General features: G+C 37.9%; 45 protein-coding genes. 15 read left to right on the top strand and 30 right to left on the bottom strand.

The genetic code is table 11. The features are described from left to right. Together H6G25_RS18030 and H6G25_RS18025 are read right to left on the bottom strand one after the other, a co-directional pair. Positions 1-356: recombinase family protein (locus tag H6G25_RS18030; protein WP_190393679.1), on the bottom strand; the 356-nt coding region annotated here is incomplete at its 3' end. A gap of 108 nt (positions 357-464) precedes the next feature. Then, entirely contained in the window at positions 465-923 is a 459-nt protein-coding gene (locus H6G25_RS18025; protein ID WP_347239217.1) for a DUF3172 domain-containing protein, read from the bottom strand. Between the two features lie 4 nt (positions 924-927). Between H6G25_RS18025 and H6G25_RS21655 the strand changes: the two genes are divergently transcribed. Then, positions 928-1,080 carry a hypothetical protein gene (locus H6G25_RS21655; RefSeq protein ID WP_347239218.1) on the top strand — a complete coding sequence of 51 codons (153 nt, stop codon included), beginning with the start codon at positions 928-930 and terminating at the stop codon, positions 1,078-1,080. On the opposite strand, the gene H6G25_RS18020 is transcribed toward H6G25_RS21655, so the two are convergent. Next, a complete protein-coding gene (locus H6G25_RS18020; protein WP_242035016.1) occupies positions 1,057-1,275 on the bottom strand; it encodes a transposase in 219 nt (72 codons plus the stop codon). The two genes, H6G25_RS21655 and H6G25_RS18020, sit on opposite strands and share 24 nt — an antisense overlap. Before the next feature lie 111 nt (positions 1,276-1,386). On the opposite strand from H6G25_RS18020, the gene H6G25_RS18015 reads away from it, so the two are divergent. Together H6G25_RS18015 and H6G25_RS18010 are read left to right on the top strand one after the other, a co-directional pair. Beyond that, entirely contained in the window at positions 1,387-2,313 is a 927-nt protein-coding gene (locus tag H6G25_RS18015; RefSeq protein WP_190393677.1) for an undecaprenyl-diphosphate phosphatase, read from the top strand. Positions 2,314-2,492: 179 nt separating this feature from the next. Further along, a complete protein-coding gene (locus tag H6G25_RS18010) occupies positions 2,493-3,821 on the top strand; it encodes a TIGR03279 family radical SAM protein (RefSeq protein ID WP_190393676.1) in 1,329 nt (442 codons plus the stop codon). 103 nt (positions 3,822-3,924) lie between these two features. On the opposite strand, the gene H6G25_RS18005 is transcribed toward H6G25_RS18010, so the two are convergent. Further along, positions 3,925-4,287 carry a hypothetical protein gene (locus tag H6G25_RS18005; RefSeq protein ID WP_190393675.1) on the bottom strand — a complete coding sequence of 121 codons (363 nt, stop codon included), beginning with the start codon at positions 4,285-4,287 and terminating at the stop codon, positions 3,925-3,927. Between the two features lie 335 nt (positions 4,288-4,622). On the opposite strand from H6G25_RS18005, the gene H6G25_RS18000 reads away from it, so the two are divergent. Continuing rightward, complete coding sequence (locus H6G25_RS18000) at positions 4,623-4,979, top strand: hypothetical protein (RefSeq protein WP_190393674.1); 357 nt, start codon at positions 4,623-4,625, stop codon at positions 4,977-4,979. A gap of 345 nt (positions 4,980-5,324) precedes the next feature. Next, positions 5,325-6,476, top strand: a complete 1,152-nt coding sequence (locus H6G25_RS17995; RefSeq protein ID WP_190393673.1) for an LptF/LptG family permease — start codon at positions 5,325-5,327, stop codon at positions 6,474-6,476. A gap of 223 nt (positions 6,477-6,699) precedes the next feature. On the opposite strand, the gene H6G25_RS17990 is transcribed toward H6G25_RS17995, so the two are convergent. From H6G25_RS17990 to dndC, 9 genes are all read right to left on the bottom strand, one after another. Continuing rightward, positions 6,700-7,533: a Uma2 family endonuclease gene (locus H6G25_RS17990; protein ID WP_190393672.1), complete on the bottom strand. Its 834-nt coding sequence runs from the start codon at positions 7,531-7,533 to the stop codon at positions 6,700-6,702. Positions 7,534-7,700: 167 nt separating this feature from the next. Next, positions 7,701-8,456, bottom strand: a complete 756-nt coding sequence (locus H6G25_RS17985) for a HEAT repeat domain-containing protein (protein ID WP_190393671.1) — start codon at positions 8,454-8,456, stop codon at positions 7,701-7,703. A 78-nt stretch (positions 8,457-8,534) separates the two neighbouring features. After that, entirely contained in the window at positions 8,535-9,020 is a 486-nt protein-coding gene (locus tag H6G25_RS17980; protein WP_242035015.1) for a GNAT family N-acetyltransferase, read from the bottom strand. A gap of 22 nt (positions 9,021-9,042) precedes the next feature. Further along, complete coding sequence (locus H6G25_RS20940; protein WP_206754782.1) at positions 9,043-9,180, bottom strand: hypothetical protein; 138 nt, start codon at positions 9,178-9,180, stop codon at positions 9,043-9,045. A 63-nt stretch (positions 9,181-9,243) separates the two neighbouring features. Beyond that, the gene (locus H6G25_RS17975) at positions 9,244-9,648 is read right to left on the bottom strand and encodes an ABC transporter permease (protein ID WP_190393670.1); all 405 of its coding nucleotides are present in this window, start codon (positions 9,646-9,648) and stop codon (positions 9,244-9,246) included. Then, complete coding sequence (locus H6G25_RS17970; RefSeq protein ID WP_190393669.1) at positions 9,633-11,141, bottom strand: AmpG family muropeptide MFS transporter; 1,509 nt, start codon at positions 11,139-11,141, stop codon at positions 9,633-9,635. Before H6G25_RS17970 ends, H6G25_RS17975 begins: the two co-directional genes overlap by 16 nt. Before the next feature lie 37 nt (positions 11,142-11,178). Then, positions 11,179-11,574, bottom strand: a complete 396-nt coding sequence (gene dndE, locus H6G25_RS17965) for a DNA sulfur modification protein DndE (protein ID WP_190393668.1) — start codon at positions 11,572-11,574, stop codon at positions 11,179-11,181. An 86-nt stretch (positions 11,575-11,660) separates the two neighbouring features. Then, positions 11,661-13,649 (bottom strand): DNA sulfur modification protein DndD, encoded by a 1,989-nt coding sequence (gene dndD / locus H6G25_RS17960; RefSeq protein ID WP_190393667.1) that lies wholly within the window; start codon positions 13,647-13,649, stop codon positions 11,661-11,663. A 228-nt stretch (positions 13,650-13,877) separates the two neighbouring features. Beyond that, positions 13,878-15,503, bottom strand: a complete 1,626-nt coding sequence (gene dndC, locus H6G25_RS17955; RefSeq protein ID WP_190393666.1) for a DNA phosphorothioation system sulfurtransferase DndC — start codon at positions 15,501-15,503, stop codon at positions 13,878-13,880. 185 nt (positions 15,504-15,688) lie between these two features. Here dndC and H6G25_RS17950 point away from each other — a divergent pair, with 185 nt between their 5' ends. Further along, positions 15,689-17,287 (top strand): DGQHR domain-containing protein, encoded by a 1,599-nt coding sequence (locus H6G25_RS17950; protein ID WP_190393665.1) that lies wholly within the window; start codon positions 15,689-15,691, stop codon positions 17,285-17,287. A gap of 10 nt (positions 17,288-17,297) precedes the next feature. On the opposite strand, the gene H6G25_RS17945 is transcribed toward H6G25_RS17950, so the two are convergent. The 6 genes from H6G25_RS17945 to H6G25_RS17920 all read right to left on the bottom strand — a co-directional run bounded on the left by H6G25_RS17945 (position 17,298) and on the right by H6G25_RS17920 (position 22,359). Continuing rightward, positions 17,298-18,236 (bottom strand): HNH endonuclease, encoded by a 939-nt coding sequence (locus tag H6G25_RS17945; RefSeq protein WP_190393664.1) that lies wholly within the window; start codon positions 18,234-18,236, stop codon positions 17,298-17,300. Positions 18,237-18,272: 36 nt separating this feature from the next. Next, complete coding sequence (locus tag H6G25_RS17940) at positions 18,273-18,746, bottom strand: DNA phosphorothioation-associated protein 4 (protein WP_190393663.1); 474 nt, start codon at positions 18,744-18,746, stop codon at positions 18,273-18,275. A 96-nt stretch (positions 18,747-18,842) separates the two neighbouring features. After that, positions 18,843-19,403 carry a Uma2 family endonuclease gene (locus tag H6G25_RS17935; RefSeq protein WP_190393662.1) on the bottom strand — a complete coding sequence of 187 codons (561 nt, stop codon included), beginning with the start codon at positions 19,401-19,403 and terminating at the stop codon, positions 18,843-18,845. Between the two features lie 32 nt (positions 19,404-19,435). Next, on the bottom strand, positions 19,436-20,074 hold the full coding sequence (locus tag H6G25_RS17930) for a Uma2 family endonuclease (protein WP_190393661.1): 639 nt from the start codon (positions 20,072-20,074) through the stop codon (positions 19,436-19,438). Positions 20,075-20,116: 42 nt separating this feature from the next. Further along, entirely contained in the window at positions 20,117-22,189 is a 2,073-nt protein-coding gene (locus H6G25_RS17925; RefSeq protein WP_190393660.1) for an AAA family ATPase, read from the bottom strand. Beyond that, positions 22,186-22,359: a hypothetical protein gene (locus H6G25_RS17920; protein ID WP_190393659.1), complete on the bottom strand. Its 174-nt coding sequence runs from the start codon at positions 22,357-22,359 to the stop codon at positions 22,186-22,188. Before H6G25_RS17920 ends, H6G25_RS17925 begins: the two co-directional genes overlap by 4 nt. A gap of 255 nt (positions 22,360-22,614) precedes the next feature. On the opposite strand from H6G25_RS17920, the gene H6G25_RS17915 reads away from it, so the two are divergent. Next, complete coding sequence (locus H6G25_RS17915; RefSeq protein ID WP_190393658.1) at positions 22,615-23,172, top strand: Uma2 family endonuclease; 558 nt, start codon at positions 22,615-22,617, stop codon at positions 23,170-23,172. Positions 23,173-23,426: 254 nt separating this feature from the next. Next, positions 23,427-25,424: an excinuclease ABC subunit UvrB gene (uvrB, locus tag H6G25_RS17910; protein ID WP_347239216.1), complete on the top strand. Its 1,998-nt coding sequence runs from the start codon at positions 23,427-23,429 to the stop codon at positions 25,422-25,424. 8 nt (positions 25,425-25,432) lie between these two features. Here uvrB and trpE read toward each other — a convergent pair whose 3' ends face one another. From trpE to metH, 4 genes are all read right to left on the bottom strand, one after another. Continuing rightward, positions 25,433-26,944, bottom strand: a complete 1,512-nt coding sequence (gene trpE, locus H6G25_RS17905) for an anthranilate synthase component I (protein ID WP_190393656.1) — start codon at positions 26,942-26,944, stop codon at positions 25,433-25,435. A 98-nt stretch (positions 26,945-27,042) separates the two neighbouring features. Further along, the gene (locus H6G25_RS17900) at positions 27,043-27,462 is read right to left on the bottom strand and encodes a photosystem I reaction center subunit II PsaD (RefSeq protein WP_137907939.1); all 420 of its coding nucleotides are present in this window, start codon (positions 27,460-27,462) and stop codon (positions 27,043-27,045) included. Between the two features lie 106 nt (positions 27,463-27,568). Further along, entirely contained in the window at positions 27,569-29,545 is a 1,977-nt protein-coding gene (locus H6G25_RS17895; protein ID WP_190393655.1) for a DICT sensory domain-containing protein, read from the bottom strand. Positions 29,546-29,763: 218 nt separating this feature from the next. Then, complete coding sequence (metH, locus tag H6G25_RS17890; RefSeq protein WP_190393654.1) at positions 29,764-33,309, bottom strand: methionine synthase; 3,546 nt, start codon at positions 33,307-33,309, stop codon at positions 29,764-29,766. A 154-nt stretch (positions 33,310-33,463) separates the two neighbouring features. Here metH and H6G25_RS17885 point away from each other — a divergent pair, with 154 nt between their 5' ends. Continuing rightward, positions 33,464-34,327: a peptidoglycan recognition family protein gene (locus H6G25_RS17885; protein WP_190393681.1), complete on the top strand. Its 864-nt coding sequence runs from the start codon at positions 33,464-33,466 to the stop codon at positions 34,325-34,327. A gap of 215 nt (positions 34,328-34,542) precedes the next feature. Here H6G25_RS17885 and H6G25_RS17880 read toward each other — a convergent pair whose 3' ends face one another. From H6G25_RS17880 to H6G25_RS17865, 4 genes are all read right to left on the bottom strand, one after another. After that, positions 34,543-34,830, bottom strand: coding sequence for a hypothetical protein (locus H6G25_RS17880; RefSeq protein WP_190393653.1), 288 nt, complete (start codon positions 34,828-34,830; stop codon positions 34,543-34,545). 37 nt (positions 34,831-34,867) lie between these two features. Next, positions 34,868-35,281, bottom strand: a complete 414-nt coding sequence (aroH, locus tag H6G25_RS17875; RefSeq protein ID WP_190393652.1) for a chorismate mutase — start codon at positions 35,279-35,281, stop codon at positions 34,868-34,870. A 62-nt stretch (positions 35,282-35,343) separates the two neighbouring features. Further along, positions 35,344-36,165, bottom strand: a complete 822-nt coding sequence (gene sppA, locus H6G25_RS17870) for a signal peptide peptidase SppA (RefSeq protein WP_190393651.1) — start codon at positions 36,163-36,165, stop codon at positions 35,344-35,346. Positions 36,166-36,596: 431 nt separating this feature from the next. Beyond that, positions 36,597-36,881: a hypothetical protein gene (locus H6G25_RS17865; RefSeq protein WP_190393650.1), complete on the bottom strand. Its 285-nt coding sequence runs from the start codon at positions 36,879-36,881 to the stop codon at positions 36,597-36,599. A gap of 554 nt (positions 36,882-37,435) precedes the next feature. On the opposite strand from H6G25_RS17865, the gene H6G25_RS17860 reads away from it, so the two are divergent. The 4 genes from H6G25_RS17860 to plsY all read left to right on the top strand — a co-directional run bounded on the left by H6G25_RS17860 (position 37,436) and on the right by plsY (position 40,743). After that, positions 37,436-38,215, top strand: coding sequence for an MlaE family lipid ABC transporter permease subunit (locus H6G25_RS17860; RefSeq protein WP_190393649.1), 780 nt, complete (start codon positions 37,436-37,438; stop codon positions 38,213-38,215). A 46-nt stretch (positions 38,216-38,261) separates the two neighbouring features. Further along, entirely contained in the window at positions 38,262-38,651 is a 390-nt protein-coding gene (locus H6G25_RS17855; protein ID WP_190393648.1) for a DUF3119 family protein, read from the top strand. A gap of 129 nt (positions 38,652-38,780) precedes the next feature. Then, entirely contained in the window at positions 38,781-39,968 is a 1,188-nt protein-coding gene (locus tag H6G25_RS17850) for a DUF3086 domain-containing protein (protein ID WP_190393647.1), read from the top strand. 94 nt (positions 39,969-40,062) lie between these two features. Further along, positions 40,063-40,743, top strand: coding sequence for a glycerol-3-phosphate 1-O-acyltransferase PlsY (plsY, locus tag H6G25_RS17845; RefSeq protein WP_190393680.1), 681 nt, complete (start codon positions 40,063-40,065; stop codon positions 40,741-40,743). Between the two features lie 143 nt (positions 40,744-40,886). Here plsY and H6G25_RS17840 read toward each other — a convergent pair whose 3' ends face one another. The 3 genes from H6G25_RS17840 to H6G25_RS17830 all read right to left on the bottom strand — a co-directional run bounded on the left by H6G25_RS17840 (position 40,887) and on the right by H6G25_RS17830 (position 46,043). After that, the gene (locus tag H6G25_RS17840) at positions 40,887-41,138 is read right to left on the bottom strand and encodes a hypothetical protein (protein WP_206754781.1); all 252 of its coding nucleotides are present in this window, start codon (positions 41,136-41,138) and stop codon (positions 40,887-40,889) included. A 1,015-nt stretch (positions 41,139-42,153) separates the two neighbouring features. Beyond that, positions 42,154-43,152, bottom strand: coding sequence for a formylglycine-generating enzyme family protein (locus H6G25_RS17835; protein ID WP_190393645.1), 999 nt, complete (start codon positions 43,150-43,152; stop codon positions 42,154-42,156). Between the two features lie 242 nt (positions 43,153-43,394). Next, complete coding sequence (locus H6G25_RS17830; RefSeq protein WP_190393644.1) at positions 43,395-46,043, bottom strand: arylsulfatase; 2,649 nt, start codon at positions 46,041-46,043, stop codon at positions 43,395-43,397. Between the two features lie 838 nt (positions 46,044-46,881). On the opposite strand from H6G25_RS17830, the gene H6G25_RS17825 reads away from it, so the two are divergent. Both H6G25_RS17825 and H6G25_RS17820 read left to right on the top strand, forming a co-directional pair. Continuing rightward, the gene (locus tag H6G25_RS17825; RefSeq protein WP_190393643.1) at positions 46,882-47,862 is read left to right on the top strand and encodes a helix-turn-helix domain-containing protein; all 981 of its coding nucleotides are present in this window, start codon (positions 46,882-46,884) and stop codon (positions 47,860-47,862) included. Positions 47,863-47,946: 84 nt separating this feature from the next. Beyond that, positions 47,947-48,303 (top strand): hypothetical protein, encoded by a 357-nt coding sequence (locus H6G25_RS17820; RefSeq protein WP_190393642.1) that lies wholly within the window; start codon positions 47,947-47,949, stop codon positions 48,301-48,303. Positions 48,304-48,387 lie beyond the last annotated feature (84 nt).

Below are 48,387 nucleotides of genomic sequence, written 5' to 3'. Positions count from 1 at the left end.
ACAACAAGGATGAATTTATTTCCTTGCAAAAGTCTGTCCAGTTTGGAGCGCAGACCTTTTCTTTTGAAGTTGAGTCCTGAGCCAATATCTTTGATGATTTCTGCGTCTGGGTACAGGGATTGCATATAGGCGATTTGTCTATCAAGGTCATCTCGCTGTTTTGAGGAACTAACCCGGCAGTAGCAAATAGTGGGAGTTCTAATTGAATCGCCCGTGATGTATGATTCGACATCGTATAATCTTTGTCCTGCCGGGTTTTTAATGCTTTTGATTTTCCCCTCATCTACATATCTCCTCAAGGTGTTTGGATGCAATCCCAGAAATTCGACCGCTTTTCTAAGTGGTATGTATGCCATAAGAAAAGCATAGCATTAGTTAGTATTAGTTGGCAAATATTTAACTAGCTAAACTCCTTTCAGAAAAGGGGAAAAGGGAAAGAAAAATCTTTCTCCTGACCCCTGTATTTAAAATCTTTCCGTATCTTGAGGAGTTCCCACAGCCCCAGGTTGAGATAAAAAGAAATTTTGAGCGGATTCATTTTGATATATACATCTAATATCAGGCTTTTCACTATTTAAGTCCCCTGTAAAGCCAAAGGTATTCAAACGGTTTTTACATTCCCTGACCTGATCTGAAGTCACAAGTTTTTTATTTTCCAAAATTGCCCAGTTATTTTGACGAATTACACATCCAGGGCGGATATTAGGCTGGGCAACATAGACATTAAAGGGATTAAGAGTGACAAATAATCTAGCATCCATCACCATTGCACTAGCTCCATATTGGACGCAGATCTCAGGATTGGGCGCTCTGGTGTCAATGAACTCACGGGAAGCCACATTTGACGAACTCAATGTAGTTGTAGAACTAAACGCAATCCCAATTCCAATTCCCAAAATCAGCACCCCTCCAAAAATAGCAATGCTGGTGAAGTTAAAGATCGGAGATTGGAAAATAGAGGCTTTAGGGGTATTATTTGGTCTATTATTAAAAGATTTACGTCTCATTTTCGCTACTTGTCAAAACATGGTGGCATGGCTGCGGGAGTTGTCTCTTTCACGGGCTGTCAATTTCAGATGAAAGGATGAAAGTTGGACTGTAAAAGTATTGTACCGTTCTGTCTTCTGTGTGTCCACAATCAGGACATAGATAAATGTGGTTTTTTAATGGCATTTTGTGACGATGACTACCACGATTATAACATATCTGTGAGCTAGGGAAAAATTTATTAACCAGGATTAATTTACTTGCGAACTTTTGACTTTTATATTCCAATTGTCTTTTTTTCTAAGTCCCATGATAAGATTTCCCATAAAAAGACTGACCACAACCAAGTAAAGTTGGATAATTTGCTAGAATTACGCATTGATTTTAGGAGTCTGGTTAATGACAACAATCTTAGAAATAAGTAGTATAAATATACTTTTGCTACAAATATCACAAATAACATCACCTAGTGAAGCAGTCAGTAGTCAAGTTGATTTAGTTCAAGGAATCATAGAGGCATTTATTTTAGGTATTGTCCAAGGAATTACAGAGTTTTTACCAATTAGTAGTACAGCACATTTAATAATTTTTACAAAAGTATTTGGTTGGAAAGAACTTGGTGATAAAGATTTTGTTGATGCTATTCAATTTGGTAGTGTAATTGCTATTTTATGGTATTTTTGGTCTGTGATTTCTAGTTTAGTTAAAGGTGCAATTAAAGCTTTTAAAAATAAAGACTGGGAAAGGGAAGATTGGAAAATTGTTGTGGGAATTGCTGCGGGGACAATTCCAGCTTTAACAATTGGTTTTGTTTTCAAAGATGTAATTCCAGAAAGTTCCTTAATTATTGCGATCATGTCAATTATTATGGCATTTTTACTGGGTTTAGCCGAAAAAATTGGCACTCGGAAACGGGGTTTTGATGCTTTAGAAATTCGAGATGGGATTTTGGTAGGGTTGGGACAAACTTTAGCTTTAGTTCCCGGAGTTTCTCGTTCTGGTTCAACCTTAACCACAAGCTTATTTTTAGGGTTAAAAAGGGAAGCAGCAGCGAAATTTTCATTTTTATTAGGATTTCCAACTTTGACAATTGCGACTTTGTACAAAAGTTTGAAAATATTGAAAATGTTTCAAGCTCATGAGTTACCAGATAATATTGTGATTTTGTTAATTATTGGTATCATTTCTACCTTTATTTTCTCTTATTTATCAATTGCCTTTTTAATCAAATACTTACAAACTAAAAATACCTTGGTTTTTGTTTGGTATAGATTGGCTTTTGGTATTTCCATCTTATTAGCCATTGCCGCAGGTTGGCCAGGATAACTCTGTTATAATATTGACGGTAGTTGGGAATTGGGTATTAAATTTTAGATTTTACTTGTCTTAAATTAATTTCTACTCCCTTACTATGAGAATAATATAGATTTAGTCAATAAAATATCGCTAAATCGGAAATCTAAGGGACAACAAACAACTGACCACTGACAACTGACCACTGACTCATGACTACTATTCAACCTGCTAAAATTACTAAGGTGCTTCCTGACTCAATTGCTGAAGAAATTGGCTTTGAGGTTGGTGATATGATTGTTAGTATTAATGGCACAAAACCCCGTGATTTAATTGATTATCAGTTTTTGTGCGCTGAGGAAATTCTTGAATTAGAAGTTTTAGATACGACAGGGAAAACCCATTATGTAGAAATTGAAAAAGATTATGATGATGATTTAGGTGTAGAATTTGCCACAGCTTTATTTGATAGTTTAATTCAGTGTAATAACCGTTGTCCTTTTTGCTTTATTGATCAACAACCACCGGGTAAACGCACCAGCTTATATTTAAAAGATGATGATTATAGATTAAGCTTTCTCTATGGTTCTTATCTGACTTTAACGAACTTAACCGCTAAAGAATGGCAAAGAATTGAACAAATGCGATTATCACCTCTATATGTTTCTGTACATTCCACAGAACCGGAGGTAAGAATTAGACTTTTAAAAAACCATCGCGCAGGTGAAATTTTATCACAAATTCGCTGGTTTCAAGAACGAAGATTACAAATTCATGCCCAAGTCGTTGTTTGTCCGGGTATAAATGACGGTGAACATCTCGAAAAGACCTTAAAAGACCTCACATCTTTTTATACTGGAGAATTACCAACGGTAGCATCAGTAGCAGTTGTTCCCGTGGGTTTAACGCGGTTTCGTCCCCAAGAAGATGAATTAATCCCTGTAACGCGGGAAAAAGCGCGGGAGGTAATTTGTCAAGTTAAATTACTAGCTGCGGAATTTCGCCAAAAATATGCCTCTAGTGTGGTATGGTTAGCTGATGAATGGTTTTTAATTGCGGGAGAAGAATTACCTACGGAAGCTGAATATGAAGAATACCCCCAAATTGATAATGGTGTGGGTTCAATTCGCTTATTTATTAAACAATTTACCGAAACTGCAAAAATACTATTACCACCGAAAATTACACACCGACGTAGATTAACTTGGGTCGTCGGTAATGCGGTGGAAACAGCATTTAAACCACTATTACAGCAATTAAACACTGTAGAAGGTTTAGAGGTAAATATGCAGCCTTTGTGTAGTGATTATTGGGGTCAAAGTATCAGTGTGACTGGTTTATTAACAGGACATGATTTACTGTTAAATCTCAAAGGACAAGATTTAGGAGAGGGAATTTTGTTACCTAGGGTTATGCTTAAACACGGGGAACTAGTATTTCTAGATGATATGACGGTTGAAGAAGTATCTCAACAATTAAATGTCAGCATTTTCCCTGTGTCAGGAGTGGAGGAATTAATTAAAACTTGTATTCGTCAGTAATAAATTTGGACTTTTCAATAAATTAGACATCTGGTGAAAATTAAAATTAAATGTGCTAAATATGGGGTTTCTACAATCTTTACTCTATCTCCAGATGTCTATTCTAGATCACCTTAAAAAAAATCACCCCTTTCACTATTTGAGTTTGACCGTCTGTTAAAGTTATTTGAAGATAAAGTGTTTCTCTTGTCACTTCCTCTTGGTCAGTAATAATTATTTCTTTTGTTTGTAAACAATCTTCCCAGTCCAATTCTAACCCTTTACATATTCTTTTAAAGGATTCAACTGAAATTGGTTTACCCTGAAAAAACTTGGTGACAGTAGTTCTAGATGAATGATATTTAGCAAAATTAGATTTTGATTCAAATCCTAGCCTAATTAAAGCCGTTTCGGCCTTCTTTAGTCCTTCATAAGAAGCTGTAACGACAATTCTTTTCTTTTTTTTATCATTGTCAGGGCTTCTCATCACCTAAAAAATATATACAGCACGTTCAGCTTGAGTGCGGTAGAGCATTGGTAGGTAAGATACGCGCACTACAAGAATTTTATCATTAATATCTGTATTTTGTGAATATCAGTAACTACTGTAGTTTGCAGGTCATTTTTGAATGAAACTATTGCAAAACGGGTATCTTATCTCTCCAAGTTGTCTAAAACGAATGCACAAATACTGGCAACGTTATTTATTTATTTTCCCATAAGTTAATCATAAAATAAGCAAAAGATAGTCATTACTTACACAGGAGTTGAAATTTCTAGATTTACAATGAAATAAGTAAATCTAGGTGTAATAACTACTTTATGTTAAGAATTTTTTCAACCCACAGGCTTTTCGGATTTCTACTCACTGGTTTAATGATTACCTCCTGTGGTGGAGGTACATCAAGTAATACCCCCACATCTAGTGGAGGGGGTAATACATCAGATAGAGGGGTAGTTACACCCCCTACTACCCCTCCATCTTTGACTGTTAGTGTTCCCTCACTGGGAACAAGTTATACAGTTACTAAAAGTACAACTTCTGCAGATATCAATAGAGCGGCTACGGAGGGAGCAGGGGAGTGTGTAAACAGATATGGTAACAGTCAAAGAAATACTACCTGTCAAGCTGAAGTACGAGCAGCAGCTAGTCAAGCACGTGCTTTTATCAGAAGTTAAAGTGAAACATAAATAGGACTTACGTAAAAACAAAAGTAGGGGTAATTTATGAATTACTCTTATGCAATATTTAGAGTAGTAGGTTGGGTAGAGCGACAGCGAAACCCAACATTTCCAAAAATAACTTCAACCAAGTTTGCGAAAAACAAAAATAAGATTAATAAGCGCACCACAAAATTTTTATCACTAATCTCTGTATATCAATAGGACTTACGCACAAGTCACGGAATAATGAACCACGAAGGAACGAAGAGAACGAAGAAAAGAGGGTTTGAGAGATATTTTGCGTAAGTCCTGATCAAAATATCGTTAACCGCTGTAACTACATAACCTGCAAAATGATAAATGAAAAAAATAAATATTTTTCCTCACATATCATTACTAGAGCGCTATTTAATCTCAGAAATCATCCCGATTTTACTATTTACCATCGTTATTGTTACTGTTGTTGCGGAATCAATCGGTATATCATTCGAGCAATTTAGTTTTCTCCTGACGGAACAAATATCTTTGGGTACTTTAATATATTTACACATTCTTAAACTACCTGAATTTATTGTTTTTGCTGTACCAATTGCTATTTTAATGACCACAATATTCGTTTATGATAAATTATCAAGTACCAGGGAAATTATTGCTTTACAAAGTTGTGGAATAAGTTTATATAAGTTAATATATCCAGCTATTAATCTCAGTCTTATTCTCTCATTAATCCTATTTATTGTTAATGAATTTATTGTTCCTGTCTCTAACTATCAAGCTGCTATTACTTTAGAAAAAGCGATGAATATAAATAGATGGGATATTAAAAATAATGACATTGTTTATAAGGAATTAGCTAACAGGAATCATGAACAAATATCAGATGAAAATAATTATCTTAAATACTTCTTTTACGCGGAAAGATTTAGCAATGGAAAAATGAAAGAAGTTACCTTATTAATTAGAGATACCCAAGGATTAAAGGTAATTATAAAATCTAAATTTGCTGAATGGAATCAAAGAGAAAAATATTGGTATTTCTATGACGGTATCAAGAGTATAATTAATCCAGATGGTTCTTATGGTCAGGGAATTAAATTTGATAAAATTCCTCTTGATCTTTCTCATATATCTTCACAATTTCAACTCGATAGGGAAAAATTAGATGACAGAGAAATGAATATATTACAAATTTATCAACGATTGTTAGTTGCGAAAAAAGCCGGGAATATTCCGAATATAATCAAATTACAAGTTAATTTTCAAAAAAGATTTACCCTACCATCTTCCTGTGCTGTATTGGCTTTCTTGGGTGCAGCTATAGGAATTAATTTACAACCAAGAATTAAATATAATAGTTTGACAATTACTTTAGTAATTCTCTGGTTAATAAAAATATTTGAGGCGATTATTCATGCTTTGATTATATCAGAAAATATCTCAATTTATGTAATGTGGCTACCAAATATTTTGGCTACAGTTTTTGGCTTCTATATATTAATTAAAAAAATTTAGGTAATGGGTAATAGGTAATGGGTAATTGGTAATAAAATCCCGTTTTCATCCTGTTTATCCTTTAATCCTGGACATCCTGATTCTGACGTTGTGCCTAACTAAGTAGGTGAACGGAAAAAAACCGACATAAGTAACGAAAAGTAAAGTTGCCCGAAACCTCTTTTCTGTTCCCTGTTCCCTGTTCCCTGTTCCCTTGTCATAAGAATTTCTAACGCCAACCTACTTAGCAACTTACGTTATTAGGATCAATCCCCTGAGATCGCAAATAAGCTATTAGCCGTTCCTTTTCCTGACGTTCCTGTTCAGCCCGTTGGTGTTCCTGTTCAGCCCGTTGGTGTTCCTGTTCTGCTCGTTGACGTTCCTGTTCAGCCCGTTGGTGTTCCTGTTCAGCCCGTTGACGTTCCTGTTCAATCAATTCTACAGCCCAAGGTAACAAATTACCTGTTTTATCCCACCATCGCAACCAATAGCCAGTACGACCTTCCTTTGCACCTCTCCATGTTCCTAAAAATAGTCCCATGGTATCAACCCAATGACGACCATTCTCATCTGGTTGCTTTAATTCATAACGTCCATTTTCCAATTGATAATATTCTAATAATCCCCCCTCTGGCTCAAAAATTATATAAGTGGTGATTTGTAAAATTTGTTCATAAAAAAACCATTTTCCCGGTGGATAGGTACGTTTAACTGAATATTCCCCACCGTCTTGATCTGATAAAAACTCTATTACTATTGCCGGTACATCCCCTTCTAAGTTGGGTGTATAACTTTTCCTTTCTGGTAATATCTCTTTCACTGAAGGTATGTATACCCAATCTGGCGCTTTAGCCACAAATTGCCCATTTAATGTGGCACATAGCCCAAAATTAGCCGCAATTAACATCTGTGGTTGTATAAATCCACTGATTTCTAAACTTTCACGTAAAGCCCCCGCTAAAAGTGGTTGTCCTGTATTTTCCACTGGTTCGTCCTCTAACTGAAAATCATCGGGTAAGGCTTCCCAGGAGATGACCAGTCCAGTCTGTGATTTAATTTCACTGAGTAGGGTTGCCATAAGTGCCATAAAGGTTGATTTATTCTGATTTTATCAGATGATATGATTCTTAAAGAAGAATATTGATTAATTAAATATCTGTTGAATGCCAGTATTTTCCCTGTAGCGGGAGTAGAGGAATTAATCAAGACTTATTATATTCAACTATTCAACAGATGATTCACGGCCTAAAACCATCCTTCTTGTTCGAGGGTTTCGATTAATTGCAAACCGCGAGGATCTCCTACCCCCAGAAGCGCGGCTTTAGTGTCTTCTCTCACTCCTAAGTCTTTGTCTTCAGCAAAAGCTTGAATTAGCGCGTCTATGGCTGTAGCATAGACGACATTAGAAGGTAGTTCTTTACAAAGCTGGCCGATTGTCCAAGCGGAGTTACTACGCACAGCAGCTACAGGGTCTTTAACCAAGGCTTCAATCAGGGCAGGAATAGCACCTACAATGGCTTCATAACCTACTTCTGTCATCTGTGCTAGGGCGCTGGCTGACCAGAGACGAACTGCGGAAATATCGGTTCTGAGGGCATCTGTGAGGGGTGCTAAGGAACGAAAATCACGACAGTTTCCTAAAGCCCATACTACTCCTTTGCGAACATAACCGTTCCAATCGCGGTTGAGTTGGGTAATTAATGGTGCTACGGCTTCCGAGGACGGGTTGCGGCCGATACCATAAGCGGCACTGACTCGCACTAGAGGACAGTTATCTGTTAATAGATGGATGAGATGGGGTGTAGCTCGTTGATCCTGAAGATCGCAAAAAGCACGCGCTGCTAACATCCGTTGTTGGGGCTGGGGATTTTTCAGGAGTACCAGCATTAATTCTACATCAGGTTTTTCTACTTCTGATTCATTAAGTGGTTCTATTTGGTCTAGGGGGGTAATAAGCTCCCCTTCGGTATCAAGTAGGCTTAGTTCGTATTCGTCGTACATAATGATTCCACTGTAACCCCTATTCCTGGATGCTGGTAATTCATGAATTACTAATTGTCAATTGTCAATTGTTAATTGTCAATTCTCACGCGACTGAAGTGATTTTACCATCCAGAGGGATTGTTCTTGATAACCGAGTTGATGATAAAGATCTAATGCGGGTGTGTTTGTTTGAAATACTTGTAGTCCGATTTGTCCGTATCCCCTTTGTTTAGCCCAATTTTCTATATAATTCATTAATGCTTTGCCAATACCTCTATGGCGATATTCTGGCATCACATAGAGAAGAAAAATATGGGGATGGCGATCGCCCCTGACCTGATCTATAGCATTTCCCACCCAAAGACAGCCTATGGGTGATTGGTGCTGATTTTTTGTTTCCTGTTCGTCATATACCCACCATAAAGGGGTATCACGGGAGAAATATTGTTCAACGGTACGGGTTAGGTGAGAAAAGTTTTGATTGGGAAATTGTTCTTGGTAAGTCCGCTCCATGAATTTTACCAAGAGGGCTTGATCTACAGTAGAACCTTGCTCAATAGCATAGCCTGGGAGTAAATTCAAAATAGACTGATTCCCCAATTACTTACTTAATTATGATCCCAATAGGTGCGGGGGCTGCCATGTCCGATGGTAAAAAGATTCGGGCGCTGACCGCGACTAAAGCAAAGGTAAAAATCAAGACTGCAATCAAAGGGGCGATATATTGACGTATAAAGGCCATGGTGTTTTGAATAAATAGGAACTATCTTGATTTTAGCAATTATTCCAATTTGGTGAAGGCTGGCTAGGATTCCTGATTTTGGTCTAATTCATCTAAGACCTTTTCACAATACCAATTTTCTGGCATTCCGGGAACATTTTCTTTAGCTTGTTGAATGAGTCTTTCCGCAGCAGCCACATCTCCAGATAATCTAGCAATTAGGCGATTTTTTAAGTAATTGCTGGTAAATTCTGCGTCTGGTTGCTTGGGTATGGTGGGAGTGACTGTTTTTTGGGTTTCTCTTCGTAATTGCCAAAATAAGACGTAATAGAGCGCACCAAAAATCAAGATCAGGCTAATTGTTCCTAGTAGTGTGAGGAAATTAAAAGCCAGATTTTGCAGAACTAATTGTGAGATCACATAGCCCAGTAATAAACCCGTGACTATGAGAACAAATGTACCAGCAATAATAATTACTTGAGGTCCCATATATCTTCTTCTTCTAGTCCTGGTCTGTTAATTGCTAACGGTTTGGGATTCCAAGGGGCAACCATCGGTAATAGTAGCAAACCAGGTAACGCTGCCACAAGAGAGAGCAAGAAAAATGTCGGCCAACCTCTGGCTGTAGCCCAACTGCCGGCGGAGGCGGAAAGTACCTCTCGACTAATGGCCATGAGGCTGGAGAATAACGCAAACTGGGTGGTTGTGAATCGGTGGTTACAGAGACGCATTAAAAAGGCGACTGTAGCGACTGTGACTAATCCAGTAGAGAAGTTTTCGATGTTTACGGCGATGACTAACAGAGAATAATCTTTTCTGTGAGCTACTGCTAAGGCATAATAACCTAAGTTACTCAATAATTGCAGCGCCCCAAATACCCACAAACTGCGATTTAAGTTAATTTTGGTTATGATCACACCCCCAGCTAATACGCCGACGGTGGTGGCGAGAAATCCCATTCCCGCTTGGATTGCGCCTATCTCGGTTTTGGTAAAGTCTATTTCTCTCAGAAATAAGTTGGCTGTAATGCTGACGAGGGAATCACCTAGTTTATAGAGGAGAATAAAAACTAGTGTTAAACTGGCTTGTTTGATGCCAAAGCGGTGGAAAAATTCTTTAAAGGGCAGGAAAATAGCTGTTTGTAAGTTTTGAGGGGGACTATCTTCTTGAACTTCGCCCAGGAGAGAGTCTGGTAATAATAATGATGCTATGATCCAAGCGACTAATAATCCTGCTAGTAACCAATAAAATACAGGTAGGGGAATGAAGCCCACAAAAACGCCGGCAATTAACCCTGCTACTAGTAAAGTGATCAAGACTATAAAAATCACGTCTTCCCTGGAAATGGGCGCTAGTTGTGTTTTGTCTTGCAGTTTGTATTCTGCGGGTGACCACAAGGTAGTAAATATACTGCCCGCCATAATTACTGCCATGAGCAAATATACTAGATTCCAAGGGAGATAATCTGCTAAAACTAAGGACAGGGAACTGGTAATAAATAGGGCGATCCGGTAGCCTAATACCCACACAGATGTACCTAGTTGCGCCTCTAGGGGGTTTAAAATGTCGGTACGGTAGGCATCCCCAGCGATGTCCTGAGTGGCACTGAGGAAGGTAATAATCAGGCAGTTGATGGCGAGGATTTGTAATATCTGGTCGTTTTGGGCTGGTTGTTGAATGGCAAGGGTAGCGATCGCTAATACTAACCCAATTTGGGTGATAATTAACCATCCTCTTCTTCCATCTAAGAATGGTGGTGTAAATCTATCTAATAGCGGCGACCACAGGAATTTTAAGGAATAAGGTAAACCTAATAAGCCAAATAAGGTAATGCTGGCAATATCAACTTTAGCATCTTGCATCCATAGTTGTAGGGTTCTACTGGTAAGAAATAGGGGCAGACCTGATGCAAAGCCTAGTAATAGTAGAGCAACCATTTTCTGGCTTTGGAAGGCCTGTCGCAGTGCTTGAATTTCTTTCATAGAGATGATCTTGCTATGCCGGCTAAAGAAAGTAAAATCATGATTTTACTTTCTTTGTGGACAGTTCAATTAGATCTTCAATTTTCTTAATATTCTGATCTCCTGCTAGGTAGCCAATACCTCTATGTAAGTGTAAGCGAAATTGGGTAATTAGGGTCTCTCTATCTGTATCTAAACCGTCGTTGTAACACCGTTGTTTGAGTGCTAACAGCAGAATATCCGCTATTTCTCCCCCAAAAACCCGCCATGTCATCTCCACGTTGCTATCTTGGGGAATAGGTACGGGTGACGGCGCTGCGGGTTCTGCAAGGGAACGACAAAAAGCCCACCGACATAATATGTTCCATTGTTCGATTTTGGTGCTGCGTTTGAGTTTGAGTAGTTGTTCTTTGGCTGTTTGGGAAAGTTTGATTCTTTCTATTGGTGATTCCATGATTTTGGTAAAAAATATGAATTGAGTTTCGCGCAAAGGCGCTAAGGAGCAAAGACGCAAAGGAAGAAATTAAGAGGAGTTGGAGTTTACCAAAAATAACCGGGTTTGATTGTGGTTTCTCGTTTGTTGGAGTTATATTGGAGTAGGTATTCACGGGCTATGGCTTCGGTTTCTTTCAGGTTTTGATATTCTTTTTTAGCGATTTCGGTGTCGGTGGAAAGGAGAATTACTTGGTGACTGGCTGAGGGAAAGTATCTTTCTACTAGGTTGTTACGGTGGGAGGAGTCTAGTCTTCCTAAGGGGGTGTCTATGGCTATGGGTAAACGTCTTCCTGATACTTTAGCTAATCCCCACAAAAATGCGATCGCTAATAGTTGTTTTTCTCCTGCTGAAAGCCGATGTTTGGGAACCGGTTTTCCATTGTAATCATATAATGATAAACCGAAGGTTTTACTGTCTATGGCTATGCGATGTACTAGGTCTGATTTATGTAATAAATATAGAAAACAGTTTTTTACTTCTTCTTCTAATTTATTCAATTTTCTCAGGGTTAATCTTTCTCGAAATATCTTTAATGTTTGTTGAACTTTTGTCGCCGAATCAATAATATGTTCACTATTTTGATATTTAAGATTTTCTACTGTATATTCATTTAATTCTTGTCTCAATTTTTTGGTTTCTGCTTCTAATTCTATCAGTTTTTGATTCATCATTTCTGCTTGATATTTAATTTGATTAAATCCAGTTTGTGCCTCCTTAACTGCTTTTTGTAATTTCATATATTCCTCCGGTGCGGCCGCTGTTTGTACTTGTCTTTCTAGGGTGAGTATTTCTTCTTCATAATTAGTTAATTCATCTAATTGTTTTTGGGCTGTATTTTGACCAATTTGCAACCGATAGGTTATATTGTCAACTAAACTTAAACTTTCTTCATCTGCATTTAACCAGGTATTTTCTGTTGATAATTTATTGCTATATAAATTATTGATATCCTCAGCTAAAAAGGATTGAATATTACTAATTTTAGTATTTTCTAGATTTAATTGTTTTAGCCAATTCATTAATCTTTCATCTCTCGCAATTAAGACATCTTTAGCTAATTGAATTTGTTGAGTTTTCATTTCTTTTTCTCCCTGTCTTTGAATTTGAGATAATAAAGGACTAATTAACGCTAAAGGTAAAACATCATCAGCTAGTTCACATAAGGACTCACGGACATTATTCGCAAGTTTGATTTTCTCTTCTCTTTGTTTTTCTAATTGACTACGTTCAGCAGCAATTTTACCACCTTCATTCACAAATTTATCTAAAGCTTCTTCCTGAATTTTTTCTAATTCTGCAACTTTTATATTAACAGTTGCTAGTCTTTGCCGATTATTTTCATATTCTTGCTGTTTTTCATGAAGTTTAGTCTCAATTTCTTCTAATTTACCTAAATCTTTATTATCTGCAAATTCTCGTTTTTTGCGATTGACTAAAATCTCTAAATCAATTGCTAATTTATCTGCTAATTCTAAACCCAAAAGTCCATTAATTGCGTCAACAACTATGGGTGGTGGTATTTCCTGTTCTGCAAGTTCTTTAACTTGTTCACCGTCAAAGAGAAATAAATTAGAAATACCTAAAGGTAGGATATTTTCTATATATTCATCCCAAATATTAACTAAAGAATCAATTGGCCAAGTTTCATCATCTCCTAAAATACCTAAATGGTCTTTACCGTCTTTCGGATTTTTTTCCCAAGTCCGTACAACTCGATATTGTATGGGTTTATCTTCTTCAATATGTTCAAAAACCAATTCAATTCTAGTTTTTTCTGTGGGGTTAGCTTTACTGTTGACACATTGGGTTAAAAAATCACTATAACTCAGATTTCCTCTAGTTGAACATTGGGCGCGTTGTCCATATAATGCGAGACGAATGGCATCTATTAAGGTGGTTTTTCCGCCACCATTCATTCCCCCTAAAAGGATAATGGGGCGGGCGTTATCTTCATCAATTTGGGGGTTAAGGTTGATGATTTGTTTACCAGCATAAGGACCGAAGTTTTGCAGAACTAATTCTAGGAAGATCATGATACAATTTTGGATTTTAGATTTGGGATTTGAGATTTGGGATTTGAGATTGATATTGTTATCTATCGGATGACTATGGGAAGGTTAAATATATTACTTTCTTCCCACCGAATAATATGGATTAAATGAACCACGTTCGCAGAGCGTCCCGAAGGGATAGGAGCGAAGAACGCGAAGAAAAAAGGAACAAGAAAGAAGAAGTTATTCTTACCCTGGGAAGGAAGTATTCTATTGGTCTGGGCTATTATCTGAGTTCTTTTGTGCATATTTGAAATTAGCCCAAGTTTGTGGTTTACTCTCTTCTTTATCGGGAGTATCTCCTAATGTTAATTGTTTGACTTTTTCCCGCACTGTAGCAACATCACCTTCTAATGCTGCTTGTCGTAAATCTCTTTTTAAATGGGCATTTCTAATGGCTACTTCTGGAGAACGGGAACTTGTATCAAAGCATTTTTCTAGGCTTTCGTAAATACCCACACGGCGAGTTTTTTTCTTAAATTGTCTTTCTGTATCTAATAGTCTGGCCATTAATTCTAAGTGCATTCCGTCACCTTCACAAATTTCTTCTAATACTCCCCATTCATCACTACCAAGTATACTTTGATCTGCGCCAGGACGGGGATCTTTAAATACTTCTCCTGTCACTTCTTCATATATTCGGGGAACACTATCATCAAATTCGTGTTTTTCTTCTAACCAGATTCGGCGAATTTCACTTAATTCTGCTTGAGAAATCAGGGTAATATCCCGCATATTTTCCGGCGCGTTTTGACGCATTTCTTTTTGCGCTGTTAATAATTTTCTTAACCAATATTCTCGCCAATATTTTGTATATGGTCCAGGTATAGGTTCAATAGATGTTCCACCGTCTACATTACGTTCAAATAGTTGAACTTCTCCCCAGATACGGCGAAAGTCTCTTTTTTCGCGGTCACGGTCAACATCTAATTCAGCACGAAAATCAACTAATGGTTGCAACCATTCTTTCTCTTCATCATTTTGAATCATTGCTTGCATAGATTTATCACTATTAACTAATGTGCAAACCCAGCAACCAAAGCGAGAACTACCACAACTAGGAGTAGAAGTATCAACAACTAAAGGACATTCATTATCTGCTGTTGCACCTCTATACATAGAAAATAAATCTTTATTGCTATATCCCCAAGGGTTTGAAAACTGCATTAAATATAGCCAAACTTCATCAGTTCGCCAATCTTCAATTGGTGTATAAAGTAGAGAATTTATTAGGTTAGGATGAGGACAAAGGCGTTCTCTAACTCGACTTGCTTCACGTTTTATCATTATCAAACCGCGAGTTATGCTTTCAGTTTTGCGAGTTCCTAAAATAACAATTGTTTCACCACTAGCCCTCACAACATCACGAATAAAAAGATTAGAAGGTTCAATTTTTAATCGTCCAGTACACCAGCGAAATTTATTACGCGGTGCTGGGTAGCCTTTACCAATTAAACCTGCCCAATATGTTTGTTTAGTTTCTGGTTGCAGTAAATGAGGTTGTATTGGCATTTTTTGCTCTTGAGCAGCAACTTCCATTTGTTTTAATGAGTTTTTTACCCAAGCAGAAACATAGGGATTTTCTACTCCTGTATCTGTCGTAATTACATGAATTGGTTTAGTTCTTTTTTCCGGTGGGAGTCCAGAAATTGCATTCCAAATAAGCTGTAAAGTAGCAGTGCTGTCTTTTCCCCCTGAATAGCCTACCACCCAAGGTATTTCATCTAAACAATACAATTCTTGAATTTCTGTAGTCAAAGCTTGGATATACTCCACTAACTCTGGTACAGTACGATTTTGCTGATTTTTATTTTCTGGCTGTTGTGAATAAGTCATTTTTCCCCTACTTGTAGATACATGAACCTAAAATCAATACTTCCCCGTAGCATAATGGAGTTATTTAGTATAGATACATACATATATTTATGCGTGCAACATAATATTTTAAAAAATAACATCATTAGTATCCATTTTTTTGGATAATAAAGCAACAATTAGTCAATAAGTTTTTAAAAATTAACATGAATGATAGTACAAACACACTAAATAATCAACTCGCTAATGAGTATCTAGAAAGGGAAAATAACGATAAACAGGTATTAGCTTTACTGCTAAACCGGTTTTTAGAGAAAAAAGACCAAATTCTTGTCCAAAAAACCGAAATGGGTGGTACTGAGGCTTATATAGGTTCTGTCACCTTGGAATGGTTCGCGGGACGGGTACATTTTGCGTCAGGTTTACCTCTCCTGCAAAAAAAGTACAACCCAGATACGGAAAATATTGAAATTGATGCTGATAGCATTGATGAAATTCAACAACGACCTGTTGATTGGTCGCGTCAAGCCCCGTTAGTACAGTATTTAGCAGCAAGAAAAAACCATAAATTTCCGGCTGTTTTGGTGGTAATTAATCAACCTTGGGTAGATAACCCCAAAGCAGCGGAGTGGGATAGTCAAGGACGGGCTAAAAAAGCGACGACTGATTTTATACCCTTAGATAAAGATGGTAAGGTTGGTTTACTGAATATTTCTGAAGAAAATGTGACAATTTATGCTTTAGATGGTCAACATAGATTAATGGGTGTACAGGGCTTAATGGAATTAATTAAATCTGGTAAACTCCAACGTTATAAAAAAGATAAAACTGCTGATGAAACTTTTATTACTTTATCTGATTTGATAGATAAATATCAAGTAGAACCTGCTTATTTACAAAGTTTATCTAAAGAAAAAATTGGTATTGAATTTATTTGTGCGGTCAATGCTGGAGAAACTCATACAGAAGCAAAACGACGAATCAGATCAATTTTTGTTCATGTAAATTTGATGGCTGCACCTTTAAGTAAAGGTCAGTTAGCACAATTAAATGAAGATGATGGTTTTGCTATTGTAGCGCGAAAAATTGCCGTTACACATCCACTTTTAGAACCAAAGCCAAATCGCAATTCCCGTGTTAATTGGAATAGTGCTACAGTAGCCGCTAATTCTACGGTTTTAACGACTTTACAAGCCCTACAAGATATGTCTGAAAGATATTTGGGGCAAAAGTTCCCTCACTGGAAACCTTTAGAAAAAGGGTTAATTCCCATGCGTCCAGAAAATGAAGAAATTCAGGAAGGAATTGCAGATTTTAGATTACTTTTTGATCATTTAGCTAATCTTCCCAGTTATAAAATATTGGAACATGAAGAAACAACAGTTTTACGTCGCTTCCATTTTGAAAAAGACGGGGGTGAGGGAAATATGCTATTTCGTCCAGTTTCTCAAATTGCTTTAGCGCAAGCTTTGGGAAATTTGGTATTTAAAAAAGGTTTTGCTTTGACGGATATTTTTAAAAAGTTAGAAAAATTTGACCGTCAAGGGGGTTTTAGTGGTATGGAATATCCTCAATCTTTATGGTATGGGGTTTTATATGATCCGAATAAAAAGCGGGTACAAGTAGTAGGAAAAGATTTAGCTGTGAAGTTATTGATTTATATTTTGGGGGGAATGACCGAAAAAATGGAAATTACTGCTTTACGTAAGGCTTTAGCTAATGCTAGGACCATAGAAGAACAAACTATAGGTTTTGATGGAAAATTGGTAAAACCTCAAGATGTAGGACTTCCGGTTATTTTATAATAATAGCTAATTAAGGCTGAAATATATTATAACGATGCCATTGTAAAGCTTCAATATCTGGAAAATACTTCTCTACTTTAGGTAATATGAGTATTTCCCCATGAAATTCTGTTATTGTTCTAGCATGGGGAGATATTTCTTCTAAGTCTTTGCTAACGATAATTTTGTATTTTTCATCAACAGCAAACCAACCTCTATCAAAAGCCCAATGATGATTTTTACAAAGCGCTATTCCATTATGTATTCTACTGTCATAAAATGTAGAAAACGGCTTTATATGTGCGCCGTCAACAATATTTTGATTACCCGTTTTATTAACTTTCAACCCACAAAAAGCGCATTTACAATCATATACAGAAACAACAGCTTTTCTAAAAAAAGCATTTCTAATTAGTGTTTTTTTTAAACTCCATTTAGGGTTGTTAGGTAAATTTTCAATATCATCTAGTTTTTCTACTTCTGGATAATCTTGAAAAGTTTGATTAATTTGTAAAAATTCTTCAATTTCATCTTCATTATCCGAGAAAAAAGCGGCTACAAGTGAATCAATTAATTCTTTTCGACAAGATTCATCTTGTAAATAGTTAAATAATTCACTGTCTAAATATGCGTATTCAACAGCTTGTTTTAATTGATTAGTTGTTTTTGGTTGTAAATTATTAAAACCTGCTTTAATTTCTACGTGCCAAAATCTCTCACTTTGCAGATGAAAAAATGGATAGTGTAAACCCCCTTTATAAGATTGTGAGCCAATAACATTCCAATATTTATTAAAAGCTTGAATTAATTCATCTGAGACAAAAATTTGATTATTGGTAATAACTCCTCTCATAATCAAATCAATTACGGTTAAAAGTAATATTGGTTTATATTGAGCATTACCACGTTTTCGGCTATTACTTACTCTTAAATTAGAAAACTTCTCACAATAAAAACGAAGATTATTCATATTTCACTACTTGTTAAAAAACGCGAACAAAATGGATTATTTTAAAAATCTAGTTAAATTAAATTCTCCTTCTATATTATTTTCTTGATAATCTATTGCTTTTCTTAAAATCAATAGAAATTGTATCTCATAATCAACAACTCCGCGTAATTCAGTTTGTAATATTTCTAATCCCCCATTAGCATATTCTTCAAATATTTGAGTCCGTTTATCCTCATATTCATCTTCTCTAGAAGCAAGTATTTGGATATCATTTGTCTCAACAATTCCTAATAATTTTATAATTTTGTCATAACCCAGCGAAGCAAAATTTTCTTGTGGAATTGGAGAAGGGTCTCTTTTTGTAGTATCTCGCAAAGGAACACTTTTTTTATACTTTATTCCTAATGCTGCTGCAAATATCATCACCTCCACATAAGTTTGGAAAAGTCCTGGTGTTTCCTTAGAAGCTAGTAACGATTTAACTAACTCAGCCTTATCTTGAGCAATTTTAATTCTATTTGCAGCCATAATTATAAAATCTACACCCCTAACATCATAAACCAACGCTAACTTACTAATACCACACAATCACCCTCCCCTCTGCGACTCTGCGAGAGAAAAAAATCAAAAAACATCCTCATAAACCAGACAAAGAGGAAAAGTAAAATCAACACTAACCAAATGTACATCATCACCCTCAACAAAAGGATGTAACTCCCATAAACCCCTATCATTTAACCGAAAACAATCCAAACCTACCTTATCAGCACTAATTAAAACATATTCCTGCAAAGTTGGAATCTGTCTATATAACTGAAACTTACCCCCCCTATCATAAGCTTCCGTACTCGAAGAAAGCACCTCAACGACTAAACAAGGAAATTGAATAAACTTAATCGCTTTTTTATCTTTAGGGTGACAACTAACAACAACATCAGGATAAGTAAACGGACCATTTTCCGATATACCTATTTTAGCATCAGCAATGTTAACACGACACTTACCACCTTTTAAATGATTTTTTAACCCAGAAGCTAAATTAAAAGCAATATCATTATGAGGAATAGTTCCCCCGGTCATAGCAAAAACTTCACCATTGATATATTCATATTTAATATCTTGCTTTTCCTCCCACTCCAAATACTCTAGAGGACTCATATAACTTGTATCAAAATTAGCAACCATAACATTTACCTCCTGATTTTCCGTAAAATAAATTAACTAAAAATTTGCAACAACCAGCGATTAACTTCACCATCATCTTGAGTTAAACTACGTTGAATAGCTTCCTGAACAATAGCTATTTGTAAACCTGGTAAAACCTTGGACTCCTCAATTCTTCTACTCCCACCGTCAATAATTTCAAAAGCAATAATATCATTATTATTAGCATTCATTACCCAATATTCCTTTACACCTAATCGTTCATAGAGTAGTCGCTTAAAACCCAAATCATCATTAATAGAAGAAGCAGCAACTTCTACCACTAGAGTAGGCGCTGCTAACTCATTAATATTGACAGGAGAATTATTCAAAGGTGGAAATTTGATTTTATCCCCAATATAAAAAGCTAAATCAGGTTGACATTCTCCTTCACTCGTCCTGCGAAAACTGGTATTTACCCAACCTTTAATTTTAATGTTTTTCAATGTCGCATAAAAATTCACAACATTTGCAACAACATTATTATTATTTCCATGAATTGAACCAACTGGTAACATTTCTACCCTCATATAATTTTGATAAAAATAAAATCTTCCGTGCTGATAATCAGAATGTTCAGCGACTTCCAGAAATTCATCCCAACTTACCTTTACCCAACTATCTGTCACCAAACTTAAAGAACTAACAACCATTTCTTTCTTCCTTTGCGCCTTTGCGCCTTTGCGTGAGATATATTAATTCCGTTCCACCTCAACAATTTCCGTATATTCAAAACCATTCAAACTCTGTCGCACCAAAGAATATCGTTCCCCGTGTAACTCAATAAAATCCTGTTCACAATTAGGCTTAGAAGAATAATAAACCAAAACATATTCCTTCCCGATTTTATCAACAATTTCCTCCTCAACTTCTATCCTCCATTGAGTTTTAGTCACCAACACAACCAACTGATTTGCTAATTTAGGAATAGTACGCGCAATGTGACGACGGGAATTAGCATCTAAACTCCCAAAAGGGGAATCCATAACAATCGGAAAAGTGCTACTATCGGGAACCATCATCATTTTTTTCTTCTCACTCCACTCGCGCACCTTATCAATAATACTAGCAATGAAAGACAGACTGAGAATTTGATTTTCTCCCGTAGAAGCTGCGACTGGTGCTTCAATTCCCGTGGTATTTTCTACTAAACTTAATTCATAGTTTTCGCTAATTTTGGGAATATAGGGAGTAAAAGAAATCTCTGAAAATATTTCCTGTACTCGCTGTTCCAATTGCAGACGAAACTGATTTTCTTGACGGTTTTTCACTTCTGACAATCGTTCAATAGCATCCTGAGTAGCATTAATACGACGTTGTGCTAAAAATTGTTTTTCCTCATTTTGTTTTTGCTTAGATATTTGTTTGATCAAAGTATCCATACTTATTTTTAAGTGAGAAAGTTCCTGGTGATTTGCACCTTGTTCCCGATTTAATTCATCAATTTTAGATTCAATTTCATCCAGACGTTTTTGTAAATTACTAATTTCCTCATTGGGATCTTTTCGTAATTGTTCTTCAATAGTTGTTAATTCCAATTCGACTTGATTGAGATTTTCCCTCAACTGTTGAATTCTTAATTGTTCCCTATCCGCTTCTTCCCAAAAAGCAACAGCTTGTTTATCAATTTCGTCAACTTGTGCGCTCATTCTAATTGCGGTTTCTTCTACAGTTGAAGAACCGGCTTTTCGCATTAGGTTTTTCACATGAAAATGAGTATGAGTTCCTTCCCTTAAATCTGCACCACAAATACAACGTCCAGTATTCAGTAAATCATTGACAAATTCCCGCGAAATCCCTGCTGTTAATTCACCACGTTTTTTTAAATCTGTAAATATTTCCCGAAATTTAGCGGTAGTTTCTGTTAGCAAAACAGTATAACCCCGTGCGGAAATAACTTTTTTTAAATTCTCCCGTGTTTTTTTCAATTCTGATCGCAAACTATTTCTTTGCGATTCTAAATTTTGCCTTTTTTCCTGTAATTCTTTAACAGCACTCAATTCTCTTAGTTTATTACTGACCTCCTTTTTAAATACCTGTTGATATTCTAATTCTTGATTTATTTCTGTTTGACGTTTATTAATGGTTTCAATTTCTAATTCTTGTTTTTGTTGCTTGGTTAATAACTGTTTAGTTTCTGAATCACCAATATTTTTAAACTCAGTTTCTAAAGACTTTTTTGCTTCTTTCAAGTGTTTAATAGAAAGTTCAATTACTTCCACACCTAAAAAAATTCTAATTGCTTCTGCAATTTCCGCTTTATTATGAGAACGCACAATTTCCTCAATACGTTCACCGTCAAAGAAAAAATATTGATGTAAACTTAATGGTAGAATTTGGGTAATTATTTCCTCTGGTAACTGATTAGGAATTTTCCATTGACCATCATCTCCACCTAACCACATAGTTAACTGAGTCTTACCAGTTTCTATTAAATCACTTTGGTTTTTATAGACTCGACAACCACGTTTAGCACGATAGCGAATATTTTCATGTTCCCAACCAATTTCTACTGAACATTCTACAGGTTGACCAGGTTGAGATTCTGCGATCGCCCGTTTATTTACTAACTGTTCGGTTGACGCAAAAGCAGCACTAAATTTCTCATATAAAACCCAAGTAAACCCATTCAAAATACTAGTTTTACCTGCTCCATTACTACCATAAATCATCGTTGTATTGCGAATATCTCCATTAGCTAAAATTATCTCTGGAGTTTTTCCATAAAAGGAACGAAAATTACATAATTTAATCGAAGTTAGCCTCATTGTACTGCTTCCTTAACAATTGTGAGAATATCATCATTAATATGGCCTTTGCTTTTTCTATCTAATCTACTTTTTTCTAATCTCCATACTCTTTCAATAATTTGCTTTACCTCTGGTGGTGCGCTGGAAATTGGTTCTTGTACATCTTCAATATTTGCTTCTGGTATCATCTTAAAACGGTAATAAATTTATTTTCTATTTTAACCAGTTCTGATACTATTTTTATATAATCGCAATGCACAACCAGCTTTTGGTTCATTACAAATTTTAACGTAGCCAGAAGCGAGGGAATAAATTCCCTGTCTAATAGCTCAAGTCGGTTTTAACCGACTATTATAGGGGTATGCACTTGGATTAGATACACAATTGCTTTATCAAATTCAAGTTAAAATAAAAATCGTACCCTAGCTTTAGGAAAACTAACCATGACAGTTACTATTGCTAAATGGAGTTTAGACGACTATCATCGCATGATTGAAGTTGGTCTTTTAGCTGGTCGTCAAGTTGAACTACTAAATGGAGAAATTATCAACATGACACCGGAAGGACCAGAACACGCCCAAATTAATACTGATTCTGCTGAATATCTGCGGGAATTACTCGGTTCAAAAGCACTGGTAAGAGATGCAAAACCTATTACAATACCTAATAGTAATTCAGAACCAGAACCAGATTTAGCAATAGTTGAACCACTGCGAACTATTTATCGTACTCATCATCCTTACCCTGAAAATATATTTTGGTTAATCGAATATTCTAAAACTACTTTAAGTAAAGATTTAGAGATAAAACGCAAAACCTATGCTGCTGCATTAATTAATGAGTATTGGGTAGTAGACTTAAGAAATCAACAATTAAAAGTGTTTAGAGAACCAATAAATGGTGATTATTCTCAAGAATTAACCTTTACTTGCGGTGAAATATCGCCTTTAGCATTTCCAGAAATTAAAATTTCTATTCAACGGTTACTACAAGGATTTTAACAATAAATCAATCGGGTGCGGCTTTTTTGAGCAGGCAAAAATAAATTTAGGTTTTGGGGGTTGACTTGCGCCGCCAGGCGTGATATTTTGATAATGGTAATGCGTGCCTCCATAAAAATTTTATCAATACTCCATTATACTAATATAGCACGTCGGCGGCGATGTTGCAACCCCACCCCGAAAAAAAAATTTGCCCCCCCCCGACGCAAAGCTGAGAAATTGTGTAGAATTGCTAGGTATAACGTTCAAGCTAGATAATGGATTTTAATCTGCAAGCGCCCTTTGTCCCTACTGGTGATCAACCACAAGCGATCGCTCAACTTTCTGCTAGTATTCAAAAAGGAAATCATTATCAAACATTACTGGGTGCGACAGGAACCGGGAAGACATTTTCCATAGCCGCAGTTATTGCTAAAGTGAATAAACCTACTCTAGTATTAGCACATAATAAGACATTAGCAGCCCAATTATGTAATGAACTGCGGGAGTTTTTTCCTAATAATGCAGTTGAGTATTTTGTTAGTTATTATGATTATTATCAACCCGAAGCATATCTACCGGTTACAGATACTTATATAGAGAAAACATCAGCAATTAATGAAGAAATAGATATGTTACGACATTCTGCTACTCGTTCGTTATTTGAACGTCGGGATGTAATTGTTGTGGCTTCAATTAGTTGTATTTATGGTTTAGGAATGCCGGCAGAATATTTAAAAGCTGCAATTCGATTACAAATAGGAATGGAAATAGATCCCCGGCAAATTTTACGTGATTTAACAGCAGTTCAATATAGTCGTAACGACATAGAAATGGGGAGGGGGAAATTTCGAGTCCGAGGTGATGTTTTAGAAATTTCTCCGGCTTACGAAGATAGAATTATTCGCGTGGAATTTTTTGGTGATGAAATTGATGCAATCAGATATATAGATCCTGTCAGCGGTGAAATGATTGGTAATTTAGAAGTAGTAAATATTTATCCTGCGCGTCACTTTGTTACTCCTAAAGAAAGAGTAGAAATAGCTTGTGAAGATATCGCTAGAGAATTAAAACAGCAAAAATTAATATTAGAAGAAACGGGGAAATTAGTCGAAGCGCAACGTATTGATCAACGCACCCGTTATGATTTAGAAATGTTAAGAGAGGTGGGATATTGTAACGGAGTAGAAAATTATTCTCGTCATTTAGCCGGAAGACAAGCAGGAGAACCACCCGAATGTTTAATTGATTATTTTCCCAAAGATTGGTTATTAGTTATAGATGAATCTCATGTTACCGTTCCCCAAATTCGGGGAATGTATAACGGAGATCAAGCGAGGAAAAAAGTATTAATAGATCATGGTTTTCGACTTCCCAGTGCTGCGGATAATCGTCCTTTAAAAGCAGAAGAATTTTGGCAAAAAGTCAATCAATGTATTTTTGTTTCTGCAACTCCAGGAAATTGGGAATTAGAGATTTCTGAAGATCATATTATTGAACAAGTAATTAGACCGACGGGAGTAATTGACCCAGAAATATTTGTGCGGCCAACGGAAGGACAAATTGATGATTTATTAGGAGAAATAAAAGATCGAGTTGACCGTCAGGAAAGAACCTTAATTACAACATTAACTAAACGTATGGCGGAAGATTTGACCGAATATTTAGAAGATAGAGGAATTAGAATCAGATATTTGCATTCAGAAATTAATTCTATTCAACGGATAGAAATTTTACAAGATTTACAAAATGGTGTTTTTGATGTCTTAGTTGGTGTAAACTTGTTGCGGGAGGGTTTAGACTTACCAGAAGTTTCTTTAGTTGCAATTATGGACGCAGATAAAGAAGGATTTTTGAGAACAGAACGTTCTTTAATTCAAACTATTGGACGCGCAGCACGTCATATTAAAGGAAAAGCAATTTTATATGCTGATAAATTAACAGATAGTATGATTAAAGCTATTGATGAAACTGATAGAAGAAGGGGGATTCAAATGGCTTATAATAAACTACATGGAATTACACCCCAACCGATTAAGAAAAAGTCGAGTAATGCGATTTTATCATTTTTAGATGCTTCTCGGCGTTTAAATGCTAGTGATTTAAAAATAGTTGATGAACATTTAGATGAATTATCTTTGGAAGATATTCCTGAGTTAATTATCTTATTAGAAAAACAGATGAAAGAAGCAGCGAAGAAGATGGAATTTGAAGAAGCGGGAAAATTGCGCGATCGCATTAAGCATTTAAGAGATAAAATGTTAGGCCGTTAACTGTGAACTCATCGTAAACAACGAATGGCTTCCAACATCCCCCTCGCTTTATTCAGAGTTTCCTCATATTCCCTTTCCGGTTCCGAGTCAGCTACCAAACCCGCACCCGCTTGGACAGTTACAGTCTGATTATGTAATACCATAGTTCTAATAGCGATCGCAGTATTCAATTGTCCTTCAAAATCATAATATCCATATACACCGGAATACACACCTCTGCGACTCGGTTCTAACTGATTAATAATTTCCATAGCGCGGATTTTGGGCGCACCGCTGACAGTTCCCGCAGGAAAACACGCTTTAAGTAAATCCCAAGCCGTTTTACCAGGTGCTAATTTACCCATTACATTACTGACAATGTGCATCACATGAGAGTAGCGTTCAATGATCATTAATTCATCAACTTTAACACTACCGCTGCTGCATACCCGCCCTAAATCATTGCGTCCTAAATCTATTAACATCACGTGTTCGGCGATTTCCTTGGGGTCTTGAAGTAAATCTTCCGCAAAAGCCGCATCTTCCTGGCTGTTCTTTCCTCTAGGTCGAGTTCCCGCAATGGGACGCACTGTAGCGATAATTTCCCCTTGATCATTGCGTTCAGCTTTCACCATGATTTCGGGACTAGAACCGATAATTTGCCAGTTCTGGAAGTTAAAATAGGCCATGTAAGGTGAGGGATTGATTTGACGTAAAGAACGATACAAAGCAAAGGGATCACCTGTATATTCTGTGGATAAACGTTGAGAAATGACTACTTGAAAAATATCCCCAGCTTTAATGTATGCTTTCGCTTTTTCCACACTAGCGCAAAATTCTGGGCGGGTAAAGTTACTCGTATATTCCTCTATTCCCCCTTTAGTCCTGTTTCTAGGTGCTGTCCAAGATAATTTGGTCTTTTCTGGTGATAGAGGTAAAGATAGCTTTCTGACCATTTCCTGAATGCGATCGCTCGCCTCTTGATATGCTACCTTTAAATCAGTTGAATTACGTAAATCCGCGTAGGCGATCGCCCAAATTTTCCGTTTTACCTGGTCAAAAATCAATAACTGATCGACCTGCATCCATAATCCATCAGGGATATTGCGCTGATCTTGGGCATGAATTGGCACACGCGGCTCAATCCAATTTATTAATTCATAGCCCCAAAACCCAAATAAACCGCCAATTCCTGAAGGTAGCTCTGGTAATTTTACTGGATGATAAGGTGCTAAACATTCAGATAAAACTGCAAAGGGATCACCTGTAAAAACCTGTTGAGAACCATCTCGATGTATTTGCGTAGTTTTATCACCCCTGGCTTCCAAAATCCACAAAGGGTCACAACCCAATAAACTATAACGTCCTAACTTTTCCCCACCTTCCACCGATTCCAGCAAAAAGCTATAAGGTTGATCTGCACAAACTTTATACCAAGCAGATACAGGCGTATCTAAGTCGGCGATCCATTCTTGATACAAGGGAACAAAATTACCTTGGCTAGTCAGCTTCACAAACTGCTCGAAATCGGGGAATATCATAAATAATTGGCAATTAACAATTAAAAATTCGTAAACAAGTTTTTTGTCATGGGTAAGGGGGCAAAATTTTCTCCCCATTACCCATTACCCACTAAGGATTAAACATCGTGAGTAGCTTTACCGCTGAACTTGATTTGTGCGGGATTGGGGTTTTGACCGATTCTGCGGGGTACGTGACGAACCATAGAACGTCCAGCATTTACCTTTTCAGGGAAGACACCATCAGCAGGGTGAATCATAGTGGTTTCGCCACTTGGTAAAATGCGGTAAACCTTGTAATCGGTGATTTTGAACTTGCGAAGTTGCGCGCCTAAAGCAATACCATACTCTTTGCGAGCAATGTATAACAGGTTTTCGCCTTTTACCATCTTAGCCGCGCCACCAGTGGGCATTTCAAACACTTGCTCCTTGGGGCTAGTCCAGGTGATAGCGTACTTTTCTTCTACTTCCGCTTTTGTGAGTAGACCACCAGTGCTGCCACCAAAGATTGGGGTTTTGCCAGTCAGAGTTGCCATAATCTATCTCTTGTAGGTTTTTAGGGCATACTAACATCGGAACTCGACTTATGTTGCGATTCCGTTATAGACTGTAACAGTTTTTAGTCACTTTAGTTATTAACTGCTCCTAACTACCCAGCACAATAGGAATTGTAAAATGCAACTGACTACCTTGGTCTTTACCTGCGGACTGGGCCCAAATTTTTCCGCCCCAGCCATTGACAATTTGCCGACAAATTGCTAAACCCAATCCAGTTCCACCTGTCGTCCGGCGTAATGCCCCTTCCTCCTGGTAAAAGCGGTCAAAGACGATTTCTAGGCAGTTAGGTTCAATTCCCCTGCCTGTGTCCGATATGATGACTTCTAGGGTCTCCTGAAGGGTGCTAATGGCATTAATAGTAATCTTTCCTGAAGCCGGAGTAAATTTACAAGCATTATCTATAAGTTTGGCTAATACTTCCACCAACCAATCACCGTCAGCCCTGACTAAAGGCAAATTTTGGGGAATTTGGATTTTAATTTGCGGTAGCTTTTCTTGGCTAGAGCGCGTCCGTAAACGACTCAGCGCTAAATCTACACATTCTTGGATGGTTAATGATTCAGGATGCCATTCTACCCGGCCACTTTCTAGGTTAGAAAGGGTTAAAAAGTCTTGTACCAGTTTCCGCATTCTTTCCGAATCAGAAAGCGCGGTATTCAACATCACCTGTTGCAATTCCCGTGGCATATCTGGTTCTGTCGCCAAGCTTTCTAAACAAACTTGAATGGTAGATAGCGGGGTGCGAAGTTCATGGCCTGTAATAGCAATTAAATTCCTCCGAGTTCGGTCTAAAGCTTCTAGTTGTTGGTTAAGTTCTTCTAAATTTGCAAAAGATTCCGCTTGAATCAGCGCTGCACCGATTTGAGTCGCTATGGCTTGTACTAAATCTACCTCCCCTGGTTGCCACTCATGGGCGGGAAAATGACAATGATGTAACTCCACAATTCCCAGAAGTCTTCCTTGATATAATACAGGTTCTATTAACCAAGAACGCACCCCAAACTGCCGGACAATTTTCGATAAAGTCGCTGATTTCTTGACTTGACTATCTGTTTGTGTATCAACTACATATACTCCCTCCCCCCGCTCCACTACCTGCTGAAATAGAGGATTATGTTGTAACTCCCAACTTTGACCTAGTACAGATGTGACCTCAGAATTTAAAAATTCATGCTCAATTATGGCTTTACCATCTGTAGATTGGGCGCGATAAATTAGACATCGACAGGTTTGTAACTGTTGACCCAACTCTTGAGCCGCAACTTCCAGAATTTCCCGTGGATCAAGCGATCGCCTAATTGCTGTACTAATGGAATTTACTAACCTTTCTTTCCGAGCTTGAGCCGCAATTGAACGGTAAGCTTTATGTAGTTTATACTGACTAGCTTGAAGATATGTTACCAACCTTTGCACAAAGGGATCTGTATCAATATCACAAGCATATTCATGGCTGGAATTAACTCCTGACTTATTGAATGATTCACCAATTCTAAACCGCTGCTTGACTCGATCAACCTTCCGCGCTAAATCCGGCCGATAAACCTTAATTCTATTTAATAACAATTGGGCGGCCTTGAGACACGTTCCTTTTTCCGATGTCCAAATTCCCTCAAATCTTCGTGCTGTATCCATATCCAAACTAGGAATCATCTCTGGGATATATTGATTTTTGGACTGAGAACCAAGACTTTCACGACAGATCAAACAGCTAGAATAGTTATCAGCAACCACTACTAAATGCCATTCTTGAGTTAACCCATCATCAGGCTCAAAAGCTATCTTTTCATAGTCATCAGCAGCTTGAGCAAACTCAGTCTCTGGTGCAGATAATACATATATTTGCTTACTTTTTTCCCCAAGTCGTTGATAACGATGGGCTTCTTGACGATAGAATCGCTCTTTCTGAAAACTAGCAATGATCAAGGGTTGGTCTAAATTAGCTGCCAAAACCTGATCTTCTATGGCATGGGAGAGCGCCGTTAGTGAAGCCTTAAAATATAACTGGGGTCGCAGATAGGGAAGTGACTTGAGTAAATCACTCAATACGGAAGTCGAAATGCTCATGAATATATTGAATTTAAACGCCCAATCTAGACAAGATTCACGTTACTGGTCAGTGGTCATTGGTTAATTAATACCAAAAATGCTAAAATCCTCAAAACAGGCGATCGCGCAAGCAGTTAGCTGTTTGATTTCCCAACTGGCAGACACCTTATGAAATATAACATAGTCTGTATTGAATCCCCCCTCTATTTCACAATTGAGGGGGTGATTAAGTGAGATTAAGCCGTAAAATACTTCGCTGCTGGGTGATAAGCAATAATCGCCGTTGTAGACTGTTCAGGATAAAGTTGTTCACTTTCATCCATGTACATCTTCATTCTTTCCACCTCCAACAACCGTAACTGCTGAAACTGGTCCTGAATATTCGGACAAGCCGGATAGCCGAAACTATACCGAGAACCCTGATAACGCTGCGCCAGAATATCCCGAATATTATCCGGTTCAGAATCACCAAAACCCAACTCCCGGCGGATTCTCGCGTGAGTCCATTCAGCCAAAGCCTCCGCCACCTGCACAGCAATACCATGAAAATACAAATAATCAGTGTATTGATTATTAGCAAACAGCTTTTGAGCAAATTCCGTGGCCACTTCCCCCACAGTCACCGCTTGCATAGGGAAAACATCAATTATTCCCGACTCCTTGGGTGCAAAGAAATCTGCAATACACAAGCGATTCAAAGACTTCTGACGGGGAAACTCAAAACTAACCCTTACCTCCGTGTCCTCTGTGCCTCCGTGGTTCGTTTCATAAATCAATAAACTATTCCCCACAGACTGACAAGGAAAATACCCATAAATCACATGAGGGTGCAATAAATTTTCCTCAATAATTCGCCCTTTCCACTCCTCTAAAACCGGGTAAACTTTATCAGCTAAAAACCCTTGATATTCTTCCTTAGATTGTTCCTTGGGTTTACGGAATTGCCATTGTCCAGCCACCAAAGCTTGCAAATCCAAATACCAAAATAATTCCTCCAAAGAAATATCATCAGGTTGTAAAAACTGCGTTCCCCAAAAAGGTGGTTTTGGACGTTCAATATCTACAGCCACAAAATCAGAACGCCGCGTATCAACCTCTTTTTTAATGTCAGTATTATCTATTGTGGGGTGGGCATCTTGCCCGCCCTTTTCCCCAACAGATTCATGGCCATTTTCCTCGTTAACTTCATCCAAAAACCCTTGGAGATCATCCCAATTACCAGCTATTTTGGCCGGCATGAGTTTATCCATAAAATGCAAATCAGAAAAGGCATCCTTACCGTAAATTACCTTACCTTGGTAAGTATTTTGGCAATCTTGATAAACAAACTTAGGAGTTAAAGCAGCGCCACCTAAAATCACTGGTACAGTAATACCCTTTTCATTAAAAGTCTGTAAATTCTCCTTCATAAAAGCGGTGGATTTTACTAATAATCCACTCATGGCAATACAATCAGGTTGATACTGTTCGTAAGCTTGAATGATGTTTTCTACAGATTGTTTAATGCCCAGATTAATCACTTTATAACCATTGTTAGATAAAATGATATCCACCAGGTTTTTACCAATATCATGTACATCACCTTTGACAGTAGCAATTACAAAAGTTCCTTTGGCATTATTACCGGATTCCGATTTTTCCATGAACGGTTCTAGATAGGCAACCGCAGCTTTCATAGTCTCCGCTGATTGTAACACAAAAGGTAATTGCATTTGTCCAGAACCGAACAATTCACCTACAACTTTCATCCCGTCTAATAAGAAAGTATTGATGATTTCTAGGGCAGGATATTGTTCTAAAGCTTTTGTCAATTGAGTTTCTAAACCAATGCGTTCACCGTCAATAACATGACGTTTCAAACGTTCTTCAATTGGTAAATTTTCATCAATTCCCGTATTACGTTTAGTTTTGACTCCTGCAAAAATTGTTGTTAATTCTCCTAAAGGATCATAAACGCAGACATTACCATCAAATCTGCGTTCATCGTAAATTAACTGGCGACAAACTTCTTGATGTTGAGGTTCGATTTTAGTAAGTGGTAAAATTTTACTCGCGCTGACAATTGCTGCATCCATGCCCGCATTCATGGCTTCATGCAAAAACATCGAATTTAGTACCATCCGCGCTGCTGGATTTAAGCCAAAGGAAATATTAGAAACACCTAATACGACATGACTTCCGGGCAAATCTTGGCGAATCCGACGAATTGATTCTATTGTCGCCTTACCATTTTCCCGATCTTCTTCAATCCCAGTGGAAATAGGTAGAGCTAGGGTATCAAAAAATATTTCCGTGGGCGGAATACCATATTCTACAGCTTGACGGTAAGCACGTTGGGCAATTTGAAATTTTTTGTCCGCAGTCCGGGCCATACCATCTTCATCAATTGTCCCAATAATTACACCTGCACCGTATTTTTTGGCTAATTCTAGGACTTTTAAAAATCGTGGTTCACCATCTTCGTAATTAGTAGAATTGAGTAAACACTTACCACCAGCGACTTTTAACCCCGCTTCCATTTTTTCCCATTCGGTGGAATCCAGCATTAAAGGTAGTGTAACGTTATTGACTATCCTAGAAACCAATTCGTGCATATCACGCACGCCGTCCCGTCCTACATAGTCCACGTTAACATCTAGGATATGTGCGCCTTCTTTGACTTGACTCCGTGCCATTGAGACTAAACCATCCCAGTCTTCGGCGTTGAGTAAATCACGGCATTTTTTAGAACCACTGGCGTTAAGACGTTCACCAATAATCAAGAAAGAATTATCTTGATTGTAGGCTTGAGTAGTATAAATTGATGCAGCCGCTGGTTCTAAACTCGGTTGTCTAACTTTCGGTTTTAACTCTTTGGCAATTTCCGCCAATTGTTGAATGTGTGCTGGCCGTGTCCCACAGCAACCCCCAATCACTTGGACACCTAAATCTTCAATAAAGTGCATTAACGCCATCCGTAATTCAACGGGTGTTAATCGGTAATGTGCTTGACCACCGACGTTTTCCGGTAAACCTGCGTTGGGAATACAGGAAACTACGAAGCGGGAATGTTCTGATAAATACTTGATATGTGGTTTCATCAAGTCGGGACCAGTGGCGCAATTTAAACCCAGAATATCAATGGGGTAAGGTTCTAAAATCGTCAGAACGGCGTTTATTTCTGTACCTACCAGCATTGTTCCCATGCTTTCCATGGTGACAGACACCATTAATGGTCTTCTTTCCCCTTTTTTGGCAAAAACTTCCTCAATTCCATTTAATGCAGCTTTAATTTGCAGCACGTCTTGGCAGGTTTCTACTAGGAATAAATCCACACCACCATCGAACAAGGCTTCTGCTTGTTCCGCAAAAGAGGCTTTCATTGTATCAAAATCAATATGCCCCAAGGTGGGGAGTTTGGTTGTCGGTCCAATAGAACCAGCGACAAATCTAGGTTTTTCCGGGGTGGAAAATTCCGCAGCGACGCTTTTGGCCAGTTCGGCGGCAGTTTTGGTGAGATAATAAGCCTGGTCTGCTAGGTCGTATTCTGCTAGGACTATGGACATAGAACCAAAGGTATCAGTTTCAATGACATCAGCGCCAGCTGCCAGAAAATCACGGTGAACTTTGGCGACGGCTTCCGGTTTACTATGAACTAGATATTCGTTACAACCTTCATATTGCGCCCCTCCAAAGTCTTCAGCCGTCAGGTTCTGGCTTTGTAGGTTTGTTCCCATAGCGCCGTCAAAAACGATTACGGGACGTTCTGGACTATGTAGATGTTTGAGAAAGGGATGGGTCATAATTGTGTTAAAAAAATAATGTTGGTTTTGTTATCTTAGACTTATTTTATGATCTTCTCAGATTTTGATGGCTATGTTTCGCGCAAAGGCGCAAAGAAGCAAAGGCGCAAAACTACCAGAAGTGATATTAGCTATATTATCAGTATTGAAAAATATGAAATTTGGAGCTTGGGCGACTAGAGTTTTACTGATTTTTCTGATGTTGGCTGCGTTAATTTTGGCACTATTCATTGGTGGTGCAAGAAATCCACAAAATCAGACAAATTCACGAAATTTGCCAGATAAATCCTGGAATCAATATCTACCACCGCAGTTACAATCAGTAGTAACTATTGGGGAAAAGAAAGGAAATTTAACACCATCTCCAGTCAACACTAATAAAAATTATCTTGTATACACAACTACCAAGGAATTTAGCAAATATAAACCTGATTTTAGACAGGTTAAAGTTGATCCTAGCAATTATGGCGATCGCTATACCGCAGATATTCATGGTCAACCTCTTAATAATCAAGCTATTATAGTCCTTCATGAAACCAGTAATTCAACTTCTAGCGCTATTAATTTTTTTCAAACTCCTCATGATGATGAAAGTATTCAAGCTAGTTATCACGCTATAATTACTTTACAGGGAACGGTTGTCTATTTAGTTCCTCCAGAAAAACGCGCTTTTGGGGCTGGTAATTCGGTGTTTAAGGGTCTTAACGGTGTAGAATCTGTACAAACTAATCCTAATTTACCACCGTCTGTGAATAATTTTGCTTATCATGTCTCTCTCGAAACTCCTCCTGATGCTTGGGGAAAGAATAATATACAGCAACATAGCGGCTACACTGAGGCTCAATATGATTCTCTAGCTTGGTTAATTGCTCAAAGTCAAGTTCCAGATGATAGAATTACTACTCATAAGGCTGTAGATATAGCTGGTAAAAAAGTTGATCCTTTAAGTTTTGATAGTGATAATTTTTTTAATAAGTTGCATTCTTTTCGACAGTTAAAAACTTTTAGACCTACTTAGTGTTTGCTGATAGCTCGCGTGTCTCAGTCATCTGCGGCGTAAATATACATACAATTTTAAGCCTTATAATTAATCAAATCTTCGTAGATTTTCTAGCTTTTAATGGTAATCCCATTTACGCCGTGTTGTACTAGCCATAAAAGTATTTTCCTGGGGACTGGGAGTCTGAAGCCGTGGGGTTTCCCCCTCAAAGTCAAAAGTTTTCAATTACAACTTCAAATATTCGTTCCCAAACTCTGGGCGTAAATCACCTCAATATTACTACCAAAATCCAACTTATCTAAGGATTCCGTAAAAAATACAAAACCCTTATACGCTGTCACATACTTGTATATTTTAGTAAAATAACCTTCACTTGTGACAATGACAAGCGGCTCTTCACCTTTGGCAAGAATATTTAAAAAACTATCTAATTTTATACATATACCAGTTCCTTGATGAGTGAAAATACTCCCACCAACAGCAGGAGGTTGAGCAGCCGCGTCACCACTGTAATAGCTCATTTAGTGCCAACTTTTACATAATATTTACCTGCTAATTTTAAACTTTCGTCTCCATGACGTGCTGTGCAGTTTGTAACGTTTGGGCTAAACTCCAATCTGGACGCAGTTTAGCCGCTTGACGTAAATAAATATGGTGAATTGGCTGAGAAACTGGTAAATTGGCATGAATGAGAAAGCGAATACAACGCGGTAAACTTCCTTCCACGTGCATTTGCTGCACATCTAACATGGCTACATTATCCCACAAAGGCCGACTGCGAGCGATCGCTGCTGGAAAAATAGCATCTAAATCCTTGGTCACGGAAAAAGTCACACTAATCATATCCTCCGGTTGCAATTTATTTCTTTGTTCTAATTGATCTAATAATTCTGTCACTGACTCTCTAATTGCTTCAATGCTGTTTTCTGCAACAGTTGTTGCACCACGAATTGCTCGCATTTGCCATTTCACTACCAAAATCCTCCTTATTTGTCAGTTGTCAGTTGTCAATTGACCACTGACTATTAACTTTACTATGGGCGGTATAACCACATGGGTAAACCACTTGTAGACATTTCAAATTCTAACCAATCAATTGCCGCACCAACACCCGATTTAGCTTGACGGTTTCCCGGTAATACACGACTCAATAATGGTTTTCTCTCCTCTAGCGTATAGCAAAGAGTTTTTTCCGGATCAAGTCCTACTAATTCCGCTGTCCAACGTCTTGCATCTTCTTCTGTCCCTAAACGGTCCACCACACCTAATTCTAAGGCCTGCTGTCCGGTGAAAATTCGACCGTCAGCAAAGCTTCTGACTTTTTCTACAGACAGTGAACGCGCCCCGGCTACCGTTTCTACAAATTGTTGATAGCTATAATCAATCAATTCTTGCAAAATAGTTTGCTCCGGTTCTGTTAGTTCCCGATCAAAAGCTAATATATCTTTGTATGGTCCTGATTTAATCACTTTAAAGGAAACACCAATTTTTTCCAGTAATACCTCCAGGTTGTTACCCCGCAAAATTACGCCAATACTCCCTGTAATTGTCCCTGGGTTCGCCATAATATGTTCTGCACCCATACCAATATAAACGCCACCAGAGGCGGAAATGTTGCCAAAACTGGCGACAATTTTGGTTTTTTTACTCAATCTCTTCAAAGCACTATAGATTTCTTGCGAGTCCCCTACTGTACCCCCAGGACTATCAATGCGTAGCAGTAAGGCTGGAAATTTCCTTTCTTCTACAGTTTTTAATGCTTCTAGTACGTGTCTACGGGTTGCACCAGCGATCGCACCGCTAACTTCAATCCGTGCAATTTGTTTCCGCAAGTTGGGCTTAAATGGCCAAATCATGAGCAATCAAATAACTTTCTAATCTTCTGAATATATTTAATATAGAACCAAAAAGCCTTAACCTCACGGGCTTGACTTACTCAAACAATCGAAAATTGACAATTGCCAAGAGGTAAAATTAACAATAAATATTCTTTTTACCTCTTTATTGCTGATAAAAGTCGCCAAATAAACCACTCTGAAAAAGCTTAAGGAAATTTTTAGATTTTCTGTGTAGTTTTATTTGGTATCTTTAAGGTGTGAAAAGCAGATTTTTACAAAAATTTGCTGAGTGTCAATATTATTGACATTAAAAATAGAAGTCCTCGGCACAAAGCCAATAACTTTTAACAAAAATAGAAATATCTAGCCACAGTTCACAAGTCATATTACTTATTTTGTTGTGATTGTGTCATTTTTAAACCTGACTGGATGGGTTGTTGTGTTGAGTTTTAAGAGTCGGTACGGAGAATTTGAGAACGATAATAAACGTAAGTATCAAACAGCGCTCCGACAAAACCACAAGTTAAACTAATTATCAATAGACCGTTGAGGGAACTACCACTACCAAAAGTATCCAGAAAATGTATCACTTCTACTGAGATATCGGCAATCATCCCCTGTAGACCAGGAATGTAACTAAAAACTGATAAAACCAAAAGTATACCACCAAATAGGAATATGGGGGCAATAAAACTAAAAATGGTGGTTAGGACCAGGGAACGGAAAAAGTTCATTGTCAGACCAGGTTAGTGTGTAACTGGAGTAAGCGGCGAAAATTGGTGTTGTGTAATGGTAATAGCCGCATGAATTATGTTTCACGCAGAGTCCCAAGCAAAGCCCACAATTTTATCCGCCACTTTCTACAATACTGGCGATCGCTCCTAAATCTTCATTTCGTCAAGAATCTTAAGTTTTCATTAAATTACACGGGTGATAGTTATCTCCAGTGCATTAGCTATTTTTTGGTGTTGAAAATCTGTAAAACCCTGAAATCACAAGGAAATACGTCCCAGTGTGCAGTTAACTGGCAGTAAAAACTCTCTAAAAACCTGCTTAATTTTATGAGAAAAGCTGTAACCTAAATTAATAATCTCATAACTTTCCTTGTAGAAAAGTGACCGGAAACCCTTCTAGAGACTTGACCTGGCTAGGGGTTCTCTGCCCTAGAATCTTTACTTACCTCCAGTATTATAGTATTTTAGGGTGTGTGATTGATAAAATCCGTAACTCACAGCATCCTTGACAATACTGCGTTACACTATATCAGCATTTACTATTTTAGATATATATGGCTAAATCCAGTTTAGAATCATGGAGTCAGCGATTGCTGGCCGCGATTTTTCTAGGTGGACAAGTCTTGGTTCACCTCCTTCAAGGCAAAATTCACCGTCGCAATACCCTAGAACAATTAGCAATAGTTGGTCCAGATTCTTTCTTTATTGCTTTGTTAACGGCTATATTTGTGGGTGCTGTATTTACAATTCAAGTAGCACGGGAGTTTATTAATTTTGGCGCGGGAAACCTCGTTGGCGGCGTATTAGCGGTAGCATTGACTAGGGAACTTACTCCGGTATTAACAGCAGTGATTTTAGCAGGACGAGTAGGTTCGGCTTTTGCGGCAGAAATCGGAACTATGAAAGTTACAGAACAAATAGACGCGCTGTTAATGTTAAAAACAGATCCCATTGATTATCTCGTCATTCCCCGTCTTTTGGCTTGCTTCATTATGCTGCCTATTTTAACTTTGCTATCCTTAGTTACAGGAATGTCTGGAGGTTTGTTAATCGCTACACGCATTTACAATCTTTCAGATACGGTATTTCTAGATTCGGCCCGTGACTTCCTCGATATGTGGGATATTGGCAAGGCTATAATTAAAGCCTCTTGTTTTGGGGTATTAATTGCTATTATCGGCTGTAGTTGGGGTCTAACTACTACTGGTGGCGCTAAAGGTGTGGGACAATCAACTACAACTGCTGTTGTCACTGCTTTATTAGTTATATTTATTAGTAACTTCTTTCTCTCTTGGATCATGTTTCAGGGTTCAGCTAATGGATCTATATTATGATAATTTGCAGGGAGCAGGAAAATAAAATCAATAAGGAGAACAGATTTTGACTAGTTCATTCACGCCTAACGTCATTTCCACGGTAGAATTACAACCAAGTTACAATATTCCTGTTGTCTTGGTCATTGGTGCTATTCCTATGCTGTTAATACAACCCTGGATAGGAGCTATATTAACGCTATTGGGTTTGTTTTTGATGCTGCAAGCTGTAACACTCAAGTTTAAATTTACTGCTACTGATTTCGATCTGTATAGAGGAGAAAAGTTAATTCGTCGTTTTCCTTACCAAGAATGGCAAAATTGGCGGATATTTTGGCATCCTGTCCCTATTTTGTTCTATTTTAAGGAAATTAATAGTATTCACTTTTTACCAATTTTATTTGACCCTAAAACCTTAAAATCTTGCTTGGAACAACGTTGTCCACGAATTGATTAGATTAATCAATTTAATTATATTAATTTTGTTTCGCGCAAAGGCGCAAAGGAGCAAAGACGCAAAGGTAATACTTTTTTGACGGAATTATATGTTTCAATTTACTAAGACTGAAAATTTAGTTTATTATTTATGATCATAGAGGAATCCCAAACTCCAGAGCCAATAGACGAGTGGTTGGAACAAATAGCAGTTCAAACTCCTGAAAATGAACCACCAGAAACCTTACTGGCTGATTTAGAATTAGAAGCTGAAGTATCAACACAGGAAATTGCTTTTAATTCAGATACTATTGACTCAAAAACATTAACAGCGGAAAACTTAAATTTATTAAATACACAAGCGGCAGCACAAGTAAACCAATTGCAGCAAGTTAAATCTGACTTAAAAGCGGAAATTGAGCAATTGGAAGTTACATATAAAACTCTTCAGACGCAAATAAGTGTAACTCAAACCGCACTTTCCCAGGTTGTGCAAGAATCTTTATCACAGTTAGAACAACGCAAACAAGCTTTACAAATTTCTGTAGAACAATTAGAACGTCGTCAAGAACGAATTCGCAATGAAATGCGAACTAGTTTTGCTGGTACATCTCAAGATATAGCAATTCGGGTACAGGGTTTTAAGGACTATCTTACAGGTAGTTTACAGGATTTGGCAGCAGCAGCGGAACAAATGCAGCTTTTGCCACCTGCGAAGGAACGGGAAAAGCCGGCACCCAAGGAAGTAAAATTAGTTAAGGAAAAGTTAGAAGTCCCACAACTGGGACAACAGCAGTTTCAGGATACTACGAAAAAAATCCGCCGCTTACTTGACCAATATCGCAACCAACCAGACTATTATGGACCTCCTTGGCAGTTACGCCGCACTTTTGAACCAATTCACGCGGAAAAACTCTCAAATTGGCTGTTTACCCTGGGGGGACGAGGCGCTTTGCGGACAATGGGTAGCCGCTTACAAAATATTTTAATTGCTTCTTCGGCAATTTCCATATTACATGAACTATATGGCGATCGCTTACGAACTTTGATTTTAGCTAATACACCGGAACGCTTGGGCGAATGGCGACGCGGTTTACAAGATTGTTTGGGTATTGGTCGTCCTGATTTTGGACCGGATAGAGGTGTGGTATTATTTGAAGCGCCGACTGCTTTAGCTCAGAAAGCTGATAGATTAGTTAAAGCCAATGAAATGCCTTTAATTATTATTGATGATTCTGAGGAACAAATTAGTTTAGCTTTGCTACAATTTCCTTTGTGGTTGGCTTTTGCTCCTGACCCGAAAACTATAAAAGATAGAGATTTTGATGATGATTTTTAATTAGTTATTGGTCATTAGTTAGTGGTCAGTGACAAAATCATCAACGGACAACGGACAAGTGACAACGGACAACGGACAACCGACAACTGACAATATGTGGTTAACTTTGTGTGGTGTAGTGGTTTTATTAGCTTACTTATTTGGTTCTTTTCCAACTGGATATCTAGCAGGTAAGCTATTAAAAGGTATTGATATTCGAGAAGTTGGTTCTGGTTCAACTGGTGCAACTAATGTTTTACGCACTTTGGGTAAAGGTCCAGGGGTATTTGTCCTATTAATTGATGCTTTGAAGGGAGTATTAGCAATCAATCTAGTTTACGCTTTATTTAATATTGCTCCTGTTCGTAATTTAATAACAATACCACCAACTGTAAATATCGAAATTTGGCAACCTTATTTAGTGACTTTAGCTGGGTTAGCTGCCCTTTTAGGACATAGTAAATCAGTCTTTCTCGGCTTTACAGGTGGTAAATCTGTGGCTACTGGTGTGGGAATTTTATTAGCTATAAATTGGCAAGTAGGATTATCAACATTGGGAGTTTTTACTGTCGTCATTGCTATTTCTAGAATTGTTTCTTTAAGTTCTATTTCTGGGGCTGTGGCTGTTTCTATTTTTATGATAATTTTTCATCAACCTTTAGCCTACATTATTCTCGGTCTTGCTGGAGGTTTATATATAATTATCCGTCATCGCAGTAATATTGAGCGATTAATTGCGGGTACAGAACCGAAAATTGGACAGAAAGTAGAAACACAAACGGAACAAACTACCTAGAGGATGTTTTAAATAAAATAGGACTTATATTTACTTATGCAGTTTGCGATTAAAATCGCAAACTGCTGTAAATATGTGTTACCTGGAATACTCGTAATAGGTTGTTTAAAAAGTATTAAATGAAACCGATAATCCCCAGAAACCTAACTCCCCTTCCCTCCCTCTCCCCGCGTCGGAGAGAGGTTTACCAGAGAGGGCCGGAGGGGTTTATTTAAGGAAACCACACCAGCTATCCTCGAAAACCCCGCCTCCGCTGCCGCTGGGAAAAGACCTCTTTCTTCACTAACATAATTAGTTATTTTTTGTGAGTTATCTTGTAACCATCTCTCTTTTGCTATCCTCATGACATTTTCAACCTCCATAAAATCATCTGTTCCATTTGGTATTTGTGACATTGTATGTATATCTCCTTGTGTAATTAATTCTGTTGTGGTACTTATCAAGATCTGCAACGCCCTAGAATTATCTAGTAATTTATCGTCAATGAATATTCCAAAATTCCTACTTTTTCGTAGGTACAAAAAATGCCATTATTAGTGGTATAATTCAGTTTTTATGCTTTATGCTCCCTCAAACTACAGATTACGTTAAGTTACTCAGCATTAATCCCTTCATCTAGCAAATACCACTATTAATCAAAATTTCCTTTGGCAAAATTATTAACCCGTTACGACACTATCTGTCCTGCTCTTGTCTAATCTATAAGTTAAAGTTATTAATTTCAATTTTTAAATAAGTTTTTTTGAAAAAATTTTTTATATTCAGGGTTCAGGTCGCTTTCGGTGTGGTATTATGGTCGTATTGTTATAATGGAGTGTTTGTAAAATTTTTATTTATGGACAGATTTCCATTATCACAATATCACCCCGCGCGGCGCAAGTCAATCGGTTAGAACCAAAAAAAAGAAATTTTTTAATTTTTTTAATTTTTTTTGACACTCGCAGCCATCAGGGTCAGGTTTTGTGACAATGCAATTGTAACACAAACTAAAATCCTGTAAATCCTTAAACCCACATTCCGCACCCACAACTGTCACACCCCAAGGAAACAGATGTATTTAGTACATAAGAACTAACTGTCGAGACAATTTGCTGGAGCTAAATAGGAATTATTATTAAGTTAGAGATACAGTTAAATATTCACAACTAAGTACGAAATTATTGGTTCTTAGGTTATTTTGAGAGAAAAACATATCTAATAAATCTTCCTATCCAAAATCTATTTTTTTTGAGCCAAAGGTAATTTTTTAATCCTCTTTTAGTAATTAATTCCCGTAATAACCGATTGTTACAGTTAGGGTTGCGGAGTGTGGGTTGTACAGTCCTGACTTGGGTAGGGAGTCGCATCTGCCCATAAAACACATCCCAGGCTATATCTACGGACTCCTAAAAGAACTAATCAACACATGATCTAACTTTGTTCAGGTGTGACAGAAGGGCAAAAAATCGTCCGAAAACCAATGTGGTTAGTGGAGGTATCAGTATCCTCTGGATGTCGAGCCGCCGGACGGTAGCGAGCACAGTAGTTAGGAGCGCAGAGGAAAGAACCTCCTTTTAGCACCTTGCGCGGTTTCCGCATTGAGGGCGACAACCTGCGGTTATAGCTATCTGCTTCCGTTCCGCCTCTAGGATCTTTGGGAGTGCAACAGGCTTTGGTCGGGTTTTCTAGATGTTTCTCTCGATACCAATCCTGCGTCCACTCCCAAACATTACCAATCATATCGTAAAGTCCATAGCCATTAGCAGGATAGCTACCAACCGCTTCTGGACCTGGGGGTTGAGATTTGAGATTTTCTGAGGGAAACCTTCCTTGCCAGATATTTGCCATTGGTTTACCATTGGGCATAAATTCATTTCCCCAAGCGAATTTCGCACCATCTAAACCGCCGCGTGCTGCTAATTCCCACTGGGCTTCAGTTGGTAGTTCCTTTCCTGCCCACACAGCATAAGCTAGAGCATCTGCATAAACAATATGCACTACAGGGTAATTTTCCCGATTTTCCAGGGAAGTATTTGGACCTTCAGGATGCCGCCAGTCAGCACCAGGGACATAGTGCCACCAGCATGAAACCTGGGGATTAACAGGCTGATCTGGTTTGATAAATACTGCTGAACCAGGTACTAACATGGCCGGATCTGCATCAGGATAGTCTTCTGCCTTTGGAGGCTTTTCCGCAAAGGTAATATATCCCGTTTCTTTAACGAATTTTTGAAATTGTTGATTAGTAACTAAATAGCGATCCATCCAGAAACCACTAACGGTTACAGTGTGAACTGGCCCTTCCTCTGGATATTGTGAGTTATTTGCTCCCATCTCGAAAGTCTTTTCAGGAATCCATACCATATCTCCATGGGGAGGTCGTCCAGAATGAGAGGGCGGTTTTTTAGATATTTGTGAATTGGAAGTCATTTGAATATTATTTTACGACTTTGTTAATGTGTAATTATTAACTATTTATAGGGGCAATTGATCAATTGCCCCTAGAGACGGCGTTTAAGGGTAAGTCCTGAGAATTTCAGCAGTTGCCGCTATTATGAAGTACAGATATCAATGATTAAACTCTTGTGGTGCGGGCATCTTGCCCGTATAAGGTGTACCTCACTCAAGCTAAAAGTGCTGTAAAAGGCTAGTCACGCTACAACCTATCTATTCTATTGAACCCCTATAGCAATGCGTGCGCGCAATTCATGAGGAATAGCATTTTTTGCGGAGTTGTCGGGAATTTCTATTTTTACCCAATTCACCTCTCCATTAAACTTTGTGTCAGTAAACCCATAGTCTGTCACAGGAGAACCCGATTCAAAACCAACATCACAGCATTCATCGGCAGAAAATATACCATATTCTGTTTGAAGAACGTTTGTATGGGTTAGCTCTTCAACTTTGAAATCTTTCTTCAGATTTGCTTCGTCTGTTTCAACGGAAAGGGTAACTAGTGCTCCATTCCCTAAACCAGAACCGAAACCGTATTTGCCATTTTCTGAATAAGTACCATTAACGTCATAATGAAACTTCATCTGGACATAAGTGGTATTGGTGCTAAGTTCTGAGTCACATTCAACTTCATATTTTTCCAACCCAAAAAAGTTGTAACAATATTTCAGCGTGCCAGCCTGAGCATATAAAGTCCAACCACCGAATCTACCACCAACCGCAATAATAACGCCTTCTGCTAGCTTACCATTCAATTTTGACAGGTCTAACTTTGCCGTAACGGTAAAGGACTTATTTTTGTATTCAATAATTGAGCTTTCCGTTAAGCGTCCCATCCCACCATATAACGTTTGAGAGTTACCTGTTACCAATTGTGGACGACCTGCTATTTCAGCATTACCGCGTGTTGCCATTCGATCATCAAGGGGGACAACATTGTACTTAACAGCCTCAATCAACCATTGTCTTTGCAACTTTTCCAATTTCTCTGCATACTTGAGAGAATACTTATTATTAACAAGTAGTAGATTGTTAGATTGAGTCCAATCTACGTCCGTTTTCCATTCGTATTCAAGTTCTGGATTTGTCTTATCAATCTCGTCATCATACTCGTCACTTATTTTATAAAGTTCCCAAACATCATCATCAAATACAAGTACATCAGTGTTACCTGTTTGCCAGGGGAGGCGGTGTTGGGTTACAGCAGTCCAACCCTTATGATAAATCCCCCGATTACCTACCATCTCAAAATATTGGGTTTGGTGAGTACCTTTTAACCATGTTTTTTGGTCTTGTACCTCGGTGACATTTTTAAAAGAATCAGCCATGCTCACCCCTTCCATGGGTTTTTGCATAACCCCATGCACAAAGGTCGGTTCAGGCAAGTTGGCGACTTCTAAAACCGTGGGAGCAACATCAATCACATGATGGAACTGAGAACGGATACGGCCTTCGATTGCATTTGCATCATATGCATCTGCATCATATTGATTATAATTTGCGTTCTTCGCAATCTTGTCAGGCCAATGAACAATACAAGCATTGCGAGTTCCTCCAAAGTGAGAAGCTACCTGTTTTGTCCATTGATAGGGTGTATTCATGGCATGAGCCCAACCTACTGCATAGTGGTTATAAGCATCCTCAGTACCCAACAGATATTTCCTCTCTATCAAGTATTTTTCGTTTTCTAGATTATAACCTGTCAATGTGATCATTTCGTTAAAAGTACCTTGCTTGGAACCTTCCGCGGAAGCACCATTGTCGCCGATGATATAGTAGATGAGAGTATTATCGAGAACCTTTAATTCCGCTAAAGCGTCTACCAACAAACCCACATGATGGTCTGAGTGTTCTAAATAACCTGCATAAACTTCCATTTGTCGAGCGAGGACTTCCTGCATCTTAGGGCAAAACGAATCCCAACTCGGAATCTGATTGTCGTCCTCTCCATATTCACCTTCGGGAGGAGCGCTTAATAAAGCATCATTTGGAATTATGCCTAACTCTTTTTGCTTGGTGACGGTTTTGTTCCGTGTCGCTTCCCAACCGTCATCAAATGTTCCCTGATACTTATTAGCCCAGTCCAGTGGGACATGGTGAGGAGCATGACAAGCACCAGGAGCAAAGTACATGAAGAAAGGCTTATCAGGCATTAAGGATTTTTGCTGTTTTACCCACTTAATGGCTTTTTCAGTCATATCCTCGGTAAAATGGTATTCTTTACCCGGGGTTTTTTCCGGTTCAACAGGAATAGTCCCTTCATAAATACCAGGATAATATTGGTTAGTCTCACCGCCAATAAACCCATAAAAGTATTCAAAACCACCGCCACCACTGGGCCAGCTAGTAAATGGACCCATAGGACTTGTTTCCCAAACAGGAACTTCGTGGCATTTACCAAACTGAGCGGTAGAATAGCCATTAAGTTTCAAAATTTCCGCCAATGGAGCGGCTGTATTCGGACGCAAGCAATTGTTACCAGGTGCTGAGGTGGCCATTTCGGTAATCGCTCCAAAGCCTATGGAATGATGATTTCTTCCTGCTAGTAAGGCGGCGCGGGTAGGAGCACAAAGGGCAGTGGTGTGAAACCGATTGTATAATAGTCCATTGGCGGCTAATCTTTCCGCTGTAGGGGTATTAATCGGTCCACCAAAGGCAGAAGATGCTCCAAAACCTACATCGTCTAGGAGAACAATAAGAACATTAGGTGCGCCTTCGGGCGGACGTAAAGGAACAATGGGAGGGTATTTGGTATCAGGGTCTTTGGCATCAAAGGTTGTTAAGCCTGGAGGAGTAATATCAGGAATAGGTAGGATATCGCGTGATGGTTGTTTTGATGGTTTGTTTGTACCGTCGTTGCTGGCCATAAGGTAAATGTGTAGTTTTCAATATGATTTGATGATTTGCTTAACCCAGATTTTTCGCAAAATTTGCAAAAAAGGGTCAAAAACTGCGAAATATCTATGTCATAAGCAAGTATTTTGTCAGTAGTTTTACCACCTTCCTAGAACTATATAGCCATTTATCGTTAATGAATATTCCAAAATTCCTACTTTTTCGTAGGTACAAAAAATGTCATTATTGGTTGTATAATTCATTTTTTATGCTTTATGCTCCCTCAAACTACAGATTACGTTAAATTACTCAGCATTAATCCCTTCATCTAGCAAATACCACTATTAATCAAAATTTTCTTTGGCAAAATTATTAACCCGTTACGACACTATCTGTCCTGTTCTTGTCTAAGATATAAGTTAAAGTTATTAATTTCAATTTTTAAATAAGTTTTTTTGAAAAAAAATTTTTATTTTCAGGGTTCAGGTCGCTTTCGGTGTGGTATTATGGTCTTATTATTATAATTAATTGGCTATTTGTAAAATTTTTATTTAGGGAGAAATTTCCATTATGACAATATCACCCCGCGCGGCGCAAGTCAATCGGTTAGAACCAAAAAAAAGAAAATTTTTTTAATTTTTTTTGACACTCGCCGCCATCAGAATCAAGTTTCAGACAATAAAATTAAGTAGGTGAACGAAAAAAACCGACATAAGTAACGAAAAGTAAAGTTGCCCAAAACCTGTTCCCTAATATAAGAATTCTTTATGTAAATAAATGCGGTTACTGGTTGTATAATCAGTTCTTCCTGGTTAACCATACCTCAAACTACATCCCACGTTAAATTACTCAGTGTTAATCCCCTAATCTATGTCTGAACAACATCCCCATAGTAATTCTCTGGTAGTGACTCACCAGTTTAATGACCTAGATAGGTTTGCACAAGCCATAAAATCGATGAATATCAAAGAAGGTAGTCAATTAAGCCCAGGAGGTTTTCTAGGAACGCTTAATTTTGCGGACTTTGGAGATTTGAATTTTACTCACGTGTATCAAAATCAAGTTGCTCAAGCCACTGGTACGAAATCTGCTGATCATATTGGCTTTGTGTTGGCATTTCACCCCAAGTTGACACAAGTAAGCTCTCACGGTTGTCCTATTGGAAAATATGATATATTTGGTTTTGACCCTACTAGGGGAGTAGATGTAGTTGTTAGCAAAGACGTTCATCTAGTCATGGCCAGTGTGAATGGACGGGCTTTCCATACTCTGTGCGAACAAATGGGATACGAAATGGGACAAAAGGTTCTCCAACATAATGCGCTGAGTTTACACCCCTCATCATTGCGACCTCTCAAGGCTTACTATCAACAAATTACTCATATATTGAGTACCCAACCATCATTATTGATACAATCACAGATGCAATCAATAATAAGGGAAGATTTTTTACCATTACTAATTAATACTTTCGGTAATAACGCTCAAAAAAAACAACGTATATTAAAACCATTCCGTCGTTATTCCCTGATCAGGAAAGCGGAAGAAATTTCTAAATCCTATAGGGATAAACCTTTAACACTACAAAAACTATGTGAGGAATTAGAAACTAGCAGTAGTGCTTTATCTTGTGGGTTTCAGGAAGTTTTTGGTATCAGTCCCATGGCTTATATCAAAATTCAACGGCTCAATGGGGTACGCCGCGCTTTAATGAATACTGATACGAATACAAAAACAGTGATGAATGTGGCTCAGGAGTGGGGATTTTGGAATGCTTCACATTTTGCTAACGATTATAGGGAAATGTTTGGTGAGTTACCATCAAAAACTTTGCGAGGTAATTTGCAATAATCAAATCCTTTCAAACCTGACTTCTCTAAAAAATCGGGAATCTGGGAGTTATACTATTACAGGAGGTGTAAAATATGTAAATCTATGTCTGAACAGAATCTTCATGGTAATTCACTGGTTTTTAGTCGTCAGTTTAATGATACATATAAATTTGCACAAGCCATAAAACCGCTAAATATCAAAGAAGGTAGTCAATTAAGCCCAGGAGGTTTTCTAGGAACCCTTAATTTTGCAGACTTTGGAGATTTGAAGTTTACTCACCTGCATCAAAATCAATCTACTAAAGCCATTGGTACGAAATCTGCTGATCATATTGGCTTTGCGTTGACATTTCAACCCAAGTTGACACAAGTAAGATCTCACGGTTGCGTTATTCAAAACCATGATATATTTGGTTTTGACCCTACTAGGGAAGCAGGGGGTTTTCATTCTCCGAGGTAAAGAAGAAAAGAATAGTGATCTTTTCTTGATAAAATCAAAAAGAGATCACTAATGTTTCAATTTTTCAATTATGTTAAATAGCTT

Source organism: Dolichospermum sp. FACHB-1091 (assembly GCF_014697585.1).
Lineage (GTDB): Bacteria > Cyanobacteriota > Cyanobacteriia > Cyanobacteriales > Nostocaceae > Dolichospermum.
This window is presented reverse-complemented; position numbering and strand designations above follow the sequence as displayed.

Excerpts from the sequence above, each read along its gene's own strand:
- H6G25_RS18015 (WP_190393677.1), top strand. The coding sequence starts at position 1,387 with ATGACAACAATCTTAGAAATAAGTAGTATAAATATACTTTTGCTACAA.
- H6G25_RS18010 (WP_190393676.1), top strand. The coding sequence starts at position 2,493 with ATGACTACTATTCAACCTGCTAAAATTACTAAGGTGCTTCCTGACTCA.
- H6G25_RS18005 (WP_190393675.1), bottom strand. The coding sequence starts at position 4,287 with ATGAGAAGCCCTGACAATGATAAAAAAAAGAAAAGAATTGTCGTTACA.
- H6G25_RS18000 (WP_190393674.1), top strand. The coding sequence starts at position 4,623 with ATGTTAAGAATTTTTTCAACCCACAGGCTTTTCGGATTTCTACTCACT.
- H6G25_RS17995 (WP_190393673.1), top strand. The coding sequence starts at position 5,325 with ATGAAAAAAATAAATATTTTTCCTCACATATCATTACTAGAGCGCTAT.
- H6G25_RS17990 (WP_190393672.1), bottom strand. The coding sequence starts at position 7,533 with ATGGCAACCCTACTCAGTGAAATTAAATCACAGACTGGACTGGTCATC.
- H6G25_RS17985 (WP_190393671.1), bottom strand. The coding sequence starts at position 8,456 with ATGTACGACGAATACGAACTAAGCCTACTTGATACCGAAGGGGAGCTT.
- H6G25_RS20940 (WP_206754782.1), bottom strand. The coding sequence starts at position 9,180 with ATGGCCTTTATACGTCAATATATCGCCCCTTTGATTGCAGTCTTGATT.
- H6G25_RS17975 (WP_190393670.1), bottom strand. The coding sequence starts at position 9,648 with ATGGGACCTCAAGTAATTATTATTGCTGGTACATTTGTTCTCATAGTC.
- H6G25_RS17970 (WP_190393669.1), bottom strand. The coding sequence starts at position 11,141 with ATGAAAGAAATTCAAGCACTGCGACAGGCCTTCCAAAGCCAGAAAATG.
- dndE (WP_190393668.1), bottom strand. The coding sequence starts at position 11,574 with ATGGAATCACCAATAGAAAGAATCAAACTTTCCCAAACAGCCAAAGAA.
- dndD (WP_190393667.1), bottom strand. The coding sequence starts at position 13,649 with ATGATCTTCCTAGAATTAGTTCTGCAAAACTTCGGTCCTTATGCTGGT.
- dndC (WP_190393666.1), bottom strand. The coding sequence starts at position 15,503 with ATGACTTATTCACAACAGCCAGAAAATAAAAATCAGCAAAATCGTACT.
- H6G25_RS17950 (WP_190393665.1), top strand. The coding sequence starts at position 15,689 with ATGAATGATAGTACAAACACACTAAATAATCAACTCGCTAATGAGTAT.
- H6G25_RS17945 (WP_190393664.1), bottom strand. The coding sequence starts at position 18,236 with ATGAATAATCTTCGTTTTTATTGTGAGAAGTTTTCTAATTTAAGAGTA.
- H6G25_RS17940 (WP_190393663.1), bottom strand. The coding sequence starts at position 18,746 with ATGGCTGCAAATAGAATTAAAATTGCTCAAGATAAGGCTGAGTTAGTT.
- H6G25_RS17935 (WP_190393662.1), bottom strand. The coding sequence starts at position 19,403 with ATGGTTGCTAATTTTGATACAAGTTATATGAGTCCTCTAGAGTATTTG.
- H6G25_RS17930 (WP_190393661.1), bottom strand. The coding sequence starts at position 20,074 with ATGGTTGTTAGTTCTTTAAGTTTGGTGACAGATAGTTGGGTAAAGGTA.
- H6G25_RS17925 (WP_190393660.1), bottom strand. The coding sequence starts at position 22,189 with ATGAGGCTAACTTCGATTAAATTATGTAATTTTCGTTCCTTTTATGGA.
- H6G25_RS17920 (WP_190393659.1), bottom strand. The coding sequence starts at position 22,359 with ATGATACCAGAAGCAAATATTGAAGATGTACAAGAACCAATTTCCAGC.
- H6G25_RS17915 (WP_190393658.1), top strand. The coding sequence starts at position 22,615 with ATGACAGTTACTATTGCTAAATGGAGTTTAGACGACTATCATCGCATG.
- trpE (WP_190393656.1), bottom strand. The coding sequence starts at position 26,944 with ATGATATTCCCCGATTTCGAGCAGTTTGTGAAGCTGACTAGCCAAGGT.
- H6G25_RS17895 (WP_190393655.1), bottom strand. The coding sequence starts at position 29,545 with ATGAGCATTTCGACTTCCGTATTGAGTGATTTACTCAAGTCACTTCCC.
- metH (WP_190393654.1), bottom strand. The coding sequence starts at position 33,309 with ATGACCCATCCCTTTCTCAAACATCTACATAGTCCAGAACGTCCCGTA.
- H6G25_RS17885 (WP_190393681.1), top strand. The coding sequence starts at position 33,464 with ATGAAATTTGGAGCTTGGGCGACTAGAGTTTTACTGATTTTTCTGATG.
- H6G25_RS17880 (WP_190393653.1), bottom strand. The coding sequence starts at position 34,830 with ATGAGCTATTACAGTGGTGACGCGGCTGCTCAACCTCCTGCTGTTGGT.
- sppA (WP_190393651.1), bottom strand. The coding sequence starts at position 36,165 with ATGATTTGGCCATTTAAGCCCAACTTGCGGAAACAAATTGCACGGATT.
- H6G25_RS17865 (WP_190393650.1), bottom strand. The coding sequence starts at position 36,881 with ATGAACTTTTTCCGTTCCCTGGTCCTAACCACCATTTTTAGTTTTATT.
- H6G25_RS17860 (WP_190393649.1), top strand. The coding sequence starts at position 37,436 with ATGGCTAAATCCAGTTTAGAATCATGGAGTCAGCGATTGCTGGCCGCG.
- H6G25_RS17850 (WP_190393647.1), top strand. The coding sequence starts at position 38,781 with ATGATCATAGAGGAATCCCAAACTCCAGAGCCAATAGACGAGTGGTTG.
- plsY (WP_190393680.1), top strand. The coding sequence starts at position 40,063 with ATGTGGTTAACTTTGTGTGGTGTAGTGGTTTTATTAGCTTACTTATTT.
- H6G25_RS17840 (WP_206754781.1), bottom strand. The coding sequence starts at position 41,138 with ATGTCACAAATACCAAATGGAACAGATGATTTTATGGAGGTTGAAAAT.
- H6G25_RS17835 (WP_190393645.1), bottom strand. The coding sequence starts at position 43,152 with ATGACTTCCAATTCACAAATATCTAAAAAACCGCCCTCTCATTCTGGA.
- H6G25_RS17830 (WP_190393644.1), bottom strand. The coding sequence starts at position 46,043 with ATGGCCAGCAACGACGGTACAAACAAACCATCAAAACAACCATCACGC.
- H6G25_RS17825 (WP_190393643.1), top strand. The coding sequence starts at position 46,882 with ATGTCTGAACAACATCCCCATAGTAATTCTCTGGTAGTGACTCACCAG.
- H6G25_RS17820 (WP_190393642.1), top strand. The coding sequence starts at position 47,947 with ATGTCTGAACAGAATCTTCATGGTAATTCACTGGTTTTTAGTCGTCAG.